Raw genomic sequence first — 56,379 nt, 5'->3', positions numbered from 1 at the left:
AAGCAGCACCGCGGCGAGACCAAGGCCGTGCTGAAGCGCGCCCTTGAGCGCTTCCTTCCGGAGCACCACACCCGGCGCCCGAAGAAGGGCTTTGGTGCACCGGTGGCGCAGTGGCTCAACGGCCCACTGCGGGACAGGGCCGAGGAACTGCTGGACCCGGTTGCCATGCGCAACCGCGGCATCCTCGATGAGCGGGTTGTGTCCGCGCTCTGGAACTCGTTCCTCGGCGGCAACCGGAAGTACCACGCCCACCTCTGGCCGGTGCTGATGTTCCAGGCATGGGACCGGGAGTGGAACGGGAAAGACGGGCGATGACCGCGCAGGCACGCACCGCGAAGGCCGCGAAGCAGCCATGGCAGCCAAGGTGGTGCGTGGCAGCACTGTACCGTCGGCTCCGCAGGCGCTTCCGAAAGGTGCCGGGCCTCAACGAAGGGTTCGTCATCAAGGATTGAGGTCGGGACGGCCAGGCGTTCGCGCGGTGGGCTCCGTCATGCTGCTGAAGGCGAATCAGCCCGCTCCGCCCCGGTCGACCTGCCGATATCCGATGGCCTCGGCCAGATGGGCGGTGGTGATCTTGTCGCAACTGGCCAGGTCCGCCACCGTGCGGGCCACGCGCAGGATGCGGTGCATCGAGCGGGCCGAGAGCTGCAGCTGTTCCACGGCGGCTTCCAGCAAGTGCTGGTCGTTGTCCTCCAGGCGGCAGTGCGCATCCAGCTCGGAAGGCAGGAGTTGTGCGTTGGCCTTGCCGCTGCGCTCGAGCTGGACGTTGCGCGCCATGACCACGCGACTGCGCACCGTGGCGCTGTCTTCGCCGCACGGTGCATCGCTGCGCAGCTCACCCGGCTCCAGCCTTGGCACCACCACATGCAGGTCGATGCGGTCCAGCAGCGGCCCGGAGATTCGCCCGCGGTAGCGCTGGATGGCATCGCCGCTGCAGCGGCAGCGACCGCTGCGGTCGCCGGCCCAGCCACAAGGGCAGGGGTTCATCGCCGCCACCAGCTGAAAGCGTGAGGGGAAGGCGTGGGTGCGGGCGGCGCGGGCCACCATGACCGTTCCCGATTCCAGCGGTTCGCGTAGTACTTCGAGGGTGTGCCGGCTCCATTCGGGAAGCTCATCCAGAAACAGCACGCCGTTGTGCGCCAGCGAGATCTCACCGGGCCGGGGATACGAGCCGCCGCCAACCAGCGACACGGCACTGGCGGTGTGGTGGGGCGCGCGGTACGGACGGTGGCGCCAGCGGGCGGTGTCGATGCCAGCCCCACTGCACGAGGCGATGGTGGCCGTTTCCAGCGCTTCGGCTTCGCTGGCATCGGGCAGGATGCCGGGCAGGCGCGAGGCCAGCAGGGTCTTTCCGCAGCCTGGTGTGCCGAGCAACAGCAGGTGGTGCCCACCAGCAGCGGCCACTTCCAGTGCGCGGCGCGCCTGCTGCTGGCCACGCACGTCGCGCAGGTCGGGCACCGCCAGCGGCACCACCGGCGCCGGCACGGCCCGTGGCAGCGAGCGGCTTTCCAGCGAGGCGCACACCTCCAACAAGGTCCGGGCTACGCGGACATCCGCATGCTGGGCGAGCGCCGCCTCGGCGCCGTTGGCGCTGGCGACAATCAGCGTCCGGCCCAGCTCCGCTGCCGCGATGGCCGCGGGCAGTGGACCGTCCACGCCACGCAGCTCGCCGGTCAGGGCGAGCTCGCCCAGGAATTCGTAGTTGGCCAGCAGCTGTCGGTCGATCTGGTCGCTGGCCGCAAGAATGCCCAGCGCGATGGCGAGGTCGAAGCGGCCGCCTTCCTTGGGCAGGTCGGCCGGGGCCAGGTTGATCAGGATGCGCCGCTGCGGGTATTCGAACTGGGCACAGACCAGCGCGGCGCGCACCCGGTCGCGCGACTCGCGCACCGCCGCTTCGGGCAGGCCGACGATCTGGGTATGCGGCAAACCGCCGGAGAGGAGGACTTCGATCCGGACCGCGGGCGCGTGGACGCCGGCGCGGGCACGGCTGTGCACCAGCGCCAGGCTCATCGTGTTTCCTTTTTACGGCGCCGGGCGCTCGGCCGGCGGTTGGGCGGCGGCTTCCAGCGCGGCCACGGTCTTCTCCAGCGCTTCCAGCTTCTCGCGGGTGCGCAGCAGCACGGCGCGCTGTACGTCGAATTCTTCGCGGGTCACCAGGTCCAGCTTGCCCAGGCCGGCCTGGAGCGCGCTCTTGAAGGTGGCCTGCAGTTCTTCGCGCGACTGGCGCAGCCCCGGTGGGACCATGTCGCTCAGGCGGCGCGCCAGATCATCGAGTTGGTTGAGGTCAATCATGGGGTCTCCGCGTGTGGGGAAATTCTCGGCGTGGCAGGCCGCAACCACCATCAGGCGGGCCAGGCTTCACGGGTAAGGATAATCCGCACCGCAGGGAGCGGTGCGAAGCGGGTGCATCGCGTTCACCGGGGGACAGGCGTTATCCTCTGCCGCGAAGACAGGAGCCAACAGATGAAGATGGTCATGGCGGTGCTCAAGCCGTTCAAACTGGATGACGTGCGCGAAGCGCTGGCCGAACGGGGTGTCACCGGGATCACGGTGACCGAGGTCAAGGGTTTCGGGCGCCAGAAGGGTCACACCGAGCTGTACCGGGGCGCCGAGTACGTGGTGGATTTCCTGCCGAAGGTGAAGATCGAGGTGGCAGTCACCGACGGCCAGGTCGACGAGGTGGTGGAAGCCATCGTCAAGGCGGCCGGCACCGGCAAGATCGGCGACGGCAAGGTGTTCGTCTACGACCTGGGCAGCGTGGTGCGGATCCGCACCGGCGAACTGGACGCCGACGCGCTTTAACCCTTGAACCACCGGTAGAAACGCTTCCAGGCCACCCGCACGCTGGCCACCCAGCGCGGGTCGGCCACCTGGGCCGCTTCGGCGGCGCTGGGTCGGGTGCCGGTCAGGCGCTGGCGCATCTTCAGCAGGTTCTTGCGGTCGCTGCGACGCAGCTGCCGCGATACCGGGTGCACCGGCAGCCAGCGCGGACTGCGCCAGGCCGAGGTGAAATCCACCAGCACCGGCACGTTGCCGTTCACCATCACGTTGGTGCCGTGCAGGTCGTTATGGGTGATGCCGGCCGCGTGCAGGCGCTCGAGCGCGAACTGCAGCTGCTCGAACACTTCGATGCCCACCGACTGGGCCGCGCTCAGGGTCTGCCCGGGAATGAACTCCATGCCCAGTGCGAGGCCACCGATGGTGCCGAGCAGGGCCGGGGCGTGTTTCCAGCCGGCCAGGCGCTGCAGGATGCGGGCCTCGCGACGGACCAGCAGGCGGGCGATGGGCGACAGCGGGGTGCCGCGATAGCGGGTGTAGTCCTTGACCACGGCCGGCTGCCCATTGAGGCAGGTGCGGTAGACATCGGGTTCAAGCAGGCGTTCGCCGCGCTTGAGCAGCCCGGCGGGGGCGGTGTCGTCGACACACGAAGCAACGATTGTATTCATGACGTTCTGGGGCGACCCGGCGGTCGGCGCAAAGCGTCAGGCGTACCGGTGCTGCTGAATGGGGGAGGGTGATGATTTCGTTAATTTTAGTACTCGCGAGTACACCAAACCACCCTTTGTCGGAAAAATGTCATAACCGGGGGTGGAACAGTTTGTCGCGTTCACGCGGCGCGCAGCGCCTGGTTCCATGGATAAACATTCAAAATCAATGACTTGCATATGGTTGCCCGCTGCCTGAGACGATCCCTCGTTCCCACGGCCGTCCTGAGGCGCTTCGACAGGTGGGCATGAACGTCCCGTCCGACCGGCTTGACCGGGACAGGAAGGGTGCGGACCATAGCGGTGTTGAACACGGCCTGCGCGGCAGCACCGCACCTGACGGCACGTCTCCGTCGCGCCCGGCTCTCCCCCTCTTTTGGCCCGTATGGGCGTCCGGCAGCGGCCGGTGGATGCTTGATGATCAAGATTATTGTGGTGGCCCTGTTCGTGGCATGCGTGCTGTACGTGCACTACCGCGGCAAGGTGCGCGCGCGCTGGTCGCGCCAGCTGCTCGACCATTCCAGCTTCATGGCCCCGATCAACGTGGTCATGTACTTTTTCTCGAAGGTGCCGACCACGCCGTTCCTGGATCCGGGCCAGTCGTTCCCGCAGCTGCAGCCGCTGCGCGACAACTGGCAGATGATCCGCGACGAGGCGCTGGCGCTGCGCGATGCGGAAAAGATCGCCGCGTCGAGCAGTTACAACGATGCGGGGTTCAATTCGTTCTTCCGCCGCGGCTGGAAGCGCTTCTACCTGAAGTGGTACGGCCCGTCGCACCCGTCGGCGAAGCAGCTGTGCCCGAAGACCACGGCGTTGCTGGAGTCGATCCCGGACGTGCGCGCGGCAATGTTCGCCCAACTTCCGCCCGGCAGCGAGCTGCGCCCGCACCGCGACCCGTTCGCCGGTTCGCTGCGCCTGCACCTGGGACTGGCCACGCCGAACGATGACCGCTGCTACATCGAGGTGGACGGCATCCGCAAGAGCTGGCGCGATGGCGAGTGGATGATGTTCGATGAAACCTACATCCACCACGCGCACAACGAGACCGATGCGGACCGGGTGATCCTGTTCTGCGACATCGCCCGCCCGCTGCGCTTCGGCCTGCCGGGCCTGTTCAACCGCGCGGTGGCGTCGACGCTGCTGGCCGGCGGCGCCTCGCCGAACTTCCCAGGCGACCCGACCGGCGGAGTCAACAAGGCTTTCGGTGGCCTGTACAAGGTGCGGCTGAAGGCCAAGGCGCTGCGCGCAAAGAGCGCGTTCGCCTACCACGCGATCAAGTGGGGGTTGGTGCTGCTGGTGATCGCGGGAATCTGGGCCCTTTGAGGCCTGTATCGACCAACGGTCGATACCTACCGGAATGAAAAACCCGCGCTGGTGACAGCGCGGGTTTTTCTTTTCCTGTGGTCCGATCAGCCCTTCAGTGCAGCCTGCACGAATGGCGGGGTGACCAGCACGCCGGTGTGCAGCGCGGCGGTGTAGTACAGGGTGTCGAAGCTCTTCGAGGCCGAATCGGACTGGCGGAAGTCGAAGCTGCTCTGGCCCTTGCGCGCCAGGGTCACGCTCCACCAGCCGGTGGGGTAGCACGGCTGCGGGAACGGCAGGGTCTTGAACGACTGGAAGCCGGCCTTGCCCATCTCGGTGCGCATTTCGTTGATCAGGTCCAGCTGCATCAGCGGCGATTCGGACTGCTGCACCAGGATGCCGTCTTCCTTCAGCGCCTTGAAGCAGCTCTCGTAGAAGGCCTTGTTGAACAGGCCCTCACCCGGGCCGACCGGATCGGTCGAATCGACGATCACCACGTCCACGCTGCCGGCCGGGCAGTTGGCCATGTAGGCCACGCCGTCGTCGAACATCAGTTCGGCGCGCGGGTCATCGTTGGAATCGCACAGTTCCGGGAAGTGCTTCTCGGCCATGCGGGTGACCTGCTCGTCGATGTCGCACTGGGTCACGCTCTCCACGCCCGGGTGCTTGAGCACCTCGCGCAGGGTGCCGCAGTCGCCGCCGCCGATGATCACCACGCGCTTGGGGGCGGCGTGGGTGAACAGCACCGGGTGGCTGATCATCTCGTGATAGAAGAAGTTGTCCTTGCTGGTCAACATGATGGCGCCATCGATGGTCATCAGGTTGCCCCAGTCGGTGGTGGCGAAGATCTCGATCTTCTGGAACGGCGACTGCACTTCATCCAGCTTGCCCTTCAGGCGGTAGCCGATGGCCGAGCCGGTGCGCTCGAAATGCTCGATGTACCAGTTGTTGTTGTCAGTCATGGGATAACGGTCCTGTTCGGAGGGGGATGGAGCCGGGCAGGCCCGTTCAGGTTTCAACCTGGGCACGGGCGCGGGCGCGCATGATAACGGAGCTGTCGCCATATAGGCGTTATCATGCACCCCCTTTTTTACCAACCAGGCCGACTGCAATGACCGATTGGTCCCTCGACCAAGCCCGCAAGACCTACTCGATTCCGCATTGGGCGGATGGCTACTTCGACGTGGATCAGGCAGGACACATGGTGGTGAGACCGACTGGCCAGGACGGCCCGGTGGTGTCCCTGCCCGAGGTGGTGGACGCCGCGCGCGCGGCCGGGGCCAAGCTGCCGCTGCTGGTGCGCTTCCCGGACATCCTGGGCCAGCGCCTGGGCAAGCTGCAGGCCGCCTTCGGGCAGGCCCAGGCCGACTGGGACTACGCCGGCGGCTATACGGCGGTGTACCCGATCAAGGTCAACCAGCACCGTGGCGTGGCCGGCACCCTCGCCAGCCACCACGGTGAAGGCTTTGGCCTGGAAGCAGGCAGCAAGCCGGAGCTGATGGCGGTGCTGGCGCTGTCGCGTCCGGGCGGGCTGATCGTCTGCAACGGCTACAAGGACCGCGAGTACATCCGCCTGGCCCTGATCGGCCGCAAGCTGGGCCTGCAGACCTTCATCGTCATCGAAAAGCCCTCCGAGCTGAAGCTGGTGCTGGAGGAAGCCAAGGCCCTCGACGTGAAGCCGGGCCTGGGCGTGCGCATGCGCCTGGCCTCGCTGGGCGCGGGCAAGTGGCAGAACAGCGGCGGCGACAAGGCCAAGTTCGGCCTGTCCCCGCGCCAGCTGCTGGACCTGTGGAAGTCGCTGCGCGACACCGAGTACGCCGACTGCCTGAGCCTGCTGCACTTCCACATGGGCTCGCAGATTTCCAACGTGCGCGACATCGCCAACGGCATGCGCGAAGCCACCCGCTACTTCGTGGAGCTGTCGCGCCTGGGCGCGAAGATCACCCACGTGGACGTGGGCGGCGGGCTGGGCGTGGATTACGAAGGCACCCGTTCGCGCAGCTTCTGCTCGATCAACTACGGGCTGGATTCGTATGCCGGCAACATCGTGCAGCCGCTGGCCAATGCCTGCGAAGAGCACGGCCTGACCCCGCCGCGGATCGTCACCGAGTGCGGCCGCGCGATGACCGCGCACCACGCGGTGCTGATCGCCAACGTGTCCGAAGTCGAAGAAGCGCAGGAAGGCCGCGTGCCCGACCAGCACGACGACGAGCCGGCCGCGATCCGCCACCTGCGCGAAATCCATGACGACCTGGACCAGCGCCCGGCGGTGGAGCTGTTCCAGGAAGCGCAGCACTTCCATGCCGAAGGCCTGTCCAGCTATGCGCTGGGCCAGATCGACCTGCCGCAGCGGGCACGCATCGATGACCTGTTCTACGCCATCGCCCATGCCGTGCGTGCACGCCTGAGCTATGACGAGAAGAGCCACCGCCCGGCACTGGATGAGTTGAACGAGCGGCTGGTGGACAAGTACTTCGTCAACTTCAGCGTGTTCGAGTCGATTCCCGATGCGTGGGCGATCGACCAGGTGTTCCCGATCGTACCGATCGAGCGCCTGGACGAGCAGCCGCAGCGCCGCGGCATCATCGCCGACATGACCTGCGATTCGGACGGCATGGTCAAGACCTATGTCGAGAACGAGAGCCTGGATACCTCGCTGCCGCTGCATGCGGTACGGCCGGGCGAAAGCTACCGTATCGGCTTCTTCATGGTCGGTGCCTACCAGGAAATCCTGGGCGACATCCACAACCTGTTCGGCGATACCGACGCGGTGGAAGTGCGGGCCGACGCCGATGGGTACGCGATCACCCAGCAGCGGCGCGGCGACACCACCGATGTGATGCTGGACTACGTGGGCTACAGCCTGGCCGACCTCCGCGCCAGCTATGCCGAGCGGGTGGCGGCGGCAAGATTGTCGCCGGAACGCGCGCAGGAGCTGTCCGAGGCGCTGGAAGCGGGCCTGACCGGCTACACCTACCTGTCCGACGAGCCGCTGCTCTGATCGGCGAGCGCCGCTTCAAGGCGCATGGCGCGGCTGTTCAATGAGCAGCCGCGCTCTTTTCCATCTGTTCCTGCACGCGGCCGTGCCGGCCCTGCTGGCGTGGATGTTCTGGCGCAAGCGGTTCCTGTCGGCCTGGGCGCTGCTGCTGCTGGGCTGGATCATCGACTTGGACCATCTGCTGGCAGATCCGATCTATGCGCCGAACCGCTGCAGCATCGGTTTTCATCCGTTGCATACCGCCCCGGCCATCGCGGTGTATGCGGGACTGTGTGTACCGAAGAAGACGCGGTTGTTTGGAATCGGGTTGATCATCCACATCGTGCTGGATGCCATCGACTGCTGGTGGATGCACTCAGCCCGGTAGCGCTCAGCCCGGTAGCGCCGACTGTTAGTCGGCTGCTCAGCCCGGTAGTGCCGACTGTTAGTCGGCTGCCGCGCGAAGCGCGGGATCCGGGCGTTGGTTGTCTGTCGCCAAAGGCAGCCGACTAACAGTCGGCGCTACCCGTCGGGCCGTCAACCCGCTGGCGACGTCAACATCACCCGTCGGGCCGCCAACCCGCTTGCGACGTCAACATCGCCCGTCGGGTCGTCAACCCGCTGGCAACGTCAACATCGCCTGCAACCCCGGCGCGCCATTGCGCAGCACCAGGCTGCCGCCGTAACTCTCGGCAATGTCCGCCACGATCGCCAGGCCCAGGCCGCTGCCGGGCGCGCGCTGGTCCAGTCGTACGCCACGGCCGAGCACGCGCTCCAGATCGGCGTCCGGCAGGCCACTGCCATCGTCGTTGACCTCGATGCGCAGGCGGTTTCCAGCGTGGGCCACCGTAACCTCCACCCGCTGCGCGGCCCACTTGCCTGCGTTGTCGAGCAGGTTGCCCAGCATCTCTTCCAGGTCCTCGCGTGCACCGGCGAACACGCCGACCGCTTCCGCGTCGCAGGCGAACACCACTTCGCGCTCGGCATAAACACGCTGCATCAGCGAACACAGCGCCGAGATGACCGGTGCCACCGGGGTGCGCTGCTGGTGATCGGCGGCGACACCCACGGCAAGATAGCGGTCGATGCTGGTCTGCATCCGTGCGGTTTCGCTGCGCAGCGTGCTGCGCCAGTCTGCGCCGTCGCCCGCCGCCTCGGTGGTCAGCACCGTGAGGGGGGTCTTCAACGCATGCGCCAGGTCTTCAGCACTGCGCCGTGCACGCAGCACCATGCGGCCGTGGTGGTCCAGCAGCGCATTGAGCTCGCCGGCCAACGGCGCGACTTCCTTCACCAGGCCCTGCTGCGGAAACCGCACGTTCTCGCCATTACGCACCTGCTCGGCGATGCGCCCCAGTTCCGCGAGAGGACGCAGCCCGTAATGCACCTGGGTGACCAGCACCGCGAACCACAGCGCGATCAGCACGATCAACGCCAGCGCGGTGCGTTGGCGGAACGCCGTCACCTGCGCGTCGAGCTGGCTGCGGTCGGTGGCCACCACCACCTGCAACGGGGTGCCTGCGCGGGGCAGGGTGACCTGCTGGGCCAGCGCACGCAGCGGCTGCTGCAGCGGGCCGGTGATGTCGAGCGCCTGGGCCGGCCCGGTGCGCAGCGTGGCCGGCACCGCGAGCGTCTCATCCCACAGCGAGCGCGATTGCCCAAGCGGATGGCCCTGCGCGTCCTGCAACTGCCAGTACGCGCCGGAGAACACCCGCCGATAGTGTTCGTCGCCCAGCTCGCCGCGCACCTGCATGCCTCCCTGGGCATCGGTTTCCACCAGCGCAAGCACCGCGATCAGGTCCTTGCCCAGCTGCTGGTCCATCGCGGTACGCGCTGAACGCTCGTACATGGCACCCAGCCACCACGTGGCCAATGCCGAAACCAGCACCATGCCCAGGCCACCGGCCAGCAGCAGGCGGCTGCGCAGCGAGCGGGTGTTCATGGCTGCGCCGACAGCCGGAAGCCCTGGCCGCGATGGGTGTGGATGAGGGTGCTGCCGAGCTTGCGGCGGATGCGCCCGATCAACACATCCAGCGTGTTGGAATCCGGGTCGAACCCCGCCTCGTACACATGCTCACCCAGGCGCGAGCGGCTGATCACCACGTCCGGGTGGTGCATGAAGTAGCTAAGGATGCGGTGCTCCTGCGGGCTCAACGGCAGCAGCACGCCGTCCAGTTCGAAGCGGCCGGCGTTGACGTCCAGGCGCAGCGGTCCGCATTGCAGGCGCGGGCTGGCATGGCCGGCGCTGCGGCGGATCAACGCGCGCAGCCGCAGCAGCAGTTCTTCGGGCTGGAACGGTTTGGTCAGGAAGTCATCGGCGCCCGCGTCGAAGCCGGCCAGCTTGTCGTGCCAGCGCGTGCGCGCAGTCAACACCAGCACCGGGAAATCGCGCCCAGCCTCGCGCCAGCGCTCGATCACGCTCAGGCCGTCCAGGCCGGGCAGGCCAAGGTCGACGATCGCCGCGGCGATGTCCTCCACCTGGCCCTGGTACTCCGCATCGATGCCCTCGCTGCTGTGGACCACCACGTAGCCGGCATCCTCAAGCAGCAGCTGCAGCTGGCTGGCGAGCAGGGCATCGTCCTCGGCAAGCAGGAGTCGCATCAGTCCTCTTCCATCTTGAGCAGGCGGCCGCTGGTTGCATCATAGTCCAGCTCCATCACCACGCCATTGGCACCGAGGATCTCGATCTCGTACCTGCCGTCATCCAGCTCCACCTCCAGCAGCTGGCCGGGATAGCGGCGCAGGGCGTCCTGGACCACGGACTTCAGGGGCACGTAGCGACCCTGCTCGACCGCCTGGCGCACCGCCTGCTGCTGGCGCACACCGCCATCGAGGACCCGCATGGGGTCCTGCGCGGTGGCGGTCAACAGCAGGGGAAGCAGCAACGACAGGGCGGTCATGGCAAGCCGGTCAGGAAAAAGGCTGCCTACGGTATACGCGGGGCGCTTAAACGTTTCCTGACAGGCGGGCTCATGCTTCGCTTAAGCGCGCTTGCCAGACTTGCGGCGCCGGGATGGTCCGGTGCCTCTTTCAGGAACTCCCCCATGAACAAGCTGATCCTTGCCGCCGCCCTGGCGACCGCCTTCACCACCGCCCCGGCCTTCGCTGCCGATCTGTCCGCTGCCGACGTGCAGGCCAAGCTGCGCACTGCCGGTTACACCCAGGTGCACGAACTGGAGCGCGACGACGGCGTGTGGGAAGCCGATGTCACCCGTGCCGACGGCAGTGTCGACGATGTGATCATCGACCCGGCCACGGGCGAGATCTTCGACCCGCGCGATGGCCGTGCCCTGCTCGATGCCGGGAAGATCCTCACCCTGGCCGGCAAGGCCGGGCTGACCCACATCGAATCGGTGGAGCGTGACGGCGCCACCTGGACGCTGGAAGCACGCAACGCCCGCAACCAGCGCGTGGACGTGCGCATGAGCGGTCACGATGGCCGGGTGCTGAGCAGCCGCCGCGACGGCTGGTTCGACTGAGCCTCGCCTGCAGGACGCAAAATGCAGCCGGTTACCAGCCCACCGGACCGGGACCGGCGGCGTCCCAGTAGCCGCGGCCGTACCCGTAACCGCCCCCATACGGTCCATAGAAGCCAGGGCCCTTGCCCTCGCTGATCTGGATGTTGAGGTTCATGTTGCGGGTCTTGCCGTCGTCGTTGGTGTAATTCTTGTTGAGGTTCAACTCGGCCGCGTTGTAGTGCGTGTTGCCAAAGCCCTTGGCGTAGCCGATGCCGGTGGTGATGCTGCCGTTGACCCGCAGCTTGTCGTCGGCGATCTCGGCGATGCCGTTGCCCGCGCCATCGCGCGGGAGCGCGCGGCGGCCGCTCTTGTCGCCATAGAAGGTGCCGGGCGGGTCACCGCGCAGGGTGGGATCGTTGAGGTACTGCATTGGCTTCTGCGGCACCGACAGGTCCAGATCGGTCGCCGACTGCGGGCCGGTGGCACCGGCAGCGGACTGCGCCAGCGCGACACCAGGGGCCAACAGGCACAGCAGCAGGGAAAGCGGGCGGATCATGGGAAGCTCCGGGGCAGGCAAGGCGGCCGACAGCGCTGACGCTAGCAGCCGTTGCTTGAATGATGCCTGTCGTGGCCCTGCATGCAAGGGGAACCATCGTGGGAACGGTGGGTCGCCGCATTCAACCCAGCCGTTCAAACCCGAACAGGCCCGCCAGCGGGTGCTTTCGGCGCTCGATCCGGGCCCGCAGCAGGCCCGCGCCGATCATCGAGTAGGTGATGCCGTTGCCGCCGTAGGCCATCGCGAACAGCACCCGGGGCCCCCATTGCGGGTGCGGGCCGAAGAACGGAAGTCCGTCTTCGGTTTCGGCAAAGGTGCCGCCCCAGGAGAACGCCGGCTGCAGCGGCAGGTGCGGGAACAGCCTGGCCACCTGCTTGAGCAGGGTGCCGGTCTTGCCGGCCACCCGGCTGTCGCGCCGCGCCGGGATATCCACTGCGTCGTCCTCACCGCCGACCAGCAGCCGGTGGTCGCCGGTGCTGCGCATGTACAGGTAGGGCCGCGCGGACTCCCACACCATGGTGTCCACCAGTGGGCCGAGTGCCGCCGCATCGATCGGGTCGGTGATGAAGGCGTAGCTGCTGCGGTTGCGGGCCACCTTCTGCTTCAGCCAGCGCTGGCCGGCATAGCCGGTGGCCAGCACCACGTGGCGCGCACGGATGCGCAGGCCCTCGGGTGTGGTGGCGGTCACCCCGCGCGCGGTGGGCTGCAGCGTGTGCAATACGGTGCGGTCGTGCACCGCGCAGCCGGTCTTGGCCAGCCGCATGAGCAGCCGGTAGGTGAGCTGGTACGGGTCCACGCGCGCCGCCAGCGCGCTGAGGATCGCTCCCGGCGCGGCGATGCCATAGTCGGCACGGACGGCGTCGGCATCCAGCCAGCGCACTTCGAAACCATGTTTGTGCCGCAGCGCGTACTCGTCCTGCAGGGGCGAACGGTGGCGGCGCTTGCTGGCGTAGTACAGGCTCTGCATGGGCTGGCAATCCACGCCGCGGAAACCGGCGGCCACCTCGCGCAGCGCCGGGATCGCCTCGGCGCAGGCGCGGTAGGCCAGCACCGCATCGCGCTCTCCGTACTGCCTGGCCAGGTCGACCAGGTGCGTATCGATTTCGTACTGCAGCAGTGCGGTACTGGCGGAGGTACTGCCCCAGCCGATGTCGCGCTGCTCGACCAGCACAACGTCATGGCCGTGCGCGCACAGCTCGTTGGCGATCAGCGCGCCGCTGATGCCGCCGCCCACCACCAGCACGTCGCAGCTCCGGTCCTCGCGCAGCGGTGGGAAGGCGTGCATCAGCCCGTTGCTGACCGCCCAGAAGGGATACCCGCTTTTGAGGTCCATTGGGGATCAGGCAGTCGGGTGGCCGGTCTGCGGGGTGTGGATCAGCGGCGTCAGGTCGAAGCCCTGCTGGCGCGCCTGCGCCAGGTAATGCTCCTGGGTGGTGGCATCCAGGTGCGGCTCGCGCGCCAGCAGCCACAGGTACTTGCGGTCCGGGCTGCCGACCAGCGCCACGCTGTAGTCCGGGGCGACCTGGATGATCCAGTAGTCGCCCTTGGTGAACGGAAGCCAGCGCAGCCCCTTGGGCAGGAAGGTGACCTGCAGCCGGGCAGGATCCTTGTCTACCGGGCAGGCCTCGCCGTGGGCTTCTTCGATCTCACCGTCCACGCGGCATTTGTTGACCACGGCGACGTGGCCATCGTCGATGAGGGTGTAGTTGGCCGTTACATCGGTACAGTCGACCGGCTCGTGGCTCATGGGCAGGCGGGCGATTTCGTACCAGGTGCCCAGGTAGCGCGGCAGCTTGAGGTCGGCAACGGTCTTCAGGTCGGGGTGGCTGGTCATGTGGGCATCGTCGAAGAGGTGGTGGCCAACATGCCCGGGCCGCCGCCATGGCGGAGTGAAGCCGCGACGCGCGCTGGAACGGTACGCTGTGGCGGCGTCATGCCGGGCGCGCCGACGCGGCGCTATGCTGGCCCGGACCCGTTCAATGGAGGTGCGGATGTACCAGGTGATCCTGCTCAAGAGCGACAGCGGCTTCGCCCGCGCACAGTGGGAAACGGTGGACGATGTGGTGGACCACGAGGGCGTGACGTACTCGCTGCGGGCCGGCCCGCGCCAACCGCTGCCGACCGATCATGCGTGGGACGAGATCGCGGTGTATGCGCCGGAGGAGATCAGCGAGGAGGAATTCCAGGACTGGTACGCGGCCCTGCAGCCGCAGGTCGAGGAGCTGCGCCTGAAGTACTGAGTTGCATACCCGGTGTGAACGAGGCCCGGTTTATAGTCCCCGGCATGTCCGCGTGAACCCTGGGTGCTGGTTTTGTCCTTCCGTCATCGTTTCCCCCTGCTGCGGCCGCTGGCCGGTCTGTTGTTGTTCACCTGGCTGTGCATGGCCCCCGGGGCCTGGGCGCAGGCGCCTGACGATCCGGCAGCCGAGGCCAAGACCCAGCTCAACCAGGCCGACAAAGAACTCAAGGCGATCCGTACCGCATTGCCGGATGCGGAGACCCGCGAGACGCTCACGCCGTTGTTCGAACGGGCCATGGCCGTGCAGCGCGATGCCGACGATGCGCAGGCCGCCCTGCAGCCGGAGCTGGACCAGCTCGATACCCGCCTGACCCAGTTGGGCACGGTGCCGGAAGGCACCGTGGAAGCGCGCGAAGTGGCCCAGCAGCGCAGGTCGCTGACCCAGCAGCGTGCCGATATTGCCGCTGCCGTTGCGCGGGCCAAGCTGCTCGCGGTGGATGCCAAGCAGCTGGGCGCGGATATCGAGAAAATGCGCGTCACCCAGCTCAGCGAGGACCTGGCCCGCAAGGTCAACTCACCGCTGTCGCCCTCGCTGTGGCGCAAATTCGCCCGTGACGTGCCGGCCGACCTGCAGGAGCTGGGGCAGATTTACCGGCAGGCCGAAACCACGGCGCGCAAGGCGATCGCGCAGCATGGCTGGACCGCGCCGCTGACCGGCCTGGCAGTGGCGCTGCTGCTGTTCTTCCCGCTGCGCCTGTGGCTGCGTGCGGCCGGGCGCCGCTATGCGCAGTCCGAACGGGCCCCGGACGGTCGCCTGCGCCGCTCCGGCCTGGCGGTGTGGCTGCTGGTGGTGGGCACGATGCTGCCCGGCCTGGCCTGCGTGGTGTTCTTCGGCGCGCTGGATGCCATCGGAGCGATTCCACCGCGGCTGGAAAAAGTGGTGTTCAGCATCCAGGTGGCCACCTATATCGCGGCCTTCATCACCGCGCTGAGTGCGGCGCTGCTGGTGCCCAAGCGCCCGTCGTGGCGCCTGCTCAACCTGGATGACGCCGCCGCGTGGCGCCTGCGCAAGTACGCGTGGGGCGCCGCCGCGCTGACCTGGATCAGCATCGTGCTGATGGCGCTCAACCGCGCCGCGCGCACCAGTGCAATCACCACTGTGGCGGTGGACGGGCTGATCGCCATCACCTACATGGCGCTCATCATCGCCATCCTGGTCTCGCTGGCGCGCCTGCACCGGCGCCAGACCGACGAGGCGGAGGCAAAACTCGAAGCACAGGCGCAATCGGACGGCAAGGCCAAGGGCCCGCCGCGTCGCAGCGGCTGGATCGTGGTCGCACGGCTGGCCGGGCACATCGTGGTGGCCGCTGCGGTGATCGCCACGCTGCTGGGCTACCTCAACCTGGCACTGTTCGTGGCCCAGCAGCTGGTCTGGGGCGCGGTGGTGCTGCTGGCGGCGTCGCTGCTGATGAAGTTCGCCGACGATCTGGCCACATGGCTGCTGTGCCCGACCAGCAGCGTCGGCCGCACCGTGCTGCTGACCACCGGGCTGAGCGAATCGCGGGTGGTGCAGGCCGGCGTGCTGCTCTCGGCCGGGCTGCGCATCTGCGTGATCCTGCTTGCGGTGATGGCACTGACGGCGCCGTTGGGCAACCTCAGCGCGCTGTATGGCGGACTGGACACCTTGTCCAAGGGCATCAGCCTCGGCGACAACCTGGTGCTAAAGCCCAGCAGCGTGCTGTACGCGGTGCTGGCCTTCCTGCTGGTCTGGGCGGTGATGCAGGCGTTCCAGCGCTGGCTCACCGACACCTACCTGCCCAAGACCGAGCTGGATGCGGGCGCGCGCAATTCGATCAGCACCGTGACCCGCTACCTGGGCATCATCGCAGCGGTGCTGTGGAGCCTGACCGCACTCGGCATCGGCTTCGAAAAACTGGCGCTGGTCGTGAGCGCCCTGTCGGTGGGTATTGGTTTCGGCCTGCAGGCGATCACCCAGAACTTCGTCTCCGGGCTGATCCTGCTGGCCGAGCGACCGGTGAAGATTGGTGACTGGGTGAAGCTCGGTGACCAGGAAGGCGACATCAGGCGCATCAACGTGCGCTCCACCGAGATCCAGGTGGGCGACAAATCCACGCTGATCGTGCCCAACTCCGAACTGATCACCAAGACCATCCGCAACATGACGATGGGCAATGCGCAGGGGCGCATCCAGATCCAGTTCACCGTGCCGCTCAGTACCGATGTGGCGATGGTGCGGCAGACCCTGCTGGATGCATACACCGACCATGTGGGCGTACTGGCCGACCCGGCGCCGTCGGTGTTCATCGATTCCATCGCCAACGGCCAGGTGGCGATCAACAGCTTCGCCTATACCTCCGGCCCGCGCGCGGTGTATGGCGTACGCAGCGATCTGTACTTCACGATGCTGCAGAAGTTTGCCGCCGCCGGTATCGCGCTGTCGTCGCCGACCGACATCCACCTGGTGCGCGATCCGGCCCCGCCCCCGGCACCGTGATGCCACGACGCGGCCCGCCTCATGGACGGGCCGCGGGCACGCCCAGGGGGCCCTGATCGGGCAGCAGGACGACAGGAGGCTGCAGCGGTGCCAGCTCGTCTCCGCTGTCTTCGTCGGACGCTTTGGGTCCCTGTTTGATCGGTTTGAGCGCCTTGCCGGGGGAGACATGCGGGGTACGCGGGCTGCCGCCGACCTTGATCAGCATGCCGGCGGCACCGCCGCCCTCGCCCAGCCGCTCCTGCAGCGCCGGGCCATACAGGGTGAGCGTGGCCGGGTCGACCAGGTGCAGGGTGCGGCTGCCGCTGGCCACCGGCGGCGGGGACACCATGGCGCCGGGAATGCCGTCCACCGTGCGTACCTTGATCTCGTACAGCGGCGATGCCAGTGAGCTGCCTTCCTTGGCAATGGCCATGCCTTCGCGCATGGCCCAGCGCACGCCCACGGCGCGTGCCGGGGGGCGGTTGGGGTCCAGGAACGACCACAGGAAGCGCAGGTTGCCGCGCGCAGTGCGTTGCACGACGCTGACGCCTACCCGCACCAGTGCCACGCTGCCCGCGGCAGGATTGAGTGCATCCAGCGTGCCCCGGCCCAGCACCCGCGACAGCTCGGCGAAGCGCGGCATCGTCATCTTCAGGCCGGGCCGCATCAGTACCTTGGCCACGCCGCCGATCACCGGTCCGACCACGATGATCGATTCCAGGTACAGCCCGAAGGCGGCCATCGCGAACTCGTTGCGGTCCTTCGAGGAGATACGGCGGACGTTTTCGACGAACGGCACGACGAAGTCCACTGCCTTCAGCCACAGCGGCGCGTCGTCCAGGTGGTCCTCGAAACTGGTGGGTGCCCAGCCTTCGCGACGGAAGGCAGCAGCGTCCAGCCAGAAAAACCCCTCCTGCACCGGGTGGACCAGGGCATGGAACGGCGAGCGCGGCGCGGTGCCGCCGCCCGGCGGCGGCGCCAGCAGCGGCTCGACGATCACGTCCGAGGAGCGCCCCGCTTCCGGTGCCCTGTCCGAGGCGTAGGCCTCCCAGTCCACCGGCAACGGGGTGCCACGGCGCACCTGCACCGTGGCGACGTTGCCGCTGCGCAGCCGCACCTTGCGGTTCTGCAGCGCACCGCCGAGCGGCAGCGCGCCTTCCAGCTGCAGGGGAAGGATCCGGCTCTGCAGCGGGAACAGCTGGAAGTGGCGCGGCTGCCCGGCCAGCGTCAGCGTGTACACCACGCCGAAACGGCCCCGGTAGGGATCGGTGTCGTTGCGGGTTTCCTGCCCCGCCTCCAGCTCCGGTTCGTGGGTGCGCAGGGTGAACACCTGCACATCTCCGCGCAGGAGGGCCGCGCGTTCTTCCTCGGGGCGCTGGTACAACGCCTCCTCGATCAGCACCCCGTAGCCGCGTCGGGCCTTGCGGAAGTAAGCATCGAAGCGCTTCTGGTAACGCGCGTTGATATCAGCCAGCCGGGCCAGGCCCGGTTTCATCCGCGCGTAAGCGGTCTGCAGCGCCGCTTCGTAGCGGGGGTTGCCCTGGGCCTGGTTGAGCGGGGAGTCGGGAACGAAGGTGCGGCACGGCCGCCACGCCGCGGCCCCGCCGCGCAGCACACCGGCCGCGACGATTTCATGGAACGGGAAGCTGCGTCCGAAATGGTTGTCGTCATTGCACAGGCGGAATTCCGTGGAGTTCCACGGCTGGTCGGCGAGCACCCCAGGGAAGCGTGGGAATACCCGGCGGATTTCGGCTTCCACCAGCGGCATGCGGTAGGGCAGCGGCGCCAGTACATCGCCTATGGCCTGTTCGATGTCGCTCACACGCTTATCGAACGCACGCAGCGCGGCCTCGATGCGTGCGCTCGGCGACAGCGGCGAGGAAAGCGCGGCGTGCTGTTCCAGTTGCCGGTAAACATACCAGTCCAGCGTCGGCAGGCGGCGTGCGTCGAGGGTCAGCTGCCTGACCAGGTCGGGTGCCGCGCCGTCCCCGGCAAGCTCGGCCGAGAGGGTGAGTAGCTCACTGAACCGCATCTGCTGCGAGAGGCCGCGCCGCAGGCGCTCGGCCAGGTGCACGCCACTGACGAAGTTGATCGAGGCGATGGTGTTTCCATACACCAGGTTGGCGGGCACGTCGTCGGCCAGCAGCTCCGGCGCGTGGTCCTGCAGGGCCAGCGTGCATGCCATGTCCAGAAGCGAGGCAGGAATGCGGCCCATGCTCCGCAGGTAGTCGTGGAAATCGAGCCGTATCTGGGCAAAGGTGCGCCCCCAGTTGGGATACTTGTGCAGGCGGTAGCCCAGCAGCACGCGCGCATCGCGATCCGACGGCGGGCCCAGGTCGAGCACGATCGCCACCCGCGTCAGGCTGGCCAGCAGCGTCGGCGAGGTCGGTGCCCCATCGCTTCCCGTGTACCAGCCCAGGTCCCGCAGCAACGCCGCCTGCAGGGCGAGCGCACGCGGGGTGCGGGCCATGGCGGCCACGTAGTGGCTGGCGCGGTGCACCTGGTCCAGGGCCATCTCGCCCTGCTGCAGCAGGGGCCGGGCCAGGTACTCCAGCAGCGTCTGTTCGCCAGGCGCGCGCTGGGCGAGGAACCCGGTGGTGGTCTGCCTTACCTGGTCCAGGTCGGCTGCGTCCAACGTGTCCGCCGCGTGCAGCAGGTCGGCGCGCATGCCCAGCCTCAGTTCGCCGAGCAGGCGTTCCACGCATCGCGCAGGGCCATCTAGGTGGCCGGCCTCGCGCGGCCCACAGCCACCATGTACGGCAAGTACGTCAGAGGCGTTGGCCCGGCCGTCGGAACGGACCACGCCGCCCAGCTGGCCGGCCACCTCGCGCAGTGCGCCCCAGGGTACGAGGGGCAGCGCGTCCAGTAACCGGGTCTGGTTGAACAGGTGCAGCGTACCTGCCGCGTCCTGCACCCGCAGCGATCCGTCTGCATCCACCGACATCCACCGTGGAGGGAGGTGCTCGCGCTGGAGCAGTTCGAGCATCGCCGGGTCCGCGATGAGGCGCGCGAATGCCGGCAGGGCCGCCTGCAGCGTGGTTGCCGTGGCGGTGCCCAGCGCGGGGCGATGGACGACCGTGGCCGCATCGGCGCGCCGCGCAAGCAAGCGGCCAAGGTCCTGGAGTTCGTTGCTGGCCTGCCGCCACTGCGGCAGCGGGGCGGCGCGGCGCTGCCAGCTAGCGTGCACACGGGCGATGGCCTCCAGCAGCTGCGCCTGGGTGCACGCTACCGGGGCTGGGCACGGCAGCTGGGCAGGGGCGGGAAGCGCGCCATGGAACTGCAGCGCGTTGATCAGGGGCACGGCTGTGCCGGGAGAGAAGCGCCCCAGGCGATCTGTGATCCGGTACAAGGCGTCGAGCTGGTCCAGCAGCAGCCCGGGTAGCGGGTCGGTCAGGCCGTCGGCGATCACCACGCTGCGACCCGAGCCGCGCACGCGTGCGGTGATGCCGTCGGCGCCCACGCGCAGGGAATGGAAGGTCGCATTGGCCTGTCGCATCGCCAGCCACACCCCGGGTTGCTCGAACACCTGCTGCAGCCGCTGCTGCCCGGCCTGCCATGCGGCATGCAGTGGCGACCCGTCGGCGGGTACCAGGCCCTGGTGCGCGAGCGCGTCGTCCCACGTGGCCGGTGCGCTGTCGAAGCGCTCCCACAACCGATCCAGCAGGCGCTGGTGATCCTGCTGTGGCGGGGAGTCGCTGCGGTCGTCCCATTCGACCTCCAGCCGCGCGGTTGCGGGGATGCCTGGATGCGTGGGTGCGAGCTGCCGGTCGAGCGCGGCCAGGCACTCGTCGAACTGCGCATCGTCCATCGGCACGGCAGGCAGCGGCGCGGCGTAGTAGGCCAGCATTTCCGGCACCCGAAGCCGACCGTCCGAGCGCACCGGCGCGTGCAGCAGCGTGGCGATGCCGCGCAGCATCGTGTCGAGCGGGGCCAGCACTGCCGGTGGCTGGCCGGCCTCGAACAACGTCGCCATGCGCGTGCCCGGGAGGGCACGGGCACGCACCGGGCCGTGCGCGGGATACTCCAGCTGGGTGGGATCCACATGGTGATGCCAGCACAGCGCGATCACCTCCGGGTGCTGCGACAGCTGCAGCAGCACGCTGCGTGCCAGCGCGGCGTTGTGGCCCAGGTGTGAGCGGGGATCCGGTCGCCAGCTGGACCATGTGGGTTCCATGCCGCGGATCGGGATCGCCTTCAGCGCGTGGACCTGCTGCTTCAACCGCAACAGCGTGCTGGTTTCGTTGGTCGCGCGGATGTGTCCGTCCGGCTGCTGCTGCAGGCGGTGCTCAAGGCGCTGGATGAGCGGGTCGAGCCGGGCCGGCGCGTACTCGGCTTCGTGCATGTCCTGGTCGAGATAGAAGCCCAGTGCACAGGCCAGGCGCGCGCTGACGGCGTTGTCGAAGCAGCCGCCCGCCTCGCGCACGGTGCGCTGCAGGTCGTTCAACATCGTATTGGTGGGAGGGGACCAGAGGATGCGCTCTGGCGCATCCGGCTGCCCATGCAGCACGACCCGCATGCCGGAGGTGGCACGCGTTCCGCTCAGGCTGCCATTGGCGACCACGAGCGAAGAAGGGGGAGTGCGTTCGTCGTACAGGGTCTGCAGGAAATCGTCCTGCCGGTAAAGCCACATCAACTGCTGGCGGACCGCGCGCACGGCCAACGCAAACGGCGAACCTTCGACGGGTGCGAACGCGTGCTCCGGGAGGCTCGCGGTCCCGGCCGCCGAGGCGGTATCGCGCAGCGTCCACAACGCCTCCAGCAGCATTGCCTGGTCCTGCAGGCCTGCATCGTCGCGTGGCCCGATGTTGGAGCCGCTCGACGCGGCGCGGGTGTGCACAACCGCGCGTGGCGTCCTGCCCGCCGTCGCGACGGCAGGCGACGGATTCCGCGACCAGGCCACCAGGCCGCCCCCCAGTGCCGCCGCCGCCAGCGTACCGAAGACGGCCACCGTGCGTCGCTGCGGGTGCGCAGCGGCGAGGGCAGGAAGCACCGCCGCCGCAGCGACTGCAACCGGCAGGGTCGGTGCCAGCAGGCGCGTGGTATCCGCCCGCGACGCGGCAGCGCGCTCGGGCTGTATCGCCGCCGCCGGTGGCGCCAGCGCCGTGGCGTCAGCCACGGGCGTACAGAGACGACGTGCGCCGGTGCCGAGCAGGTCGAGCTTTTCCAGCACGCCTGGAAGCGTGGCAATCCGTTGCCCGGTGCGCGTGCCGGGCCGATCGCCCGGGCGCTGCTGGAACCACAGTGCCCACGCGGTAGCGAGCAGCGCCAGGCGCAGGGGCGAGGCGGGCAACTGCAGCTGAGCGTGGAGGGCCGCGTGCGCGGCACCGGCCTGCTGCAGCAGTGCCTCCAGCCAGGTGGGGAACGCCGCGATCAACGGCTCCACCCAGGCACCGCCGCGCAACGTCGGCAGCGGAAGCTGGCTGAGCCAGCACAGCCAGGGCAGCGCGGTGCCCTCCTGGAGGACGCGGGGCAGCGCACTGGCCTGCTGGGTCCAGGCCAGCAGCTGGGCGCCCTGCGGCCCGAGTGCCAGGTTGGCGATGCCGTGCAGGGCGATGCCCGCAGCACGCCGGCACTGCAGGCGGCCCAGGCCGCTGACGATGGCAGCGACCACCTGCGTGCACTCCCGGTGCCACGCATCCTGCGCAGGCGAGGGTGCCGCTTGCCAACCGGCCATGGCCTGCAACAGCGCAGACCGGCGCCCTGCCACGGGTGTGTCCCGTACGGCCTGCGCAAGGTGCGCAGCAAGCTCATCCGGTGTTGCGTCGACCAGCAGGGCCAGCAGACGGGCTTCCAGCAGGGCGAGCTCCGACGGCAGCAGTGGGCATCGGCGCAGGAGCCGCGTCAACGTGTGCGGCAGCGGGGCATCCGGTCGGCAGCGATCCGTCGCAGGGTGCGATGTCGTGTTGTACAGCTGGACGGGAACGCAGCGGTGCTGCGTTGCGTCCGGTGCGCCGGCGGCAGCGAAGGACGCGGTCGCCAGGCGACCTGCGGCCTGCAATGGCAGCAGAATGAGGGCCTCCCCGGATCGACATCGGCCGGCGCACGATTGTGCCGACCTGACTGGACCCGGGGTGTGCGTGGCATCGCAGAATCAGGCAGCCGCGAGGTCCGCGCTGCCGCGATCAGCCGCGGTTGCCGCGACGTGACGGGATCAGCGCGAAGTTGTCCACGGCCAGCTTCTCCGCGTGGTTCAACCACGCGCGGATCTCCAGATCATCCACTTCATGGTCCAGGCCGAACGGAACGCTGATACGCCCTTCCGCATCGGGCTGCACCCACTGCTGGGCGACCACCACCTTGCGCTTGGACGACACCGCTTCGATCCAGAAGCCGCGATCAGGCGACTGTTTGGCGACGAACTGCAGCATGTACTGGCCGGCACGGGTACGACGGCCCTTCTGCGTGATCATGTGCGCCTGGCGGATACTCGGGCGTGGACCGTTGAACGGGTCCAGCGGCGCATCGACGGCGAAGCCCTCGCGCAGCTGGTCGTCGCGGTAGAGCTTGATACCCCTGTCGCGGTTGACCAACATCGCGCACCAGTCGCCATCGGCCGAACCGTCTTCGAAGGCGGTGCAGCGGTCCACATAGGCCAGCGTATTGTCCGGATCGGCCAGGTCGAACTGCTTGGAGGTGTTTTCCAGGTAGACCGATTTCAGGTCCCATTGCTTGTCGTATTCGAGCAGCACCGGCGGCTGCACATGCTGCAGGCCGATCACCACCTGGTTCTCTTCGTCGATACGCAGCTGGCGGGTCTTGTCGCCCAGCCACAGCGAGCGCGAGAAGGCCAGGTAGCGCGGGAAGTCCCTGCCGTCATCGCGGAACACCGCCGCGCTGGCGCTGGCGGGACGCTCGGGCTGCAGCAGCGAGCGGCCAAACCCGATTTCGCCGATCTCCGGCTCGATCAGGCTGAGCAGCGTGGCGCCCGAATCCAGCGTGGAGCCGTGCTGCGCGTCCAGCTGGCGCGGGGCGATATCCTTGCCCAGGAACAGCAGCATGTTTTCGCGTTTCTGCTTGGCCAGTATGTGGCTCAGGTCGTTGGGCATGGCCAGGTGGTCGGACGCGATCACGATCAAGGTGTCGTCGCCATACGGGCTGGCCTGGATGCGGTCGACCAGCTTGGAAATCAGCCCATCGGTGCACTTGAGCGCATTGAGCAGGCCGATATCGCCGTAGTCGCTGGTATAGCGGGTTCGCTTGCATGCCACCGGCAGATGCCCGGCGGGGTGGTGGGTATCCATCGTCAGCGTGGTCAGCATGAACGGCTGGCCCGCCTTGGACAGCTGCATGAAGCGGTCATACGCCTTGTCCAGCAGCACATCGTCATGCACGCCCCAGGTGGAAAAGTGCGACCGGGCGATCTTCTGCTGCTTGAACCAGGCCAGGTCGTCCACCGCGTCGAAGCCGTGCGTGGCCAGGAACTGGCCCTTACCGGCGAACAGGCCATTGGCACCGCCCAGGTAGTGGTTGGTGTAACCCTGCTGCTTGAGGTAATCACCCAGACACACCGCCTCGGGCAGGAAGCTGCCCATGCGGTCCATGCTGTTCTCATCGCCCTGCGCGGTGGTCAGCGGTACGCCGCACATCGACGACACCAGCCCGGCGATGGTCCAGCCACCGCCTTCGGCCGAGACCAGCCCGCGCACATCCAGCGCTTGGCCGGCAAGGCGGTTGAGGTTCGGCATCAGGCCGGGGAAGGTGGCTTCATCCAGATAGGTGCGTTCCAGGCTTTCGCCGTAGATCCACACGATGTTGCGTGGCTTGCGCAGCGGCTGCTGCGGCACGCGGTATTCGGGCGCCACCATGCTGTAGTCCACCGGCCGCATCTGCTGGTACAGGCGCTGGCCGTCGCGGTACAGCGGGCTGACCCCGATCGCCAGCACCCACACCGCCAGGAAACCGGCGAACACGCCCCGACCGTGCGCGGTGTGGTGCCAACGCTTGATCCGGGGGGTGAACAGGGGCAGCAGTGACAGCAGCGCCAGCGCGATGAAGCCGGCGATGTAGCCCTTGAAGTCGGAGACGCCGGCGCCTTCCATGTCCGCGCCGAGGTGGTACAGGGTGGCTGCATTCAGGCCATCGCCGGAGAGTTTGTTGATCAACCACCATGCACTGAGCGCCAGCAGCAGCAGCGACATCAGACCTGCCTTCCACCATGCCCAGCGACCTGAAGCGAGCAGCAACCAGGTGAGCAGCAACAGTGACAGCAGCAGGATCCAGAGCATGGGCATCATCGGCAGCGGAGACAGGTGCGATCGGCTGCCCAAACACACCCACATGACAGGCCGATGACCCGATCATGCCTGCACGAACCTGACTGAAATGTTTGTTGGAAACACGCTGTTAGCGCTTACACCGCATTGCAGTGGAAAGGGTAAAACGCACGTGAGGACGGCACGCTTTCGCGTGCCGTCCTCATCACCTGGCATGGGCGCTGGCGTCTACCGATGCCCGCGTTCTTCCCTTGAACGTGCGCGCCGATCAAACAGCAATGCACTGAGGATGATGCCCAGGCCAAGGAATACACCGATCAGCATCAACGTGAATGCGATGGCCGGATACCCGAACAGGTGCCACCCGGTATCGACCTTCATCATCATCGCTGCAGCAAGAATCAAGGCTGCAGTGACAATGCCCGCCGACACGCGGTTGGCGATCTTCTGCAGGTTTTCCATCAGCCGGGATTCTTCCAGCCCGGTGACTTTCATCTGCAGGCGGTTCTCGGCCAGCAACGCCAGGATGTCCGACATCTTGCGCGGGCCCTCGCGAAGCAGCTGTTGCACTTCCATCGCCTCGCTGGCCAGGTTGGCCGCCGACAGCGACTTCTTCAGGCGCGCGCGCATGACGTGCTGCAGCTGGCGCTCGACGATGCGGCGCGTATCCAGGTCCGGCGACAGCAGCCGGCACACCGTCTCCAGATTCAGCAGCGCCTTGCCCAGCAGGCTCAGCTCCGGCGGCGTGCGCAGCCCGCTGGCGGTGGCAATGCGTACCAGATCCAGCACCACGCGGCCTTCCGAGAACGTGCCGCTGGCGGCATAGCGCGCGATGACCTGGCCGGTTTCGCGCAGGTAGCGCTCTTCGTCGAAGGCTTCCAGTCGCGTGCTGATGCCGATGATCTCGTCGGCCACTTCTTCGCCGCGCCCGTCCACGGCGGCAAACAGCAGTTTCAACAGCCGCTCGCGCAGGCGCGGCGGCATGTGCGCCACCATGCCCAGGTCGAAGATCGCCAACCGGCCTTCGGGTGTGACCCGCAGGTTGCCCGGATGGGGATCGGCATGGATCTCACCATGCACGAAGATCTGGTCGATGTAGCCACGGATCAGCGCCGCCGCCAGCGGTGCCATCGGCTCTTCGGTGCGGCGCACGTCGGGAATCATATCCACGCGCACGCCCTGCGCCAGCTCCATGGTCAGCACGCGGTGGCTGCAGTAGTCCCAGATCGGCTGCGGCACCCACAGCGGCTTGAACGGACGCAGGTGCTGGCCGAAGCGCTGCAGGTTCTCGGCTTCGGCCTGGTAGTCCAGTTCCTGCATGAGCGTCTTGGCGAACTCGTTCAGCCAGTCGCGCAGGCGTACCCGGCGTCCCACCTGGGTGAGGTGGTCGGCGGCCAATGCGAAGCTGCGCAGTACCTCCAGGTCCGAGCGCAGCTGCGCTGCCACTTCCGGCTTCTGTACCTTTACCGCCACTTCGCGGCCATCATGCAGCTGCGCGCGGTGCACCTGCGCGATGGACGCGCAGCCCAACGGCACCGGGTCGAAGCTGGAAAACAGCTTGGATACGGGCGCGCCCAGCTCCTGTTCGATGATGGTGTAGATGCGCTCGACCGGGATCGGCGCGACCTTTTCCTGCATCCGCTCCAGCGCGGTGGCGAATTCCACCGGCACCATGTCCGGGCGGGTGGAGAGCATCTGGCCGAGCTTGACGAAGGTCGGGCCTAGCGATTCCAGGTCGGTGACGAACTGCTCGGGGTTGCCCTCCGGCGGCAGGTCGTGGACCGCGCGCGAATCCAGGTTCATCCCGGAAAACACCCCGGAATGGCGGTAGCGCAGCAGCAGGCGCAGGATCTGGCTGCGGCGGTTCATGCCTTTGACCAGCGACGGCGAGCCGGGAACAACGGGCGTGGTATTCAAGCAGGGCTCCGGGGCAGGACAGATCGGCAGTGTCGCCGCAGGGCGGTGGTGGGGCGGTGAATCCGGCCGATCTTCCACGAACGTGCCCGGATCGGTCAGAATCGGCGCCACCCTCTGATTTCTGGATTGCCATGGCCGGTGCCAGCCTGTTTGCGTTGCTCGACGATATTGCCGCCCTGCTGGACGACGTTTCGATATTGACCAAGGTGGCGGCCAAGAAGACCGCCGGCGTGCTGGGCGACGACCTGGCGCTGAACGCGCAGCAGGTGACCGGGGTCAATGCGAACCGGGAACTGCCGGTGGTGTGGGCGGTGGCCAAGGGCTCGCTGGTGAACAAGGCGATCCTGGTGCCGGCGGCGCTGGCGATCAGCGCACTGGAAGCCTGGCTCAAGGGCAAGGGCTATCCGATCCCGATCGTGGTGCCGCTGATGATGATCGGCGGCGCGTTCCTCTGCTACGAAGGCGTGGAAAAGCTGGCGCACCGTTTCCTGCATTCGCCGGAGGAAGACGAACAGCAGAAGGCGGCGCGGCTCAAGGCGCTGGCCGACGAGAAGGTCGACATGGTGGCGTGGGAGAAGGACAAGGTGAAGGGCGCGATCCGCACCGACTTCATCCTGTCGGCCGAAATCATCGTGTTGTCGCTGGGCGTGGTATCGGCTGCGCCGTTCCTCAACCAGGTCACCGCGCTGGTGGTGATTGCCTTGGGCATGACGGTGTTCGTCTACGGGCTGGTGGCCGGCATCGTGAAGCTGGACGACGCGGGCCTGTACCTGTCGAAGAAGGGTGGGGCGATGGCGGCATTCGGCCGTGGCCTGGTGGCGTCGGCGCCCTGGCTGATGAAGTTTCTGTCGGTGGCCGGCACCCTGGCCATGTTCCTGGTCGGCGGTGGCATCCTGGTGCACAACGTGCCGGCGGTGCATCACTTCGTGCTGGGGATCGCCGGCAAGGTCGCGCCGTGGGGCTGGCTGGTGGAAGCGGGCGCGAACCTGGTGGTGGGCGTGGTGGCCGGTGCGATCGTGCTGGCGGCGGTGACCGCGTTCCGGAAGATGCGTGGGAAGACGCCGGCGCATTGACCACGCAACACAATGACAACCCAACGGTACCATCGGTCCACGGTCACCGGTCACCATCGAGTTGCGTGGCGGTATTCACCCAGCCTGGACGCGGTTCTTGCCTACGCGTTTGGCCGCATACAGCGCCGCATCCGCGCGCTTCAACAGGGCCTCGCCGGTTTCACCCGGCTGCCACTGGCTCAGGCCCGCGCTGAAGTGCACCAGCACCCGGTGCCCGTCCAGCTCCACCGGCCGCTGCGCCAGCGAGCGCTGCAGGCGCAGCACGGTGGACATGCTGTCCGCGCCCGGGGTTTCCGGCATCAGCAGCACGAACTCGTCACCACCGATACGCGCAATGGTGTCGGTACTGCGCAGCAGCAGCTGGCAGACCGTGACCAGGTGGCGCAGGATCGCGTCGCCACCGGGATGCCCGTAGCTGCTGTTGGTCTGGTGGAAATCGTCCAGGTCCAGCAGCGCCAGCGCCAGCGGGTGTGAGTGCCGCTCCGCGCGGGCCAGCTCGCGTTCCAGCAGCTCGTCAAAGCCGCGCCGGTTGAGCGCGCCGGTCAGCGGATCGGTGCGCACCAGCCCGGACACATCGCGCAGTTCCTGTTCGAGTTCGGCAATGCGTGCCTCGGCCTGCTCGACCTCGCGGCGCGCGTTGCCCAGATGGTCGCGCGCCTGCAAGGCCTGCTCCTGCACACGCCCGGTGTCCTGCAGCACGTCCTGCAGCAGCTGGTTGAGATCGGCGATGCTGCGCGCCTCCTTCAGCGCGAGCGCATAGCTGCTGATCCGGTCGTGGTACTCGCCGGTACTGACCGCCATCCCGTCCAGGCGTTCGATGAAGCCGCCCATCAGACTCTTCATGGCCGCCTTGGATTCGACGATGCCCTGCTTGAGCAGGCCCTGCTTGTAGATCACCTCGCGCAGGTTGGCGCGCGCCTGTTCGACCGAGTCGCGGTCCAGTGGCCCGCTGATCAGCGCGCGCACCGCATGCACCTGGCCGTGCAGCCAGCTGCTGTCGTCGAGCAGCTCGCCGATGTTGTCCAGCAGCAGGTCGAACAGGCTCAGCAGCAGTTCCTGCTGTTCCTGCCAGCCATCACTGCGCACGCCGATCTGGTGGGTCAGTTCGCGCAGCCGCAGCTCCAGCGGCTGCAGTGGCTGGCCGGGATGCCATTGGCGCAGGTCGGCGGCCAACTGCACCGGCTCGTCCTTCAGCTCGGGCATGTTCTGCAGCAGGCTGGCCACGGTCACGCCCAGGGTCAGGCGCAGCAGCTCGCGCAGGCGCAGGCTGTCGGGCTGGCCGTCGGGGCTGTCCTGTTCGATGGTGCGGATGTACTTGTCGATCAGCTGGCGCATGGCGCGGCCATAGCTGACCCAGTCGGCACTGCGCTGCGCCGACTGCAGGCGCAGGCCCATGTCGCCCAGCTCGCCGGGCAGGGTGGACATGCCGTGGGCGAACGCGGCCAGCAGCGGTCCGGGCTGGTCGGCCCCGGCGAACAGGCGCTGCAGCATCGCGCTGCTGCCGCCCTTGAGCGCGGGGGCGTCCGCTGCCGCGCCGGCCGCGCTGTCTTTCGCCTGCCGGCGCAACAGCAGCCGACCCACGGCGGTGCCGGGGCTGGGGCTGGGAAGAGCGTCCTGCGGGTCCTTCATGCGGCGGGTCCTGGTGGGTCACCGGCTGCGGGCGCCGGACGGGGGGAGACGTTGGAACAGTATCGGCGGCGGTGTCGCGGGCTTGAACCCGGCGCTGTGCCACGATGGTAGGGAATCGGACGGCAGGAGTATGCGATGAAGGTGATGCTGGTGGGCGCGACCGGGCTGGTCGGCGGGCAGGTGCTGCAACACCTCCTGGACGACGCGCGTTGCGACGCGGTGGTGGCGCCGACACGGCGTCCGCTGGGAACGTCCAACCCCGCGCTGCTCAATCCGGTGGTGGACTTCGAGCAGCTGCCGCTGGAGGCGGACTGGTGGGCGGTGGACGCGGTGATCTGCGCCTTGGGCAGCACGATCCGGCAGGCCGGCAGCCGCGAGGTGTTTGCCCGGATCGACCATGACTACCCGCTCCAGGTGGCGACGCAGGCGCGGGCACGTGGTGCGCATGCATTCGTGTTGAATTCGGCGATGGGGGCGGACCCGGGCTCGCGGATCTTCTACAACCAGGTGAAGGGAAGGCTGGAGCAGGACCTGCGCGGTCTCGGCTACCCGTCGCTGACCCTGGTGCGACCGGGGCTGATCGGCGGCGAGCGCAGCGAACGCCGCACCGGCGAGCACCTGGCCAGCCTGGTACTGGGCGCGCTGGGGCCGGTGCTTCCCCGCGCGTGGCGGATCAATCCCGCCGAGCGCATCGCCGCTGCGATGGTCGAAGCGGCACTGCAACCACAGCCTGGCGTCCATGTGATCGGATCCGCCCAACTGGCGTGATCCGCCATGCTTGAAAATGATGACGGCCACCCTGGGGTGGCCGTCATCGCATCAGACACATCCGGGCGGGTGGATCAGTTCGCCAGGGCCAGGTCGTCCAGCATCGCGCGCAGGAAGCGCGCCGCTTCACCGCCGGTGGCAGCGCGGTGGTCGAACGTGACCGACAGCGGGATCACCTTGTGCGCTTCCACGCCGCCCATCACCGGGGTCATCTGGTGGCGGGCGCGCCCGGCACCGACGATGGCCACGCACGGCGGCACCACGACCGGGGTCGCGTAGCGGCCGGCGAACATGCCGAAGTTGGACAGCGAGATGGTGTAGCCGCTCAGCTCGGAGGCTGCGATCGAGCGCGCTTCCACCTGCTCACGCAGGCGGTTCACGCCTTCGCGGATGCCACGCGCATCCAGCACGTCGGCATTGCGCAGGGCGGGCACGAACAGGCCGTCGTCGGTGTCCACCGCGATGCCCACGTCCACGTGCGCGTGCAGGGTGCGGGTCAGCGCATCGCCATCGAACCAGGCATTGAGCGCCGGCACCTTCTGGCAGCCCACCACGATGGCGCGCACCAGGCGGGCGGTGACGTCGTTACCCGGCACCCAGGCGTGGATGTCGGCATCGTCGTTCAGCGTGGTCGGCACGACCTTGCTGTGCGCGTCGGCCATCACCCGCGCCATGTTGCGGCGCACGCCCTTCAGCGGTTCCGGCTGGCCCTTGGCCACCACGCCCGGCGGCTGGGTACGCATCGGCTTGCCCGCAGCCGACAACGGGGCGCGGGCATCGGCAGCGCGGGAGACCGGTGCGGCAGCGGCCACCGGGGCAGCGGCTGCAGGTGCAGCGGCCGATGCCGCCGGCGTGGCGCCGACCTTGGCGCTGCCATCGGCGGCGGCCTGCTTGACGTCGGCCATGGTCACCGCGCCATCGGCACCGGTGGCGCGCACGCGGCCCAGGTCCACGCCCAGCTTGCGCGCGGTGGCACGCACGGCCGGCACGGCCTTGACCCCGCCGACCGCCACCGCCTGTTCGGCGTGCACGGCATTGGAGCTCTGCATCGCGCCGACCACGGTGCCGGCGTCATCGCGATCGGCGCCCGGCTTGGCGATCTCGCCACCGTCATCGGACGCCACCACCTTGTCCGGCTGGGCCGGGGCGGGCTGGCCGGTGCTCGGGGTGGCCGCCGGGGCAGCATGGCCATGGCTGTGGCCGGTGTCCTGGCCGTCGGCGCGCTGCGGCAGGTTCGGGTCCAGTTCGAACTGGGCCAGCACGCTGCCGGTGGGAATGATGTCGCCGGCGCCGCCGGCCAGCTTCAGTACCTTGCCGGAGAACGGCGAGGGCACTTCCACCACCGCCTTCGCGGTCTCCATCGAGACCAGCGGCTCGTCCAGCGTGATCACGTCGCCTTCCTTGACGAACCACTCGACGATCGTCGCGTCGGGCAGGCCTTCGCCGAGGTCGGGCAGGTGGAAATTCTTGTTCTCACTCATGTGCAGTTCTCTTCCAGCAGTTCGAGATCGCGGGCCGGCAGCCAGCCCGTCGCGCCGTTCGCGCGTTCGGACCACCACCAGCCGCCGTGTTCATGATGCAGCTTGACCATTTCACCGCTGTCCACGTCCAGTTCGCGGGCGTCGTAGTCGCGCAGGGCCTCTGCGCGGCCATCGTCCAGCAGCTGCAACCACGCCACCGGTGCCCAGCCGGCACGCCCGTCATCGGTGCGTACCCAGGCAAACGCCGGCCATTCCTCGTCACGAACACCCAGTTCGACGATCTGGCCGGTGCGGAACCGGAGCGGGTTGGGGTACTGGCTGCGGTACGGGCCCAGAAGTCTGGCCCGCATGTCAGCCCGCCGCCACCGCGCGTTTGGCCGCGCTCACGATCCGGTCCACGCTGGGCAGGTACTTCATTTCCAGGCGGAACAGCGGAATGTGGGTGTCGTAGCCGGTGACACGTTCGACCGGTGCCAGCAGGTCGTACAGCGATTCCTCGGCCAGGCGCGCGGCGATCTCGGCGCCGAAGCCCGCGGTCTTGGGGGCCTCCTGCACGATCACGCAGCGGCCGGTCTTGGCCACCGATTCGGCGATGGTGGCGAAGTCGAGCGGGCGCAGCGTGGCCACGTCGATCACTTCGGCACTGATGCCTTCGCCGGCCAGCTTGTCGGCCGCTTCCAGCGCTTCCTTCACCTGCGCGCCCCAGGTCACCAGGGTCACGTCGGTGCCGTCGCGCAGCACGAAGCAGACGTCCAGCGGCAGCGCTTCGCCATCGTTGACCACCACTTCCTTGTACTGGCGGTAGATGCGCTTGGGTTCCATGTAGATCACCGGATCCGGTTCGCGGATCGCGGCCAGCAGCAGGCCATAGGCGCGCTGCGGCGAGGACGGCAGCACCACGCGCAGGCCCGGCACGTTGGTGAAGATCGCCTCGTTGGCTTCGCTGTGGTGTTCCGGCGCGCGGATGCCACCGCCCCACGGCACGCGCAGCACCATCGGGCAGTGCAGGCGGCCACGGGTGCGGTAGCGCAGGCGCGCGGCGTGGCAGATGATGTGGTCCACCATCGGGTACATGAAGCCATCGAACTGGGCTTCGGCCACCGGCTTCATGCCCTGCGCGGCCAGGCCGATGGTCAGGCCGGCGATGGTGGTTTCATCCAGCGGGGTGTCCAGGATGCGGTCGGCGCCGAAGCGCTGCTGCAGGCCGGCGGTGGCGCGGAACACGCCGCCGTTGACGCCGACGTCCTCACCCAGCACCAGCACCGATTTGTCGTGTTCCAGCTCCCACGCCAGCGCCTGGGTGATGGCTTCGATGAGGGTGATGGGCGTGGTGGTCATGCTCTCTTCTCCGCGCGCGATGGCAGCGCTGTCGGCGGCGTTGGTCTGCGCGCCGGGCGCGCCGTTCTTGATCTCATCCATGGCGCTGCTCCAAAGCAATCGCCTGTGCGCGCTGGGCCAGCAGGTCCTGCGGCGGATCGGCATACAGGAAGTCGAACATCGCCTCGACCGGCTGCACCGGGGTGTTGAGGTACAGGTTCACCTCTTCATCCACGCGCTTGCCGCACTCCACGGTCCAGGCCTGTTCCTCTTCCTCGCTCCACACGCCGGCACCGATCAGGTACTTGCGCAGGCGCAGCATCGGCTCGCGCTGCCAAGCATCCTTGACCTCGGCATCGTCGCGGTAGCGGCGCGCGTCATCGGCGGTGGTGTGGTCGGACAGGCGGTAGGTCATCAGTTCCAGCACGGTGCCGCCATCGCCGGCCAGCGCGCGATCGCGCGCCTGCAGCATGGCGGCCATCACCGCGATCAGGTCGTTGCCGTCCACCTGCAGGCAGTGCAGGCCACCGGCCAGGCCCTTCTGCGCCAGCGTTTCGGCACCGGTCTGGGCCGAACGCGGAACCGAGATGGCCCAGCCGTTGTTGACGATGCACAGAATCAGCGGGAGCTTGTAGGCACCGGCCGAGTTCAGTGCGGCATAGAAGTCGGTCTTGGAGCTGCCGCCGTCACCGCAGACGGCCACGGCGATCTGCTTTTCCTGGTTGAGCTTGAACTTCAGCGCCGCGCCGGCGGCGTGCAGGCACTGGGTGGAAATCGGCACGCAGAACGGGAAGTCCTTGGCCGCGTTGCCGCCGTAGTCGTTGCCACGCTCGTCGCCGCCCCAGTACATCAGGACGTCGCGCGGCCGCACGCCACGCATGAACATCGCGCCGTACTCGCGGTAGGACGGGGCAAACACGTCATCCTTCTGCATGGAAGCGCCGATGCCGACATGCGCGGCTTCGTGGCCCAGGCAGGCGGCGTAGGTACCCAGCTTGCCGGTGCGCTGCAACGCGATCGACTTGCCGTCGAACACGCGCACGAACAGCATCTGCTTGAACATCGGCAGCAGCGCGCGCGGGTCGCGCAGGGCTTCGGGCAGGTCATCGCGGACGAGCGTGCCGTCCGTGTCCAGGTACTGCAGGTATTCGATCTTGAACTCAGCGGCAACCGTCATTGCGTACTGCACCTTCGACAGGAAGTTACAAATGATATGAATTGCCATGTTAAGGAAGGCGTACGAAAAAGCCGTCCTGCGGCGCAGCAACTGTCCCGGGGGACATCGGCCCGGTATACCCCATCAGGGGCCCGGAAGGCCAATGGCTTCAACGTATTCAGTTGTATCAACGGGGCATGAGCGGACCGTGCCGGAGGGGGGGCGGGGGCAGGGCCTCACCGGCTTGCCGCGCAGAATCCGGTCCCCGCCCGCCCACCACACGCCTGCGCATGGCAGACGCCCCCCGCAGGTGCAGGCGGTGCGCTACCCTTTTGGCCCCCTCCAGCGGCCCCCGCCATGTCTGTCGACAAGAACCAACGCGACCTTGAAGCCGGTATCCACACCGACCTGGAGGGGCGCCTGACCTACGGCGGCTACCTGCGGCTGGACCAGCTGCTCTCGGCGCAGCAGCCGCTGTCCAATCCGCCCCACCACGACGAGATGCTCTTCATCATCCAGCACCAGACCTCGGAGCTGTGGCTGAAGCTGCTGGGGCATGAGCTGCGTGCGGCGATCGGCTTCCTGCAGCGCGACCAGGTCTGGCAGTGCCAGAAGGTGCTGGCGCGCAGCAAGCTGGTGCTGCGCCAGCTGACCGAACAGTGGTCGGTGCTGGAAACGCTGACCCCGTCGGAATACATGGGGTTCCGCGACGTGCTCGGCCCGTCGTCGGGCTTCCAGTCGCTGCAGTACCGCTACATCGAGTTCCTGCTGGGCAACAAGAACGCGCAGATGCTGCAGGTGTTCTCGCACGACCCGGAAGGCCAGGCGCAGCTGCAGCAGGTGCTGGACGCGCCCAGCCTGTACGAGGAATTCCTGCGCTACCTGGCCCGCTTCGGCCACGCCATTCCGGCCGGCTACCTGGATCGCGACTGGCGGCAGCCGCACGTGGCCGACGATGCGCTGCATCCGGTGTTCGAGCGGATCTACCAGAACACCGACCGCTACTGGCGCGAGTACGCGCTGTGCGAGGACCTGGTGGACCTGGAAACCGCCTTCCAGCTCTGGCGCTTCCGCCACATGCGCACCGTGATGCGGGTGATCGGGTTCAAGCGCGGCACCGGCGGTTCCAGCGGGGTGGGGTTCCTGCGCCAGGCGCTGGAGCTGACCTTCTTCCCGGAACTGTTCCAGGTGCGCACCACGATCCGCAACGACGACCCGATGCCGCCGGACGCCTGAGCCGGCGGGCCGGTTCCCGGGCCTATTCATGTATTCCCGTGGCATCCACCGTACGGTGCGGGAAGCCCCGCCGTTGCTGCGCTGGCGGCTGCGCGGCGGTAGTTGCAGATGCAAGTTCAGCGACCATGCGGCCAGCTGCACACATCGGTGTGTATTTGACGTGAACGCCGTTGTTCTGGGATTCTCCCGCGTTGTTTCGCACATCGGACGTGCATGTCTTCCACCGAACCCAGGAATCCCGCATGAGCGTAGACGCCGCCGCGAAATCCGTTCCCGAACCGGCGTTGCCGGAGTTCAAGACCACGCTGGGCCACCCGCGCCCGCTGTGGATGCTGTTCATGACCGAGTTCTGGGAGCGCTTCGCGTTCTACGGGATCCGCTGGGCGCTGGTGCTGTACATCGTGGCCCAGTTCTTCGACGGCGACGCGGCCGGGCAGGCTGCGGCCAGCCGCACCTACGGTGCCTACCTGGCCCTGGTCTATGCCGCGGCCATCTTCGGTGGCTACGTGGCCGACCGGGTGCTGGGGTACCAGCGCTCGATCCTGACCGGCGCGGTGATCATGGCCGCCGGTCTGTTCATGGTGGCCATGCCCAACAAGGAAGTGTTCGAGTTCGGCCTGGCCACGATCATCATCGGCAACGGCCTGTTCAAGCCGAACATCTCCACCATGGTCGGCAAGCTGTACGGCCTGAAGGATGAGCGCCGCGATTCGGGCTTCACCATCTTCTACATGGGCATCAACGTCGGCGCGATGATCGCCCCGGTGCTTACCCAGTTCCTGGCCGAGAAGGTCTTCGGTACCGAAGCGATGCCGTCCTACAAGATGGTGTTCATCGCCTCGGGCATCGGCATGCTGCTCAGCCTGGTGTGGTTCTACGTCGGCCGCGCCGGCCTGAAGGGAATCGGTGCACCGCCGGTCGGTGCCGAAGGCATGGGCCGCGTGGTGATGGTGTTCATCGGTTCGCTGGTCGCCATTCCGGTCGCCTACTTCCTGCTGTCCACCGGCGCCACCGCGCTGGCCTGGATCCTCGGGGTGCTGTTCGTGGCGCTGGCGGTGCTGCTGCTGGTGGAAGGCATCCGCGAGGGCAAGGTGCAGCGCGACCGCGTGATCGCGATGCTGATCATCTTCGCCTTCAACGTCATGTTCTGGATGTTCTTCGAACAGGCCGGCAGCTCCTTCACCTTCCTGGCCGACAACATCGTCAACCGCAACCTGGGTGGCTGGACCTTCCCGACGGCGTGGTTCCAGTCGGTCAACTCGGTGGCGATCATCACCCTGGCCCCGATCGTGGCCTGGACCTGGATCAAGCTGGGCCGTGCCAATCCATCCATTCCGCGCAAGTTCGGTCTGGGCCTGCTGTTCAACGGCGCGGCCTTCGCGCTGCTGATGCTGGCACTGTCGTCGATGGTCGTGGACGGCAAGATCCCGTTCTGGACGCTGTTCATGGTCTACGTCATCCAGTCGGTCGGTGAGCTGTGCCTGTCGCCGATCGGTCTGTCGATGGTGACCAAGCTGGCACCGGTGCGCCTGGTCGGCTTCGGCATGGGCGGCTGGTTCCTGTCCACCGGCATCGGCAACAACCTGTCGGGCATCTTTGCCGGCGCGGTGAGCGGCGAAGGCGGCATGACCGTCGAGTCTGCGCTGAAGGGCTACACCTTCGGTTTCTGGGCGTTGATTGGTTCGGGCGCGGTGCTGTTCCTGATCGCCCCGCTGATCAACAAGCTGATGCACGGCGTCAAGTGAGGCCCGCCATGCGCATGAACACCTGGTGGTCCCCGATGATCGTGGCCGGCCTGCTGGCCGCCTGCTCGCCGTCGGCACCCACCGCGGCGCCTGCGCAGCCGGTGGACACCACCGAACAGAAAGCACCGGTGGCCGATCCCAGCCAGCCGGTGGCCTCGGGCAACACCCCGGCCGCGGCGGATGTCGCCGCGGTTGCCGGGCTCAACGCGCAGTTCGATCCGGCCCGCGACCCGGTCGCCGACCTGGCCACGGCCAAGGTCGAGGCCCAGCGTGGCGGCAAGCGGATCGTGCTGGACGTGGGTGGGGAGTGGTGCTCGTGGTGCCACCTGCTGGATGCGTTCATCGAGGGTGATGCGGAGATCCGCAGCTTCCGCGATGCCAACTACGTCTGGATGAAGGTCAACTACAGCGAAGACAACGAGAACGCCGCGTTCCTGTCGCAGTTCCCGCAGATCAAGGGCTACCCGCACCTGTTCGTGCTGGATGCGCAGGGCGCGCTCCTGCATTCGCAGTTCACCGGCGAGCTGGAGGCCGACAAGGGCCAGCCGAAGGGCTACAACCGCGAACGCTTCTTCGCTTTCATGAAGGAATGGGCGCCGCCGAAGGCGCCCTGAAAAAACGCACCCTGCAGACCACGCCGGTAGAGCGGACTGTCAGTCCGCTGCGCTTGGCGCAACGGATGAATCAACGCCAGCGGACCACCGGGCCGCTCTACAGTTGCCCGGTCTCCTGCCGCTATTTCCAAGGACCTCATGGATCGAAGCGCATGCAGCCTGGAACTTCCGATAGCACCGTAGACGCACCGACCGGCGTGAGCCTGCCGCCAGCGGAGGTGCTGCTGGACGACGCGTTGGCCCATGCTGGCGAAACCGACATCCCGGACGTTGCCGCCACCCTGTACCGCCTGCCGCAGGTGTCGGTTCCCGACAACGTGCTGCTCAAGGCGGCAGTGCAGAAGCTGGTCGAACAGAAGACCCAGCTCGACCAGCTGGCCCGCAACCCGGCGCTGGTGGGCCTGCTGCCCAGCGAATGGCAGGGCACCGGCACGCGCGGGGTGGACCTGCAGAGCTTCGTGCTCTCGGTGCTGCCTTACCTGCACAACGCCACCAAGGCCGAAACCGCGCCCGCGCGGCTGCCGCTCAAACACGTGCTGGGCGACAGCGGCCGCTGGGGCCAGGCCGATGTGGCCGAACCGAAATCGCTGGCGTTCTTCCTGGCCAGCGACGACCGCGCCACGGCAGGCGTGAAGGATCCGGCGGAGGCCTACCTGGTCGCGCCGCTGGGCCTGGCCTGGGCGCACGAGGGCCGGACCCGGCCCGGCTTCCTGCGGGATATGGGCTACACCAGCATGGCGGCGCGGGTACATGTGCTGCCGTACCCGGAGCCGGGCCAGTTGGCCCTGTACAGCGTGGTGGCCAATGGCATCGCCCAGGTCTGGTGCGTGCTGGACCGGCGCAAGCTGCGGCCGCTGCTGGCGCCGTGGTTGAGCGTGCCGCTGCTGACCGCCTATGGGGTCGCTGCGCCGGTGGCGTGGCCGACGTCGTATCCGTCGGTCGACGAGGTGGCGCGCGCGCTGGCCACCGCGCGCACCGGCAAGGGCCCGGTGGAAGTGGACCTGCCCAAGGTGGTCGCCAGGATCGCCGAAGATGCCTCCGGCGAAACCTGGATGCCGGTCAGCCTGCTCCAGGTCGGGACCTGGGCGCCGCGCTGGCGCTATTTCCTGGCCACCTTCATCGCGCTGCCGGCCGCGCTGCTGGTGATCGCCGCGTTGGCCCTTCCGGGCGCGCTGGAAGCCGCTGCGGTGGCGGCATCACTGGGCCTGGCCGCCGGCGCCATCGGCGCGTTGGCCGCCCCCTGGGTACACGCGAGGCGCAAGCACCTCAGCTGACGGCGTGGACGACCAACGGTCGTCACCTACCGAACGGCATGACCGCCGTCGGCAAGCCCTCGGTAGGTACCGACCGTTGGTCGGTACGCGCATCCGTCAGCCCTCATCCATCCGCTGCAGGCCTTCGCCGGCCAAGCGCAGGATCAGCTTCTCCAGCATCTGCTCCTCGTCTTCGCTCAGCACCGACATCAGCTTGCGGGTGATCTCGATCACCAGCGGGGCGATGGTCTCGTAGACCTCGAACCCGGCCGCCGACAGCGCCAGCACCGAACGACGGCGGTCATCACCGTGGGTTTCACGCTTGATGAAGCCGCGTTCGAGCAGTCTGGCCACGGCCCGGCTGACCGCCACCTTGTCCATCGCGGTGCGGTCGGAGACCTCGCTCGCCGATGAGCCCGGGTACAGCGCCAGGATGGTGATCACCCGCCATTCGGGAATCGCCAAGCCGTAACGATCCCCATACAGCTTGGCGATGTTGCCGCTGACCCGGTTGGACAAAACGCTCAGCCGGTACGGCAGGAACTGCTCCAGGTCGAGCAGGGCGTGCGTGGCACGGATGGTCTGGCTGCTGGGATCGGGTGGGCTCATGCTGCGGTGCACCTTGATGGTGGTTTCATGTGAAACTATAACCTTCTTTCCGGACTCCGCATTCTCGCGGGTCTGCCTTCCGCCCGCACCTGGTTTTTTTCCGGGGGTGGGCCGCTTTGGAGCCACGTCATGAGCAGCCAGCCCGCAACCGCGTCGCACGCCCCCAACCCGGGCATGCAGGTCACCACCTTCGAGAACCCGATGGGCATCGACGGGTTCGAATTCGTTGAATTCGCCGCGCCGGCCGGTCGTGGCGCCGAGCTCCACGAATACTTCCGCAAGATGGGCTTCACTGCCGTGCTGCGCCACAAGCAGCGCGCCATCACCGTGTACCGCCAGGGCGGAGTGAACTTCCTGGTCAACGAAGAGCCCGATTCGTTCGCCTCGGACTTCGCCGAGAAGCACGGCCCGTGCGCCTGTGGCTTCGCCATCCGCTTCCAGAAGCCGGGCGATGAGGTGTTCCAGATGGCGCTCGGCAACGGTGCCGAAGCGATCGACTTCAAGCCGGACACCAAGGCGGTGCCGGCCCCGGTCATCAAGGGCATCGGCGACTGCATGCTGTACCTGGTGGACCGTTATGGCGCCGCCGGCAGCATGTTCGATACCGACTACGCACCGATCGACGGCGTGGACCAGAACCCGGTCGGTTTCGGCCTGACCTTCATCGACCACCTGACCCACAACCTGTACTTCGGCAACATGCAGCAGTGGTCGGACTACTACGAGCGCCTGTTCAACTTCCGCGAGATCCGCTACTTCGACATCAAGGGCCTCAAGACCGGCCTGGTGTCCAAGGCGATGACCGCACCGGATGGCATCGTGCGCATTCCGCTCAATGAATCGTCCGACCCGAAGAGCCAGATCAACGAATACCTGGACGCCTACAAGGGTGAGGGCATCCAGCACATCGCCTGCTTCACCGAAAACATCTACGACACCGTCGAGGCGATGCGTGCGCAGGGCGTGGCGTTCCTGGATACGCCGGAAACGTATTTCGAGGTCATCGACATGCGCGTGCCCGGCCATGGTGAAGACGTGGCGCGGCTGGCGAAGAACAAGATCCTGATCGATGCGGATCCGGAGACCAAGCAGCGCAAACTGCTGCAGATCTTCACCACCAACTGCATCGGCCCGATCTTCTTCGAGATCATCCAGCGCAAGGGCAATGAAGGGTTTGGCGAAGGCAACTTCACCGCGCTCTTCGAAAGCATCGAGCGCGACCAGATCAAGCGCGGCGTGCTGTAATCCACGAAAACGGACCTCCGACCATGCCCACCTCCCTCGAATCGCGCGGCTACCAGACCGGTTTCGGCAACGAATTCGCCAGTGAAGCGGTTCCCGGCGCGCTGCCGGTGGGCCGCAACTCGCCGCAGCGGGTGGCGCATGGCCTGTACGCCGAACAGCTGTCGGGCACGGCGTTCACCGCGCCGCGCGGCAGCAACCGGCGCAGCTGGGTGTACCGGATCCGCCCGGCGGTCACGCATGGGGACTTCCAGCCCTATGCGCAGCCGCGCCTGCACGGCGATTTCGCGCAGGGGGCGGTGTCGCCCAACCAGCTGCGCTGGGATCCGCTGCCGCTGCCCACCGCGCCGACCGACTTCGTCGACGGCCTGTACACCATGGGCGGCAATGGTTCGCCCGACGCGCATGGCGGCGTCGGCATCCACCTGTATGCCGCCACTGCGGACATGCAGGGGCGCTACTTCTACGACGCCGACGGCGAACTGCTGATCGTGCCGGAACTGGGACGCCTGCGATTGCTGACCGAGCTGGGCGTGATCGAGATCGAACCGCAGCAGATCGCGGTGATCCCGCGCGGGGTGCGCTTCCGCGTGGAACTGCCGGATGGGCAGGCGCGCGGTTACGTCTGCGAAAACTTCGGTGCGCTGCTGAAACTGCCGGACCTCGGCCCGATCGGGTCGAACGGACTGGCCAACCCGCGCGATTTCGAAACGCCGCACGCGGCGTACGAAGACGTCGAGGGCGCTTTCGAGTTGATCGCCAAGTTCCAGGGCCAGCTGTGGCGTGCGGACATCGATCACTCACCGCTGGACGTGGTGGCCTGGCACGGCAACTACGCGCCTTACCGCTACGACCTGCGCCGCTTCAACACCATCGGCTCGATCAGCCACGACCACCCGGACCCGTCGATCTTCCTGGTGCTGCATTCGCCCAGCGACACCCCGGGCACCAGCAACATGGATTTCGCGATCTTCCCGCCGCGCTGGCTGGTGGCCCAGGACACCTTCCGGCCGCCGTGGTTCCATCGCAACATCGCCAGCGAGTTCATGGGGCTGATCCACGGCGCCTACGACGCGAAGGCCGAAGGTTTCGTGCCCGGTGGCGCCTCCCTGCATAACAGCATGAGCGGCCACGGCCCGGATGCTGCCACGTTCGAGAAGGCGTCCGCTGCCGACCTGAGCCGGCCCGACGTGATCAAGGACACCATGGCCTTCATGTTCGAAACCCGTGGCGTGATTCGCCCCACCGCGCAGGCCATGGACGCGGCGCACCGCCAGCGTGGCTATCAGCACTGCTGGCAGGGCCTGAAGAAGAACTTCCAGGCGTAACCACGCACGCGACCGCGGCGATCAGCCGGCGACCGCGCCGGCCTGCTCAAGCTGTGCCAGATGTGTCTCCGGCAGCACCTCGAACAGGCGCTGGCGTACGCGCTCGCAATAGCCTGCGGAGGTCAGCCCGGGCAGCGCGTCGAGGGCACTGCCCAGCGCGGCCACCACCTGCTCGTCGCTGCGCGCCTGCTGCAGGGTGTGCAACAACGCGGCGGCCTGTGGGTGCCGCTGCAGTTCGAGAATGCCCAGCAGGTAGATGCGCGCGGCCACCAGCGAGCGGCGGCGCTCGGTGGCGGGCGCAGCACTGGCCGGGGCCGGGCCCGCAGCGGTCGGTGCAACCGGCACCGGCGCTGGCATGGGCTCGGGCGGCGCTGAGGACATCAGGTAGCCTGCCTGGATCAGCTGGATCACCATGGCCGATGCTTCCGGGCCGATCATCGCGGTGAGCTGGGACAGGTCGCGCTGGCCATCGCACAGGATCAGCAGGCGCCGCTGGCGCATGTCCAGGGGCGCGCGGTGGGCCTGCAGGGCGTCACGGGCGAGGTCGGTCTTGCGCGGTTGCATGGGCGTGGGTCGAAGCGGTGCAGGCCGAGCCTGAACGCCGCAGGTGTAACTGTGATGACAAGCACGATATGCATGCACCGGCTGCACGCGCTCCACGCTAGCCTGCGAGCCACTGACAGGAGGGCGTGCATATGAAGCAGCTGGCAAGCGTGTTGGCACTCGGTATCGCAATCGCATTGGCGGGCTGCGACCGCCATCCAGAGCCCCCGTCGGCCGACGCCGACGCAGCGGTGGTGGAGCCGGCCGCAGACGCGACGGCACCTGCGGCACCCGCAACCACGGCCACTGCACCCGCCGCAGATGCTGCGGCGCAGGGTCCTGCGCGCCTGGATGGGTATGGCCCGTTGACCCTGGGTGCCAGCCTGGACGAGGTCCGCACCGCCTGGAAGGAGCCCTTGCAGGGTGACGTTCCCGATGACTATTGCCACGCGCTGCGCCCGCAGGGCAGCCAGGCCGATGACGTGGTCCTGATGATCGAGGGCAAGCGGCTGGTGCGTTACGACGTGCGCAACGACCGCATCGTGGCGCCGGGCGGTGGCAAGGTCGGCATGTCGCTGGGCCAGCTGCAGACGCTGTACCCCGATCGCGGCGACCTGACCCCGCACAAGTACGACGAGAAGGGCCACAACCTGCGCGTGCGCCCGGCCGCCGAGGGCGGGGCGATCGTCAACTTCGAGATCAACGGCGATGGCAACGTCACCGCCTGGCGGGTCGGCAAGACCCCGCAGGTGGATTACGTGGAAGGCTGCTCCTGAGCCACGGCACGGGCCGGGTTGTACGCCGCGCCATGACTGGCCCTAGAATCGGGCCACGCCACCTGGGGATCCACTGATGATCGCTGCCACTGCCTGGTTCCTGTTGGGCCTGCTGCTGCTTGCACTCGGGGGCGACTCCATCGTCAAGGCCGCCTCCGGGCTGGCCCAGCGCTTCGGTGCTTCTCCTTTCGTGGCGGGGTTGCTGCTGGTGACCTTCGGTACCTCCCTGCCCGAGCTGGTGGTCAACGCCCGCGCGTTCGTGGTCGGCGCCGAGGAGCTGGCGCTGGGCAATGCGGTGGGCAGCAACATCGTCAACGTGGGCCTGACCTTGGCGCTGGCGGCACTTGCCGCGCCGCTGCTGGTGCGGGCACGCCTGCTCTCGCCGTTGCTGGTGCTGCTGGCGGTAGCCAGCCTGGCGCTGATCGTATTCGGGTTGGACGGGGTGATCGCGCGCTGGGAAGGCGGCTTGCTGCTGCTGGGCTTCGTTGGGCTGCTGGCCTTCGTGCTGCGGTACGGTCGGCGCGAATCCGAGCCGGTACGCGAAGCGATTGCCGGCTATGCGATGACCCGCACCGGCCTGTTCCTCAATGTGCTGCGGGTGGTGTTCGCCGCCGTGTGCCTCTACTACGGCGCGCGCTGGGTCGTGGGTGCCGCGCCGGTGATGGGCGCCAGCCTGGGCTGGTCGCCGCTGCTGGTGGGCCTGTTGCCGGTGGCCATCGGTACCGCGCTGCCGGAAGTCGCTGCCGCGATCATCGCCGCGCGCCGTGGCCAGGGTGACATGGTGCTGGGCCACGTGATCGGCTCCAGCCTGTTCAACCTGCTGGTCGTGGTCGGCGGCATGGCCGCGCTGCGCCCGCTGGCGCTGCCCGAATCGTTCGTGAAGCTGGAGTTGCCGGCCGCGATCGCCTTCGTGCTGGTGCTGTACCCGATGCTCAAGGGCGACCTGACCATCAGCCGGCGCGAGGGCGGGATCCTGCTGGTGGCGTTCGTGGCGTGGATCGCGCTGGAGCTTGCGCTGATCGGGTAAGGACACGCATGGCGTGCCCCTACGACTCCGGGGGCGCGCCAGGATCCGTGCGCGTGGCGACGCGTTCGTCGTCATCGCGCCCCTCTGTCACGTTGCGCGGCAACGGCGGCGGCAACTGCTCTTCCTTCGCGGTCTCGTGCCCGGGCAGGCTCGGCCGCTTTTCCATCATCAGCGACAGCGCCGCCTTGGCCATCATGTGCGCGCTGATCGGTGCGGTGATGAACAGGAACACGGTGATCAGCAGCTCGCGCGGCTGCGGGTCCTCACCCAGGAAGATGTGGTACAGCACCGAACCGGCCAGCACGCAGCCAACGCCCAAGGTGCTTGCCTTGGTCGGTGCATGCAGGCGCTTGAAGAACGTGGACAGCTTCACCAGACCCAGCGCGCCGACCAGGATGAAGAAGCAGCCAAACAGCAGCAACAGCGACAGCGCGACCTGGATGAAGGTGATCATTCGACGATGTCCCGGCGCAGCACGAACTTGCTGAGCACCACGGTGCTGCCAAAGCCCAGCATCGCGATCACCAGCGCCGCTTCGAAATACACCGCCGAATTGAGGTACATGCCGAACAGCATCAGCTCGGCGATGGCGGTCACCGACAGCGTGTCCAGCGCCAGGATCCGGTCGGGCACGGTCGGCCCGCGCAGCAGGCGCCAGGTGGCCAGCAGCATGGCCAGCCCGACTACGTGCATGCACACGGCCATGGTGGTCTGGATGAAGGTGAAACCGGTCATGGGAAAATCTCCATCAGCGGGGCTTCGTAACGGTGCTTGATCTGCCGGATCAGTTCGTCGGGATCGTCCAGGTGCAGCACATGCACCAGCAGGTAGCGGCGATCATCGGACAACGCGGCCGACACCGTACCCGGCGTCAGGGTGATCATGCTGGTGAGTGCGGCGATGCCGTGGATGTTGGCGATGTCCAGCGGCAGCCAGATGAAGCCCGGGTGGATGCGGCGCTCCGGGCCCAGTACCTGCACCGCCACGCGGATGTTGGAGACCAGGATGTCCCACAGCGTCACGCAGATCAGCTTGGGCAACGGTCGCAGCGAGCCGATGCGCGCGAACTCGCGGTCCAGCCGCGCGGCGAACAGCGGCACCACCACGCCCAGCAGCATGCCGAGCAGGATCTGGCCCAGGGTGAAGCTGTCGGACATCAGCACCCAGAAGCCGGTGACCATCACGCTCAGCGAGGTCGAGGGGAACAGGCGGCGAAGGAACGGGCGGCGGCTCATGGCTGGCGGATCTCCGGCGTGGTCGCACGCAGTCCGCCCACGTAATCCTGCGGCGTGAGCAGCTGGGCGGCCATGGCGTCGGTGTACTGCATCAACGGGTTGGCGAACACGCTCATGCCGATGCCGTAGCAGAGCAGCAGCGCGGCGGCGAACAGCTCCACGGTGCGGGTGGGCGCCTTGCGCGGCGGGGGTACGCCCTCCTCCAGCACCGGCACCCGCCAGAACAGGCGGATGCCGCCGCGGGTGATGCCCACGATCACCATCAGGCTGCTGCCCAGCACCGCCGCCCACACCACGCCGGTGTACGCCGGCGGCATGCCGGCCAGCAGCGCCGCCTTGGCCAGGAAGCCGGACAGCGGCGGCAGGCCGGCCACCGACACCGCGGCGATCAGGAACAGCACCGCCGGGGTTTCCTTGCCGGGCATCGGCGCGATGATTTCCTTGCGATCACTGGCGCCACCGCGGCGGCGGCGGATCAGGTCGGCAATGAGGAACAGGGCGGCAGCCACGAACGTACTGTGCGGCAGGTAGTACAGCCCGGCCGACAGTACTTCCGGGGTGCGGACGGAGAAGGCGATGAACAGCGTGGCTGCGGAGACCACCACCAGGTAGGAGATCAGCACGCGCAGGCGGGCGGCGGCAAGCACGCCCAGCCCACCCAGGATCAGCGTGGCCACGCCGGCCCAGAACAGCCACTGGGAGCCATAGCCGGCCATGGCGCCTGCGTCTTCGCCGAACCACAGCGAGCTTACCCGCAGCATCGCGTACAGGCCGACCTTGGTCATGATGGCAAACAGCGCCGCCACCGCTGCCGGTGCGCGTGCGTAGGCTTCGGGCAGCCACAGGTACAGCGGCATCAGTGCGGCCTTGCTGCAGAACACCAGCAGCAGCAGGCCGAGCGTTGCCTTCACCAGGGTCAGGTGGGTGGGCGGCACCTCGGCGATGCGCTGGGACAACTCGGCCATGTTGAGCGAGCCCAGGGAGGCGTACAGCAGCCCCAGTGCGATCAGGAACAGGGTGGACGCGGTGACGTTGAACACCACGTAGTGCAGGCCGATGCGCATGCGCAGCCCGCGTCCGCCACTGAGCAGCAGGCCGTAGGAGGCGATCAGCATCACCTCGAAGAACACGAACAGGTTGAAGATGTCGCCGGTGAGGAAGGCACCGTTGAGGCCCACCAGCTGGAACTGGAACAGCGCATGGAAATGCGGTGCGCGCCGGTCCCAGCCCGAGCAGGCGTGCAGCAGGCACGGGACGGCCAGCAGCAGCGTGGTCAGCAGCATCCAGCTGGACAGGCGGTCGGCCACCAGCGCGATGCCCAGCCGCGAGGGCCAGTCGCCCAGCAGGTACACCGCGATGGTCCCATCGGCGGTCTCCGCGAACAGCAGGGCCACCGACGCCGCCAGCGCGGCCAGCGTGGTCCAGGCCACCGTGCGCTGCACCTTGGGGCCGTAGCGGCGGTGTTCGACGAACAGCGAACAGGCCGCACCGAACAGTGGAATCAGGATGGGCAGGATCACCGCATGGTTCACGGGCCACCCTCCCGGCCGGGCGCGGTATCGGCCAGCTCTGCAGCCTCATCCTCGTGCGCGTCGACGTGATCGCTGTGGTTGTCGCTGCGGCTGCGCATGGCCAGCACGATGCTCACGGCGGTCATCGCAAAGGCGATGACGATCGCGGTCAGCACCAGTGCCTGCGGCAGCGGATCGGTGTAGTTGCCCAGCGTGCTGTCCACGCCCTCCTTCAGCACCGGCGCCTTGCCGGTGACCAGGCGGCCGCCGGAGAAGATCAGCAGGTTGGTCGCGTAGGACAGGAAGGTCATGCCGAGGATGACGTCGAAGCTGCGCGCGCGCAGCAGCAGGTAGATGCCGATCGCAGCCAGTACGCCGATCGCGCTTGCCAGGGCCAGTTCCATCAGTGGGTCTCCCCGGTGCGTGCCGAACGGTTGTTGGGATCGATCTCGCCCTTGCGCGAGTTGCGGGTGCGCGACGGTTTCACCGTGCCCATCATCGACAGGATCAGCATCGCCCCGCCGAACACCACCAGGTACACGCCGGTATCGAAGCCGACCGCGCTGGCCAACGGCACCGTGCCGATCAGCCGCAGCTCCAGGTCCAGGTGCCCGCTTGTCAGGAACGGCACGCCGAACAGCATCGAGGCACAGCCGCTGACGATGGCGATGAGCAGGCCTGCGCCGATGCAACGGATGTAATCGAAGCCGAAGCGCGATTCCACCGAGGTGGTGCCCTGGATGACGTACTGGATCAGCAGCGGCACCGCCAGCACCAGGCCGGCGATGAAACCGCCGCCGGGCGCGTTGTGGCCGCGCAGGAACAGGAAGATCGATACCGTCAGCGTCAGCGGGAACATCACCTGGGCCAGGTCGGCCGGTACCGGCAGCTTGATCGGCGGGCCCGGCATGATCTGCTCCGGCGCCATCCGCGAACGCCGCAGCATGGCGTGCACCACCAGTGCGGCGATGCCGAAAACGGTGATCTCACCGAAAGTATCGAAGCCACGGAAGTCCACCAGGATCACGTTGACCACGTTCTCGCCGTACGCTTCGGGCAGCGCACGCGCCAGCAGTTCGCCGGCCATGGTGTTGGGCGGCAGGGTCATCGCGCTGTAGGCCATGGCGGCCAGGCCGCCGCCACCGATCACCGCGATCAGTGCATCGCGGCGCTTGCGCCAGCGCGACTTCTCCGGCGGCGACTGCGCCGGCAGGTAGTTCATGCCCAGCAGCATCAGCACCAGCGTCACCATCTCCACCAGCAGCTGGGTCAACGCCAGGTCCGGCGCGGACAGGAACACGAAGGTCAGCGATACCATCAGGCCCACGCCACCGGCGACCAGCACTGCCAGCAGGCGCTGCCGATAGACGAACAGCGCGCCCAGCGCGCAGGCCATCATCACCGCCCACAGCGCCCAGCCCAGCAACGGAATGGGCTGCGGCGAAGGCCAGTTGGGCGACACCGGATTGGCCACGTACGGGGCGGCGGCCACGATGATCGCCACCACCACCAGCGCCATCAGCATGCGCTGCAGGCTGCCGTTGGCCAGGCCCTGGGTGAGCCGGTGGGCGAAGCCGAACACCAGGTCCAGCTGCTTGTGGAACAGGTTGCGCCCGATGGCATGGCTGACCACCGCATGCAGGTTGATCAGCCGGCGCAGGCCGAAGTACAGGGCGATGCCGCCCAGCACACCGGCGATGCTCATCATCAGCGGCATGTTGAAGCCGTGCCAGACCGACAGGCTGTAGGCCGGCATGGCCGGGCCCAGGATCGAGGAAGCTGCCGCGTGCAGGATCGGGGCCACGGTGATCGCCGGGGCCACGCCGACCGCCACGCACAGCACCACCAGGACCTCCACCGGCACCTTCATGAAGCGCGGCGGCTCGTGCGGCACCCGGTCCAGGTCATGCGGGCCTTCGCCGAAGAAGGTGTCATGCACGAAGCGCAGGCTGTAGGCCACGCCCAGCACGCCGGCCAGCAGCGCGGCGATCGACACGGCGATGCGCATGGGTTCCGGTCCCTGCGCGGTGATGGCCTCGGCGAACAGCATTTCCTTGGACAGGAAGCCGTTGAGCAGCGGAATGCCGGCCATGGCCAGCGAGGCGATGATCGCCAGCGCGCTGGTGAACGGCATCAACCGGCGCAGGCCACCGAGCTTGCGCATGTCGCGCGTGCCGGTTTCATGGTCGATGATGCCGGCGGCCATGAACAGCGAGGCTTTGAAGGTGGCGTGGTTGAGGATGTGGAACACGCCGGCCACCACCGCCATCGGCGTGGACAGGCCGAACAGCAGGGTGATCAGGCCCAGGTGCGAGATCGTCGAATAGGCCAGCAGCCCTTTCAGGTCGTGCTGGAAGATCGCGTTCCAGGCGCCGATCAGCAGGGTCAGCGCGCCGATCCCGCTGACCGTATAGAAGAACAGGTCGGTACCGGCCAGCGCCGGGTGCAGCCGGGCCAGCAGGAACACGCCGGCCTTCACCATGGTGGCCGAATGCAGGTAGGCCGACACCGGGGTCGGCGCGGCCATTGCATGTGGCAGCCAGAAGTGGAACGGGAACTGCGCGCTCTTGGTGAAGATGCCCGCCAGCACCAGGAACAGGGCCCACGGGTACAGCGGACTGGCGCGGATCACATCGCCGGCGGCCAGCACCGCATCCAGTTCAAAGCTGCCGACGATGCGGCCGATCAGCAGCACGCCACCGAGCAGGGCCAGGCCGCCGCCGCCGGTGACCACCAGCGCCATCCGCGCGCCCTCGCGGGCATCCTGGCGGTGCGACCAGAAGCCGATCAGCAGGAACGAGCTGATGCTGGTCATTTCCCAGAACACCATCAGCAACAACAGGTTGCCGGACAGCACCATGCCCAGCATGGCGCCCATGAACAGCAGCAGGTAGCAGTAGAAGCGGTGCGCGTTGTCCTTGGCGCTCAGGTAGTAGTGCGCGTACATCACCACCAGCGCGCCGATGGCCAGCACCATGCCGGCGAACATCCAGGCCAGCCCATCCAGCCGCACCGAGAAGGCCAGCCCGATCTGCGGCAGCCAGTCCCCGAAACTGCGCACCACCCCGCCATCAAGGATCGCGGGGGTCATCGTCGCGAGCAGCGCCAGCCCGCCCACAGGGGCGGCCGCGGCCAGCCAGGCGGCCGTGGCACGGGAACTGTGGCGGAACACAATGACCGCCACCGCCAGCAGGAAGGGCAGGGCGAGCAGCAGGAGAAGGCTGGGATTCATGCAGGGAATGCGGGATTCACGAGCAGGCCTTTCAGTCTAACAGGCGGGGATTTGTCGCCGATATACCCGATTACGCCACCAACTGTAGGCAACGTGCGTGATTCATCTTTTGCTGTCGGCAGGGTGGTCCATTCGGGGTTGTTCAGCGCCGTATGGAAACGTTGCCGGCACTTTGCGCCATGAGTGATCTCGCTACCGTTCAGCCCAGCAACGACAGGGCCTCCGCCCGCGCGTCAGCCACCGCGCAGATGAACGAACCACCCTCCCCGGATCGCGTCCACCGCCATGCTGGACCCGCTGCCGTGCAGCAGGAGTGAGCATCCATTTCGTTCAGGTTGGGCCGGTCAATACGCCAGGTCGAACTTCCGGTACGCCTTGGCCATCACCCAGGCCGGCCCGATCAGCAGATAGGTCAGGTCGGTCAGGAAGCTGGGCTTGCGCCCCTCGAACTTGTGGCCGATGAACTGCGCGACCCAGGCCACCACGAACACGCCCAGCCCCAGCCAGGCCAGGTTGGCGAGCCCGATCTCGGCTTCCAGCAGCCGGCAGGTGCAGCCGCATACAAAGAAGAAGGCGAGCATGCCCAGGCCCAACCGGCGCGACAGCCGGTTGTAGAAGCACCACGCGGTAAACATCGCCAGGCCGGCCCAGACCCCGTACTGGAACCAGGTGATCAGCGGCGGCAGGCACCAGAGCAGGGCAATGACCGACCACAGGATCGCCGGCACCGCCACCACATGGATGCGCTGGTTCAGCGTATTGCGGTGATCGTCTGAATAGCTGGCGAAATAGCGGTCGATGGGCCGCACAAGCTGGGTCGTCGTGGACATTGAGCCTCCGGAGTGACCACAGAATACTCCCGACAGCGGACGGGTAGGGCGGGGCGGGTAGAGCGGAGCGGGTAGAGCGGAGCGGGTAGAGCGGACTGTCAGTCCGCTGCTCCACCGCAGCCGACTAACAGTCGGCTCTACCGCCGCAGCCGACTAACAGTCGGCTCTACCGCCCAAGCCGGACTCTACCGGCGGCATCAATCCACCGAAATACCGGCCAGCCGCTGCAGCGCCTCGGCGTACTTGGCGCGGGTGCGTTCGATGATGTCCGCCGGGATGCTCGGGCCCGGGGCGGTCTTGCCCCAGTCCAGCGTCTCCAGGTAATCGCGGACGAACTGCTTGTCGTAGCTCGGCGGGCTGGTGCCCACTTCGTACTCGTCGGCCGGCCAGTAACGCGAGGAATCCGGCGTCAGCATCTCGTCCATGATGTACAGGCGGCCATCGGCATCGGTACCGAACTCGAACTTGGTGTCGGCCAGGATGATGCCGTGCTCGCGGGCGTAATCGGCGGCGAACTTGTAGATGCGCAGGGTGGCATCGCGCACGCGCTCGGCCAGGTCCGCGCCGACCGCCTTGACCATCGCATCGAAATCGATGTTCTCGTCATGGTCGCCCACGGCGGCCTTGGTCGAGGGGGTGAAGATCGGCTCGGGCAGCTGCTCGGCCTGGCGCAGGCCATCGGGCAGTTCAATGCCGCTGACCTTGCCGGTGCGCTGGTAGTCCTTCCAGCCGCTGCCGATGAGGTAGCCGCGGGCGATGGCTTCCACCGGTACCGGCTTGAGCTTGCGGGTCACCACCGCCCGCTTGGCGTACAGCGCCGGGTCCACGCCCTCGGGCAGCACACTGGCCACGTCGATGCCGGTGAGGTGGTTGGGCATCAGGTGCGCGGTCTTGGCGAACCAGAAGTTGGAGACCTGGCAGAGCATTTCGCCCTTGCCGGGAATCGGATCGGGAAGCACCACGTCGAAGGCCGACAGACGGTCGGTCGCGACCATCAGCAGGTAGTCCCCCGGCGGCGTGCCGGCGGGCAGCCGTTCGCGCGGAATGTCGAAAACATCACGCACCTTGCCGCGATGGCGCAAGGGCAGGCCGGGGAGATCGGATTGCAACAACGTGGTCGGCACGGGCACTCCTGGGGCTTCGTCGAGACGGCTGTCCAGGGCACCCGGAGGGCCCGCAGGGACAGCGGGCGGCCTAGTGTAAAGCGGGTTGGGGCCGCTGTGACGTAAAATGAGGTTCCTTTGTTGCCCCGGCCGCCCCGACGACCATGCGCTGGTACGGAAAACTGCTTGGATTCATCGCCGGCGCCCTGCTTTTCAGGCCCAATCCGCTGTTTGGTGCCGTGGTCGGCCTGCTGATCGGCCATGCCTTCGATGCCGACTGGTTCCGGCTGAACAGGGAGAACCCGTACCGGGAGCTGGGGCTGACCTCCGAGGCCACCGATGCCGAGATCGACCTGGCCTACCGGCGGCTGATGTCCCAGTACCACCCCGACAAGGTCGTCGGCGCCGCCCCCGAGCTGCGCCAGCAGGCCGAGCGCAAGTCGCGCCAGCTCAACGCCGCCTACGACCGCATCAAGACCCTGCGCAAGCGCTGAGCGCGCGCGGCCCCCTCTCTACGTCCTGAAGGCCCCGGCCATGTCCAACTGCATCATTGCCCCCTCCATCCTGTCCGCCAACTTCGCCCGCCTCGGCGAAGAGGTGGACAACGTGCTCGCCGCCGGTGCCGACTGGGTGCATTTCGACGTGATGGACAACCATTACGTGCCGAACCTGACCATCGGCCCGATGGTCTGCCAGGCGCTGCGCAAGCATGGCGTGACCGCCCCGATCGACGTGCACCTGATGGTGGAACCGGTGGACCGCATCATTCCGGACTTCGCCGAGGCCGGCGCGACCTATATCAGCTTCCACCCCGAGGCCAGCCGCCACGTGCACCGCACCATCCAGCTGATCCGCTCGCTGGGCTGCAAGCCGGGCCTGGTGCTCAACCCGGGCACCCCGGTGGACATCCTGGACTGGGTGCTGGACGACCTGGACCTGGTGCTGCTGATGTCGGTCAACCCCGGTTTCGGCGGCCAGGCCTTCATTCCCTCTGCGCTGGACAAGCTGCGCGTGGTCCGCCAGAAGATCGATGCCAGCGGTCGCGACGTGCGCCTGGAGATCGACGGCGGGGTGAAGGCCGACAACATCGGCGCGATTGCCGCGGCCGGCGCCGACGCGTTCGTGGCCGGCTCGGCGATCTTCAACGCGCCGATCAGCTACAAGGACGTGATCGACCAGATGCGCCACAACGTAGCCAAGGCACGGGGCTGAGCATGGGTGCGCCGGCGCTGCAGATCCGCGAGGCCACCGCTGCCGATGCCGCGCTGATCCTGCGCTTCATCCGCGAGCTGGCGATCTACGAAAAGGCCGAATCGTCGGTGCAGACCGACGAGGCGGGCATCGTCGCCAGCCTGTTCGGCGAGGGCGCCAAGGCGCGCGCGCTGATCTGCGAAACCGGTGGCGAGGCGATCGGCTACGCGGTGTATTTCTACAACTACTCTACCTGGCTGGGCCGCAACGGCATTTACCTGGAAGACCTGTACGTGAGCCCGGCCAGTCGCGGGAGTGGCGCCGGCAAGGCCCTGTTGCAGCACATCGCCCGCATCGCAGTGGCCGAAGGCTGCGGCCGCTTCGAGTGGTCGGTGCTGGACTGGAACGAACCGGCGATCCGGTTCTATGAGGCGGCCGGCGCCAAGCCACAGAGCGAGTGGACGGTGTACCGCCTCGAGGGAGAAGCCCTGAAGGCATTCGCCGGCGGAGATTGAACGCATATGCGGCGAAGGCCATCATCGGGGCTATCAATGTTCTAGCTGTAGCCGATAGGCACAAATGCCTTGTCACGCAGATGTTCCCGTAACAGAATCGATCCATCCAGCCCTCCAAGTACGCCCCCCTACTGATCGCGGGACGGCCGAAACGGGGGCTTTTTTCTGCGACTCGGCCACTTGACCGACTTCAATGCGTGGTCTGCCAGTCCGGGCGTACTTGATGATCTTCTGAAGGGGCGTCGTCGTTTTGCCGATCTTGCGGCCGAAGATGTCCATCCAGTGATAAGGCAGAAGGGGGTCGACATGCGAATAGGCATCGACATCTCTTTCCTCGCCCTGAAGCGGCAGGTTCGGCAGATCGTTCTGATGGCCGGTGACGCTGATTTCGTACCCGCGGCGAAGTTGGCGAGGCGCGAAGGCGTCGACTTCGTACTGGACCCCATGTGGTCCGCCATTCCGCAAGGCCTGGTCGAGCATATAGATGGGATGCGCTCGGTCTGCCCCCGGCCCCAAAAAAAAGACCGCACCCTTGCGAATGCGGCCCTGGGAATAGCGGGAGGCTGATCCTGCCTCCATCCATCGTCCCTGCTATGGACTTCCATTCTCCGGGCAATCAGTGACCGTTTGATGACGTTCACTGCCCCTGAGCCACCGGGCTGATAGCCTGCGCCTCCCCCTCCCATGGAAGTGCGGTATGCGTGGTCCTCGCTGGCGTCTGATCCTCAATGGCAAGTCCACGGGCAACGTCGAGCTGCGTGAGGCGGTGCATGCGCTTCGCGAGCAGGGGGTGACGATCGAGGCCCGGGTCACCTGGGAAGACGGTGACGCCGAGCGTTACGTGGCCGAAGCCATCGAGCACGGCGTGGATACCATCATCGCCGCCGGTGGCGACGGCACCCTGAGCGAAGTGGCGGAAACCCTGGCCCACCGCGATGAGGCGGCGGACGCGCTGCCGACCCTGGGGCTGGTGCCGCTGGGTACCGCCAATGATTTCGCGACGGCCGCCGGCATTCCCGAGGAGCCGATCCAGGCGCTGCAGATGATCCTGGCCCAGCCGGCGTGCCCGCTGGACCTGCTGCGCATCGACGCCGACGGTGACCTGTGGTGGTGCGCCAACGTGGCCAGCGGCGGCTTCGGCACCGAAGTGACGGTGGAGACCGACGAGGGCCTGAAGAAGGTGCTCGGCGGGCTGGCCTACCTGGTGACGGGTATCTCCCGGCTGGGCCGGATCGAACCCATCCAGGCCCGGCTGCGCACCCCGGACTTCAACTGGGAGGGCGGGTTCATTGCGCTCGGCATCGGCAACGGCCGCCAGGCCGGCGGTGGCCAGGTGCTGTGCCCCGAAGCGCTGGTCAATGACGGCCTGCTCGATCTCACCGTGATCCCGGAGCTGAGTGGCGAAGTCGCCTCGACGCTGGGCGCATTGATCCGTGGCGGCAAGCAGGGCGCGCTGGAGCAGGTGGCCGAGCGCACCCGCGCGCCGTGGGTGGAAATAGACGCCGACGAGCCGATGACCCTCAACCTGGACGGCGAGCCGGTTCGCGCGCGCCGCTTCCGCATCGACTGCGTGGCAGCACGCGTGCGCATGCACCTCCCGCTAGACAGCGCGCTCCTGCAGTAGGCGGTTGCCGCACCGCTCGCCGTAGAGCCGGGCCCTGCCCGGCTGCTCAGAGCAGCGGAATATCCTCTTCCCTGGTCGGGAAGCCAAACGCCTCCCGCTTCTTGCGAATGTGCTCAGGCATCGGCGGACGCGGGATGTTGCGCGCGATCAGCCATTGCTGACATTTCTTCTGCCACGGCAGAAGATCGGGCGTGGTGATTTCCCAATAGATGTCTTCCACCATCATCTGGCGCGCGGGACTGCTTGATCCCGACGCAGCAGGTGCAGAAAGGGTCGGGTCCGCGCCGTGCTCCAGCAGCCAGTACGCCGCGTCGAAACCACCGCGGGCGGTATACCAGCTCAACACCGTATCAGCCTTGCCCAGGTTGTTCTCGTTGACCTTCGCGCCCGCTTCCACCAACTGTTGGACGTTCTTCCATTGGTTGCCGTTGATGAACGCCTGGAACAGCAGCGATTCCCCGCCACTGCTCCGCGTGTTGGGGTCGCCGCCATGCTTCAGAAGCAGCTGCAGAAAAGCGGGATCCTCCAACCGGACGGCATATATCATGGCGTTGTTGAACCTGAAGGGTTTGCCGTCGATCTCCTGCACTTGTCGCGCATTCGGATCAGCTCCATTGACGAGCATCGCGCGCAATCCTTCCACGCTGCGGGTGCGAAGCGGCCATGCCAACAGTGGAATTCCGTCACGCTTGCCAAACTCGAC

General features: G+C 67.5%; 50 protein-coding genes and 2 pseudogenes. 23 read left to right on the top strand and 29 right to left on the bottom strand.

Annotation, left to right across the window (positions count from 1 at the left end; genetic code table 11):
* Positions 1–315 (top strand): asparagine synthase-related protein (locus tag KVS69_RS12715; protein ID WP_217538343.1); only part of this gene is annotated, 315 nt, incomplete at its 5' end.
* Positions 316–507: 192 nt separating this feature from the next.
* On the opposite strand, the gene KVS69_RS12710 is transcribed toward KVS69_RS12715, so the two are convergent.
* A complete protein-coding gene (locus KVS69_RS12710; protein ID WP_217538341.1) occupies positions 508–2,010 on the bottom strand; it encodes a YifB family Mg chelatase-like AAA ATPase in 1,503 nt (500 codons plus the stop codon).
* A 12-nt stretch (positions 2,011–2,022) separates the two neighbouring features.
* Positions 2,023–2,292, bottom strand: coding sequence for an accessory factor UbiK family protein (locus KVS69_RS12705; RefSeq protein ID WP_068854332.1), 270 nt, complete (start codon positions 2,290–2,292; stop codon positions 2,023–2,025).
* Positions 2,293–2,463: 171 nt separating this feature from the next.
* On the opposite strand from KVS69_RS12705, the gene KVS69_RS12700 reads away from it, so the two are divergent.
* On the top strand, positions 2,464–2,802 hold the full coding sequence (locus KVS69_RS12700; RefSeq protein ID WP_068854331.1) for a P-II family nitrogen regulator: 339 nt from the start codon (positions 2,464–2,466) through the stop codon (positions 2,800–2,802).
* Here KVS69_RS12700 and KVS69_RS12695 read toward each other — a convergent pair.
* Positions 2,799–3,446 (bottom strand): RIO1 family regulatory kinase/ATPase, encoded by a 648-nt coding sequence (locus KVS69_RS12695; protein ID WP_217538339.1) that lies wholly within the window; start codon positions 3,444–3,446, stop codon positions 2,799–2,801. The two genes, KVS69_RS12700 and KVS69_RS12695, sit on opposite strands and share 4 nt — an antisense overlap.
* Before the next feature lie 456 nt (positions 3,447–3,902).
* Here KVS69_RS12695 and KVS69_RS12690 point away from each other — a divergent pair, with 456 nt between their 5' ends.
* Positions 3,903–4,808, top strand: a complete 906-nt coding sequence (locus KVS69_RS12690; protein WP_176472607.1) for an aspartyl/asparaginyl beta-hydroxylase domain-containing protein — start codon at positions 3,903–3,905, stop codon at positions 4,806–4,808.
* Positions 4,809–4,894: 86 nt separating this feature from the next.
* Here the strand turns inward: KVS69_RS12690 and speE are convergent, their stop codons facing one another.
* Entirely contained in the window at positions 4,895–5,749 is an 855-nt protein-coding gene (gene speE, locus KVS69_RS12685; protein ID WP_068854328.1) for a polyamine aminopropyltransferase, read from the bottom strand.
* A 149-nt stretch (positions 5,750–5,898) separates the two neighbouring features.
* On the opposite strand from speE, the gene speA reads away from it, so the two are divergent.
* Both speA and KVS69_RS12675 read left to right on the top strand, forming a co-directional pair.
* A complete protein-coding gene (gene speA / locus KVS69_RS12680) occupies positions 5,899–7,788 on the top strand; it encodes an arginine decarboxylase (RefSeq protein ID WP_217538337.1) in 1,890 nt (629 codons plus the stop codon).
* A gap of 40 nt (positions 7,789–7,828) precedes the next feature.
* The gene (locus KVS69_RS12675) at positions 7,829–8,152 is read left to right on the top strand and encodes a DUF6122 family protein (protein WP_093532734.1); all 324 of its coding nucleotides are present in this window, start codon (positions 7,829–7,831) and stop codon (positions 8,150–8,152) included.
* Positions 8,153–8,377: 225 nt separating this feature from the next.
* Here the strand turns inward: KVS69_RS12675 and KVS69_RS12670 are convergent, their stop codons facing one another.
* Genes KVS69_RS12670 through KVS69_RS12660 form a run of 3 tightly spaced genes read right to left on the bottom strand, consistent with a single transcriptional unit; the run spans position 8,378 to position 10,604 of the window.
* The gene (locus KVS69_RS12670) at positions 8,378–9,703 is read right to left on the bottom strand and encodes an ATP-binding protein (protein ID WP_217538336.1); all 1,326 of its coding nucleotides are present in this window, start codon (positions 9,701–9,703) and stop codon (positions 8,378–8,380) included.
* A complete protein-coding gene (locus KVS69_RS12665) occupies positions 9,700–10,362 on the bottom strand; it encodes a response regulator transcription factor (protein WP_068854324.1) in 663 nt (220 codons plus the stop codon). The genes KVS69_RS12670 and KVS69_RS12665 overlap by 4 nt, the downstream gene beginning before the upstream one ends.
* Positions 10,362–10,604 carry a PepSY domain-containing protein gene (locus KVS69_RS12660; protein ID WP_345776807.1) on the bottom strand — a complete coding sequence of 81 codons (243 nt, stop codon included), beginning with the start codon at positions 10,602–10,604 and terminating at the stop codon, positions 10,362–10,364. The genes KVS69_RS12665 and KVS69_RS12660 overlap by 1 nt, the downstream gene beginning before the upstream one ends.
* Positions 10,605–10,805: 201 nt before the next feature.
* Between KVS69_RS12660 and KVS69_RS12655 the strand changes: the two genes are divergently transcribed.
* Entirely contained in the window at positions 10,806–11,240 is a 435-nt protein-coding gene (locus KVS69_RS12655) for a PepSY domain-containing protein (RefSeq protein WP_210131239.1), read from the top strand.
* Positions 11,241–11,271: 31 nt separating this feature from the next.
* Here KVS69_RS12655 and KVS69_RS12650 read toward each other — a convergent pair whose 3' ends face one another.
* The 3 genes from KVS69_RS12650 to KVS69_RS12640 all read right to left on the bottom strand — a co-directional run bounded on the left by KVS69_RS12650 (position 11,272) and on the right by KVS69_RS12640 (position 13,609).
* Positions 11,272–11,775, bottom strand: a complete 504-nt coding sequence (locus KVS69_RS12650; protein ID WP_068854323.1) for a hypothetical protein — start codon at positions 11,773–11,775, stop codon at positions 11,272–11,274.
* A 121-nt stretch (positions 11,776–11,896) separates the two neighbouring features.
* Positions 11,897–13,108: an FAD-dependent oxidoreductase gene (locus KVS69_RS12645; RefSeq protein WP_217538332.1), complete on the bottom strand. Its 1,212-nt coding sequence runs from the start codon at positions 13,106–13,108 to the stop codon at positions 11,897–11,899.
* Positions 13,109–13,114: 6 nt separating this feature from the next.
* Positions 13,115–13,609 (bottom strand): lipocalin family protein, encoded by a 495-nt coding sequence (locus KVS69_RS12640; protein WP_184125929.1) that lies wholly within the window; start codon positions 13,607–13,609, stop codon positions 13,115–13,117.
* Between the two features lie 157 nt (positions 13,610–13,766).
* Between KVS69_RS12640 and KVS69_RS12635 the strand changes: the two genes are divergently transcribed.
* Together KVS69_RS12635 and KVS69_RS12630 are read left to right on the top strand one after the other, a co-directional pair.
* Complete coding sequence (locus KVS69_RS12635) at positions 13,767–14,015, top strand: hypothetical protein (protein ID WP_068854856.1); 249 nt, start codon at positions 13,767–13,769, stop codon at positions 14,013–14,015.
* A 141-nt stretch (positions 14,016–14,156) separates the two neighbouring features.
* Positions 14,157–16,529, top strand: coding sequence for a DUF3772 domain-containing protein (locus tag KVS69_RS12630; protein ID WP_217538346.1), 2,373 nt, complete (start codon positions 14,157–14,159; stop codon positions 16,527–16,529).
* A 19-nt stretch (positions 16,530–16,548) separates the two neighbouring features.
* On the opposite strand, the gene KVS69_RS12625 is transcribed toward KVS69_RS12630, so the two are convergent.
* The 3 genes and pseudogenes from KVS69_RS12625 to KVS69_RS12615 all read right to left on the bottom strand — a co-directional run.
* On the bottom strand, positions 16,549–22,353 hold the full coding sequence (locus KVS69_RS12625) for a hypothetical protein (protein ID WP_217538329.1): 5,805 nt from the start codon (positions 22,351–22,353) through the stop codon (positions 16,549–16,551).
* Between the two features lie 277 nt (positions 22,354–22,630).
* On the bottom strand, positions 22,631–24,733 hold the full coding sequence (locus tag KVS69_RS12620) for a phosphoglycerol transferase I (protein WP_217538327.1): 2,103 nt from the start codon (positions 24,731–24,733) through the stop codon (positions 22,631–22,633).
* Between the two features lie 216 nt (positions 24,734–24,949).
* Positions 24,950–26,605, bottom strand: a pseudogene (locus KVS69_RS12615) (AarF/UbiB family protein); the annotation flags it as partial.
* A 164-nt stretch (positions 26,606–26,769) separates the two neighbouring features.
* On the opposite strand from KVS69_RS12615, the gene KVS69_RS12610 reads away from it, so the two are divergent.
* On the top strand, positions 26,770–27,711 hold the full coding sequence (locus tag KVS69_RS12610; protein WP_217538325.1) for a DUF808 domain-containing protein: 942 nt from the start codon (positions 26,770–26,772) through the stop codon (positions 27,709–27,711).
* 75 nt (positions 27,712–27,786) lie between these two features.
* Here the strand turns inward: KVS69_RS12610 and KVS69_RS12605 are convergent, their stop codons facing one another.
* Positions 27,787–29,340 (bottom strand): GGDEF domain-containing protein, encoded by a 1,554-nt coding sequence (locus tag KVS69_RS12605; RefSeq protein ID WP_217538323.1) that lies wholly within the window; start codon positions 29,338–29,340, stop codon positions 27,787–27,789.
* 135 nt (positions 29,341–29,475) lie between these two features.
* Here KVS69_RS12605 and KVS69_RS12600 point away from each other — a divergent pair, with 135 nt between their 5' ends.
* Positions 29,476–30,108, top strand: a complete 633-nt coding sequence (locus KVS69_RS12600) for an NAD-dependent dehydratase (RefSeq protein ID WP_217538321.1) — start codon at positions 29,476–29,478, stop codon at positions 30,106–30,108.
* A gap of 74 nt (positions 30,109–30,182) precedes the next feature.
* On the opposite strand, the gene KVS69_RS12595 is transcribed toward KVS69_RS12600, so the two are convergent.
* Genes KVS69_RS12595 through pdhA form a run of 4 tightly spaced genes read right to left on the bottom strand, consistent with a single transcriptional unit; the run spans position 30,183 to position 34,083 of the window.
* Positions 30,183–31,589: a dihydrolipoamide acetyltransferase family protein gene (locus KVS69_RS12595; RefSeq protein WP_217538319.1), complete on the bottom strand. Its 1,407-nt coding sequence runs from the start codon at positions 31,587–31,589 to the stop codon at positions 30,183–30,185.
* Positions 31,586–31,939: an SH3 domain-containing protein gene (locus tag KVS69_RS12590; protein WP_068854313.1), complete on the bottom strand. Its 354-nt coding sequence runs from the start codon at positions 31,937–31,939 to the stop codon at positions 31,586–31,588. Before KVS69_RS12590 ends, KVS69_RS12595 begins: the two co-directional genes overlap by 4 nt.
* 1 nt (position 31,940) lies before the next feature.
* Positions 31,941–33,008 carry an alpha-ketoacid dehydrogenase subunit beta gene (locus KVS69_RS12585; RefSeq protein ID WP_068854312.1) on the bottom strand — a complete coding sequence of 356 codons (1,068 nt, stop codon included), beginning with the start codon at positions 33,006–33,008 and terminating at the stop codon, positions 31,941–31,943.
* On the bottom strand, positions 33,001–34,083 hold the full coding sequence (gene pdhA / locus KVS69_RS12580) for a pyruvate dehydrogenase (acetyl-transferring) E1 component subunit alpha (RefSeq protein WP_095363161.1): 1,083 nt from the start codon (positions 34,081–34,083) through the stop codon (positions 33,001–33,003). The genes KVS69_RS12585 and pdhA overlap by 8 nt, the downstream gene beginning before the upstream one ends.
* Before the next feature lie 336 nt (positions 34,084–34,419).
* Between pdhA and KVS69_RS12575 the strand changes: the two genes are divergently transcribed.
* From KVS69_RS12575 to KVS69_RS12560, 4 genes are all read left to right on the top strand, one after another.
* Positions 34,420–35,298, top strand: coding sequence for a tryptophan 2,3-dioxygenase family protein (locus KVS69_RS12575; RefSeq protein WP_217538317.1), 879 nt, complete (start codon positions 34,420–34,422; stop codon positions 35,296–35,298).
* A gap of 242 nt (positions 35,299–35,540) precedes the next feature.
* Positions 35,541–37,043 (top strand): oligopeptide:H+ symporter, encoded by a 1,503-nt coding sequence (locus tag KVS69_RS12570; protein WP_068854309.1) that lies wholly within the window; start codon positions 35,541–35,543, stop codon positions 37,041–37,043.
* 8 nt (positions 37,044–37,051) lie between these two features.
* Positions 37,052–37,657: a thioredoxin family protein gene (locus KVS69_RS12565; RefSeq protein ID WP_184125921.1), complete on the top strand. Its 606-nt coding sequence runs from the start codon at positions 37,052–37,054 to the stop codon at positions 37,655–37,657.
* A gap of 152 nt (positions 37,658–37,809) precedes the next feature.
* The gene (locus KVS69_RS12560; RefSeq protein WP_217538315.1) at positions 37,810–38,931 is read left to right on the top strand and encodes a hypothetical protein; all 1,122 of its coding nucleotides are present in this window, start codon (positions 37,810–37,812) and stop codon (positions 38,929–38,931) included.
* Between the two features lie 96 nt (positions 38,932–39,027).
* On the opposite strand, the gene KVS69_RS12555 is transcribed toward KVS69_RS12560, so the two are convergent.
* Complete coding sequence (locus KVS69_RS12555; RefSeq protein ID WP_068854306.1) at positions 39,028–39,519, bottom strand: MarR family winged helix-turn-helix transcriptional regulator; 492 nt, start codon at positions 39,517–39,519, stop codon at positions 39,028–39,030.
* Positions 39,520–39,648: 129 nt separating this feature from the next.
* On the opposite strand from KVS69_RS12555, the gene hppD reads away from it, so the two are divergent.
* Positions 39,649–40,764, top strand: coding sequence for a 4-hydroxyphenylpyruvate dioxygenase (gene hppD, locus KVS69_RS12550; protein WP_176472606.1), 1,116 nt, complete (start codon positions 39,649–39,651; stop codon positions 40,762–40,764).
* A 23-nt stretch (positions 40,765–40,787) separates the two neighbouring features.
* Positions 40,788–42,089, top strand: a complete 1,302-nt coding sequence (gene hmgA, locus KVS69_RS12545) for a homogentisate 1,2-dioxygenase (RefSeq protein WP_217538313.1) — start codon at positions 40,788–40,790, stop codon at positions 42,087–42,089.
* 21 nt (positions 42,090–42,110) lie between these two features.
* On the opposite strand, the gene KVS69_RS12540 is transcribed toward hmgA, so the two are convergent.
* The gene (locus KVS69_RS12540; RefSeq protein ID WP_217538311.1) at positions 42,111–42,653 is read right to left on the bottom strand and encodes a hypothetical protein; all 543 of its coding nucleotides are present in this window, start codon (positions 42,651–42,653) and stop codon (positions 42,111–42,113) included.
* A gap of 131 nt (positions 42,654–42,784) precedes the next feature.
* On the opposite strand from KVS69_RS12540, the gene KVS69_RS12535 reads away from it, so the two are divergent.
* Complete coding sequence (locus tag KVS69_RS12535; protein WP_217538309.1) at positions 42,785–43,408, top strand: hypothetical protein; 624 nt, start codon at positions 42,785–42,787, stop codon at positions 43,406–43,408.
* A 76-nt stretch (positions 43,409–43,484) separates the two neighbouring features.
* Positions 43,485–44,435, top strand: coding sequence for a sodium:calcium antiporter (locus KVS69_RS12530; protein ID WP_217538307.1), 951 nt, complete (start codon positions 43,485–43,487; stop codon positions 44,433–44,435).
* A 19-nt stretch (positions 44,436–44,454) separates the two neighbouring features.
* Here KVS69_RS12530 and KVS69_RS12525 read toward each other — a convergent pair whose 3' ends face one another.
* The 8 genes from KVS69_RS12525 to KVS69_RS12490 all read right to left on the bottom strand — a co-directional run bounded on the left by KVS69_RS12525 (position 44,455) and on the right by KVS69_RS12490 (position 52,367).
* Complete coding sequence (locus KVS69_RS12525; protein ID WP_210131225.1) at positions 44,455–44,889, bottom strand: Na+/H+ antiporter subunit G; 435 nt, start codon at positions 44,887–44,889, stop codon at positions 44,455–44,457.
* Positions 44,886–45,170, bottom strand: a complete 285-nt coding sequence (locus tag KVS69_RS12520) for a K+/H+ antiporter subunit F (protein ID WP_068854300.1) — start codon at positions 45,168–45,170, stop codon at positions 44,886–44,888. Before KVS69_RS12520 ends, KVS69_RS12525 begins: the two co-directional genes overlap by 4 nt.
* Entirely contained in the window at positions 45,167–45,670 is a 504-nt protein-coding gene (locus KVS69_RS12515; RefSeq protein WP_068854299.1) for a Na+/H+ antiporter subunit E, read from the bottom strand. Before KVS69_RS12515 ends, KVS69_RS12520 begins: the two co-directional genes overlap by 4 nt.
* Positions 45,667–47,202, bottom strand: coding sequence for a monovalent cation/H+ antiporter subunit D (locus KVS69_RS12510; protein ID WP_217538305.1), 1,536 nt, complete (start codon positions 47,200–47,202; stop codon positions 45,667–45,669). The genes KVS69_RS12515 and KVS69_RS12510 overlap by 4 nt, the downstream gene beginning before the upstream one ends.
* Positions 47,199–47,585, bottom strand: coding sequence for a Na+/H+ antiporter subunit C (locus KVS69_RS12505; protein WP_068854297.1), 387 nt, complete (start codon positions 47,583–47,585; stop codon positions 47,199–47,201). Before KVS69_RS12505 ends, KVS69_RS12510 begins: the two co-directional genes overlap by 4 nt.
* Positions 47,585–50,413, bottom strand: coding sequence for a monovalent cation/H+ antiporter subunit A (locus KVS69_RS12500; protein WP_217538303.1), 2,829 nt, complete (start codon positions 50,411–50,413; stop codon positions 47,585–47,587). Before KVS69_RS12500 ends, KVS69_RS12505 begins: the two co-directional genes overlap by 1 nt.
* Before the next feature lie 344 nt (positions 50,414–50,757).
* Positions 50,758–51,243 (bottom strand): Mpo1-like protein, encoded by a 486-nt coding sequence (locus KVS69_RS12495; protein ID WP_095363152.1) that lies wholly within the window; start codon positions 51,241–51,243, stop codon positions 50,758–50,760.
* 197 nt (positions 51,244–51,440) lie between these two features.
* Positions 51,441–52,367, bottom strand: a complete 927-nt coding sequence (locus KVS69_RS12490) for a phosphoribosylaminoimidazolesuccinocarboxamide synthase (RefSeq protein WP_217538301.1) — start codon at positions 52,365–52,367, stop codon at positions 51,441–51,443.
* A gap of 143 nt (positions 52,368–52,510) precedes the next feature.
* Here KVS69_RS12490 and KVS69_RS12485 point away from each other — a divergent pair, with 143 nt between their 5' ends.
* From KVS69_RS12485 to yegS, 5 genes and pseudogenes are all read left to right on the top strand, one after another.
* Complete coding sequence (locus tag KVS69_RS12485; RefSeq protein WP_095363151.1) at positions 52,511–52,840, top strand: DnaJ domain-containing protein; 330 nt, start codon at positions 52,511–52,513, stop codon at positions 52,838–52,840.
* Between the two features lie 40 nt (positions 52,841–52,880).
* A complete protein-coding gene (gene rpe / locus KVS69_RS12480) occupies positions 52,881–53,558 on the top strand; it encodes a ribulose-phosphate 3-epimerase (protein ID WP_068854293.1) in 678 nt (225 codons plus the stop codon).
* 2 nt (positions 53,559–53,560) lie between these two features.
* Positions 53,561–54,052, top strand: a complete 492-nt coding sequence (locus tag KVS69_RS12475) for a GNAT family N-acetyltransferase (protein WP_217538299.1) — start codon at positions 53,561–53,563, stop codon at positions 54,050–54,052.
* 279 nt (positions 54,053–54,331) lie between these two features.
* Positions 54,332–54,619: pseudogene (locus KVS69_RS12470) on the top strand (NYN domain-containing protein); the annotation flags it as partial.
* A 130-nt stretch (positions 54,620–54,749) separates the two neighbouring features.
* Positions 54,750–55,676, top strand: coding sequence for a lipid kinase YegS (yegS, locus tag KVS69_RS12465; RefSeq protein ID WP_093534934.1), 927 nt, complete (start codon positions 54,750–54,752; stop codon positions 55,674–55,676).
* A gap of 46 nt (positions 55,677–55,722) precedes the next feature.
* On the opposite strand, the gene KVS69_RS12460 is transcribed toward yegS, so the two are convergent.
* Positions 55,723–56,379: ankyrin repeat domain-containing protein (locus KVS69_RS12460; protein ID WP_217538297.1), on the bottom strand; the 657-nt coding region annotated here is incomplete at its 5' end.

Origin of the sequence: Stenotrophomonas sp. GbtcB23, from assembly GCF_019091045.1 — a bacterium.
In the GTDB taxonomy this organism is placed as follows: domain Bacteria; phylum Pseudomonadota; class Gammaproteobacteria; order Xanthomonadales; family Xanthomonadaceae; genus Stenotrophomonas; species Stenotrophomonas rhizophila_A.
Note: the sequence above shows the minus strand (reverse complement) of the source record. Positions and strands in the feature narration are given on the sequence as shown.

Coding starts and splice junctions, on each gene's coding strand:
- KVS69_RS12710 (WP_217538341.1), bottom strand. CDS start 2,010: ATGAGCCTGGCGCTGGTGCACAGCCGTGCCCGCGCCGGCGTCCACGCG.
- KVS69_RS12705 (WP_068854332.1), bottom strand. CDS start 2,292: ATGATTGACCTCAACCAACTCGATGATCTGGCGCGCCGCCTGAGCGAC.
- KVS69_RS12700 (WP_068854331.1), top strand. CDS start 2,464: ATGAAGATGGTCATGGCGGTGCTCAAGCCGTTCAAACTGGATGACGTG.
- KVS69_RS12695 (WP_217538339.1), bottom strand. CDS start 3,446: ATGAATACAATCGTTGCTTCGTGTGTCGACGACACCGCCCCCGCCGGG.
- KVS69_RS12690 (WP_176472607.1), top strand. CDS start 3,903: ATGATCAAGATTATTGTGGTGGCCCTGTTCGTGGCATGCGTGCTGTAC.
- speE (WP_068854328.1), bottom strand. CDS start 5,749: ATGACTGACAACAACAACTGGTACATCGAGCATTTCGAGCGCACCGGC.
- speA (WP_217538337.1), top strand. CDS start 5,899: ATGACCGATTGGTCCCTCGACCAAGCCCGCAAGACCTACTCGATTCCG.
- KVS69_RS12675 (WP_093532734.1), top strand. CDS start 7,829: ATGAGCAGCCGCGCTCTTTTCCATCTGTTCCTGCACGCGGCCGTGCCG.
- KVS69_RS12670 (WP_217538336.1), bottom strand. CDS start 9,703: ATGAACACCCGCTCGCTGCGCAGCCGCCTGCTGCTGGCCGGTGGCCTG.
- KVS69_RS12665 (WP_068854324.1), bottom strand. CDS start 10,362: ATGCGACTCCTGCTTGCCGAGGACGATGCCCTGCTCGCCAGCCAGCTG.
- KVS69_RS12660 (WP_345776807.1), bottom strand. CDS start 10,604: ATGCGGGTCCTCGATGGCGGTGTGCGCCAGCAGCAGGCGGTGCGCCAG.
- KVS69_RS12655 (WP_210131239.1), top strand. CDS start 10,806: ATGAACAAGCTGATCCTTGCCGCCGCCCTGGCGACCGCCTTCACCACC.
- KVS69_RS12650 (WP_068854323.1), bottom strand. CDS start 11,775: ATGATCCGCCCGCTTTCCCTGCTGCTGTGCCTGTTGGCCCCTGGTGTC.
- KVS69_RS12645 (WP_217538332.1), bottom strand. CDS start 13,108: ATGGACCTCAAAAGCGGGTATCCCTTCTGGGCGGTCAGCAACGGGCTG.
- KVS69_RS12640 (WP_184125929.1), bottom strand. CDS start 13,609: ATGACCAGCCACCCCGACCTGAAGACCGTTGCCGACCTCAAGCTGCCG.
- KVS69_RS12635 (WP_068854856.1), top strand. CDS start 13,767: ATGTACCAGGTGATCCTGCTCAAGAGCGACAGCGGCTTCGCCCGCGCA.
- KVS69_RS12630 (WP_217538346.1), top strand. CDS start 14,157: ATGGCCCCCGGGGCCTGGGCGCAGGCGCCTGACGATCCGGCAGCCGAG.
- KVS69_RS12620 (WP_217538327.1), bottom strand. CDS start 24,733: ATGCTCTGGATCCTGCTGCTGTCACTGTTGCTGCTCACCTGGTTGCTG.
- KVS69_RS12610 (WP_217538325.1), top strand. CDS start 26,770: ATGGCCGGTGCCAGCCTGTTTGCGTTGCTCGACGATATTGCCGCCCTG.
- KVS69_RS12605 (WP_217538323.1), bottom strand. CDS start 29,340: ATGAAGGACCCGCAGGACGCTCTTCCCAGCCCCAGCCCCGGCACCGCC.
- KVS69_RS12600 (WP_217538321.1), top strand. CDS start 29,476: ATGAAGGTGATGCTGGTGGGCGCGACCGGGCTGGTCGGCGGGCAGGTG.
- KVS69_RS12595 (WP_217538319.1), bottom strand. CDS start 31,589: ATGAGTGAGAACAAGAATTTCCACCTGCCCGACCTCGGCGAAGGCCTG.
- KVS69_RS12590 (WP_068854313.1), bottom strand. CDS start 31,939: ATGCGGGCCAGACTTCTGGGCCCGTACCGCAGCCAGTACCCCAACCCG.
- KVS69_RS12585 (WP_068854312.1), bottom strand. CDS start 33,008: ATGGATGAGATCAAGAACGGCGCGCCCGGCGCGCAGACCAACGCCGCC.
- pdhA (WP_095363161.1), bottom strand. CDS start 34,083: ATGACGGTTGCCGCTGAGTTCAAGATCGAATACCTGCAGTACCTGGAC.
- KVS69_RS12575 (WP_217538317.1), top strand. CDS start 34,420: ATGTCTGTCGACAAGAACCAACGCGACCTTGAAGCCGGTATCCACACC.
- KVS69_RS12570 (WP_068854309.1), top strand. CDS start 35,541: ATGAGCGTAGACGCCGCCGCGAAATCCGTTCCCGAACCGGCGTTGCCG.
- KVS69_RS12565 (WP_184125921.1), top strand. CDS start 37,052: ATGCGCATGAACACCTGGTGGTCCCCGATGATCGTGGCCGGCCTGCTG.
- KVS69_RS12560 (WP_217538315.1), top strand. CDS start 37,810: ATGCAGCCTGGAACTTCCGATAGCACCGTAGACGCACCGACCGGCGTG.
- KVS69_RS12555 (WP_068854306.1), bottom strand. CDS start 39,519: ATGAGCCCACCCGATCCCAGCAGCCAGACCATCCGTGCCACGCACGCC.
- hppD (WP_176472606.1), top strand. CDS start 39,649: ATGAGCAGCCAGCCCGCAACCGCGTCGCACGCCCCCAACCCGGGCATG.
- hmgA (WP_217538313.1), top strand. CDS start 40,788: ATGCCCACCTCCCTCGAATCGCGCGGCTACCAGACCGGTTTCGGCAAC.
- KVS69_RS12540 (WP_217538311.1), bottom strand. CDS start 42,653: ATGCAACCGCGCAAGACCGACCTCGCCCGTGACGCCCTGCAGGCCCAC.
- KVS69_RS12535 (WP_217538309.1), top strand. CDS start 42,785: ATGAAGCAGCTGGCAAGCGTGTTGGCACTCGGTATCGCAATCGCATTG.
- KVS69_RS12530 (WP_217538307.1), top strand. CDS start 43,485: ATGATCGCTGCCACTGCCTGGTTCCTGTTGGGCCTGCTGCTGCTTGCA.
- KVS69_RS12525 (WP_210131225.1), bottom strand. CDS start 44,889: ATGATCACCTTCATCCAGGTCGCGCTGTCGCTGTTGCTGCTGTTTGGC.
- KVS69_RS12520 (WP_068854300.1), bottom strand. CDS start 45,170: ATGACCGGTTTCACCTTCATCCAGACCACCATGGCCGTGTGCATGCAC.
- KVS69_RS12515 (WP_068854299.1), bottom strand. CDS start 45,670: ATGAGCCGCCGCCCGTTCCTTCGCCGCCTGTTCCCCTCGACCTCGCTG.
- KVS69_RS12505 (WP_068854297.1), bottom strand. CDS start 47,585: ATGGAACTGGCCCTGGCAAGCGCGATCGGCGTACTGGCTGCGATCGGC.
- KVS69_RS12500 (WP_217538303.1), bottom strand. CDS start 50,413: ATGAATCCCAGCCTTCTCCTGCTGCTCGCCCTGCCCTTCCTGCTGGCG.
- KVS69_RS12495 (WP_095363152.1), bottom strand. CDS start 51,243: ATGTCCACGACGACCCAGCTTGTGCGGCCCATCGACCGCTATTTCGCC.
- KVS69_RS12485 (WP_095363151.1), top strand. CDS start 52,511: ATGCGCTGGTACGGAAAACTGCTTGGATTCATCGCCGGCGCCCTGCTT.
- rpe (WP_068854293.1), top strand. CDS start 52,881: ATGTCCAACTGCATCATTGCCCCCTCCATCCTGTCCGCCAACTTCGCC.
- KVS69_RS12475 (WP_217538299.1), top strand. CDS start 53,561: ATGGGTGCGCCGGCGCTGCAGATCCGCGAGGCCACCGCTGCCGATGCC.
- yegS (WP_093534934.1), top strand. CDS start 54,750: ATGCGTGGTCCTCGCTGGCGTCTGATCCTCAATGGCAAGTCCACGGGC.